The following is a 57,671-nucleotide window of genomic DNA, read 5'->3' on the forward strand; positions in this document are numbered from 1 at the left end:
ATCATATCCTTTTGAAGGAGTCATTGTATGTCTGTTCAATATACGATTACATCTCTAAGCATACTCGGTCCATTATTCTTTCTGGTCCTGATTGCCCTGGTGTTCTACACCAGGGTATACAAAATCAGGTACACAGCCAGACAATATATTTTAGTGATCGCTTTTATCGTTTACCTTTTTGGAGTTATGCATTTTGTATTCTTCCCCATCGACATTAACATCGGAATATATGCCAATCAGACTCCGTGGTATAAGGCCATTCAGTGGATTCCTCTTCTGACTGCGGATGCACCGAGTTTCGCATTAAACATCCTGCTGTTTATTCCACTGGGGTTCATACTTCCTTTATTAAAACCTTGGGCTAATTCCATACGAACCGCTGCAATGGCAGGATTAACTCTAAGTTTTCTCATCGAAATGCTGCAGCTCCTGATTCGAGTTACCTTGGGCAATGGCCGCAGCACTGATATCAATGATCTAATTGCCAATACTGCAGGATGTGTGCTTGGGTATGTCACCTTGAATTTGTTCACAAAATGGGCCATTATACAACGCCTAATGACCACATGGAGGTTAAAACACGACCCATTACACAAATATAAGCATTAATTGATTGCATCAAGCGCACACCTCCCCTGGTAGGCAAAACATGGTCAATTCATTATGATGAAAAAAGCAGTCTGCTATGATACAATGAAGGAATTGTGTATTCACAGACAGACATGTGGATAAAGCCCATGAATGAATGATTTCTGGTACGCTTTATCCATGATCATGCTGCCACTCTAGGGAGGTTTATGGAACAACCATGCTCATTATTGGTATCGCCGGAGGAACCGGCTCCGGTAAAACGACGGTAGCTCGTTCCGTCATTGACCGTCTTGGATCGGGCAAAGTAACTTTTATATCCCAGGACAACTATTACAAAGACCAGTCGCAGCTCACCCCTGAGCAACGTCGACTCACCAATTACGATCATCCGTTTGCATTCGATAATGATCTGTTGATTGAGCATCTCACCCTGTTAAAACAAGGCCAAACGGCATATGCTCCCGTATATGACTTCACCATAGATAATCGTGCCGCGGATGAAACGGTTGAACTGGCACCAAACCATATCATTATTGTGGAAGGACTGCATGTTCTGATCGATGAGCATCTCCGCGCTCTTCTGGATATTAAGGTATTTGTCGATACGGATTCTGATGTGCGTATTCTGCGCAGAGTTCTGCGGGATATGGAAGAACGTGGCCGTACGATTCAATCCGTATATAAACAATATCTCGAAACCGTCAAACCGATGCACGATGCTTTTATCGAGCCTTCCAAAAAGTATGCAGACATCATCATTCCCGAAGGTGGACATAATGAGGTCGGTATTCAAATGTTATCCATTCTGACTGAGAAATATCTGACTGGTGAACAGTGGAATGGCGCTTAATTAAACATGCTGATGCATTACTTGCCCTGCATTCATCACGTTTGAGTGAATGACAGAGAGATCCTACAGCATGACCACTGAAATCCAGATTGCGATTTAGCGCAATCTGGATTTTTTGGGTATTTCTATTTTATAATGGACTCTATAGCTGAAAGGAGACATCACCACATGGCTACTTTTGAAGAGTTTATACAGCATGATATCCGCGTTGGTACAGTGGTGGAAGCCGAACCTTTTCCTAAGGCTCGAATCCCTGCCATCAAAATGACTATCGACTTTGGCCCACTCGGCCTCAAACGTTCAAGCGCCCAAATTACAAAACATTATACCCCCGATATGATGATCGGCAAGCAGGTTATTGCCGTAGTCAATTTTCCGCCGCGCCGAATTGCTGGTTTTGTATCGGAAGTGCTGGTGCTTGGCGGCGTGCCTGGTGAAGGTGACGTTGTTTTGTTAACGCCAGACCAGACATTACCCAACGGCACGCCGATTGCCTGATTTTTTCATGATAATGCGATTCTGTCTTTTCACCTTAAAGCATAATGCTATAAATCTTCCGATTCGTGGTCTTTTACCATGCAAATCAGTCCAGCCGGAACGATTTCCAATCCCAAGTGCCACATTAATCATCCACAAAAGGATTGCTTCATAAGTCATGAACATGACTTTGCAGCAATCCCTTTTGAATTTAACTCCCCACTCTTCCCAATACATACAACAGAATGAAGTTATTCTCCCTGCTCCATGCTTCTCGATTCTTTCGGAGACACACCGTTCACTCGCTTGAACATCTTGGAAAACAGCAATGGATCTGTATACCCCACCGAGTGAGCCACTTCGCTAACCGACAACGACGAATGCTGCAGCAGTTCAGCTGCACGGTTCATCCGGTATTCGAGAAAGAATGCCTGTAATGACTTACCATACCTTTCCTTGAAAAGTCCTGACAGATATGTACGGTCCAGACCTACAGCTCGGGCAATATCAAGGATTGAAGTTCTCTGACTATACCTGATCTCCATAAACTGAACCGCCTGCCTGATGTATTCCTCCTTGGTAGACAGAGGCCGCTGCACCTGCTCTCCTGCCGGAGAAGATGCGATCAGCTCTGCAATCAAGCGGTATAATAAGCTCTGGTTGAACACATCTCCCCCGGTACGTGTGGATGCCTGAACCATCTCCGCATACAACCGATCAAATATGTCTAAATCCCTGGCATCAAATATAGGATGTTCGGAACTTAACTGTGCCCGCTGCATGAATGTCTTGGCGTGCACCCCTCTGAAGCCAAACCAGGAATATGTCCAAGGTTGCTTCTCATCCGCCTCATAATGGATAAGGGTATCCGGAAAAATGATGAAACCCTGACCCTGTGTCAACTCGTATTGCCGATCCGCCATAAACACAGTGCCTTTGCCTTCGTGAATGTAATGAACAATGTAGGAATCCCGGACGCCAGGCCCCCAATAATGCGACGGATCACATGCCTGCCAACCGAAAAATAACAATACCAATTCCATCTGCGTCAAATCCATAGGAACCACGTTCGTTTCGACCAGTCTCACATTTCTCACCCCTTATGTTCATTACCGCAACAATCTCTTCACTAAAATTATAACAGGTAAATATGTAAATTATCAGCTGTAAACGAATCCAAAAATGGGATTATGCCATGTTTCAGAGAGGTTGAGCCATAGTTATACAGGCCTGATTCTCCTATATTGGAGGTACACCATTTATTCAGGGAGGCTGAACTTGAGATGAACAAAATTACGTTTCTCGGTGCGGGAAGCACCGTTTTTGTCAAAAATGTATTGGGTGACGTCATGATGACTGAAGCACTGCAAGATTTTGAGCTGGCGCTGTTTGATATTGATGCCGAGCGCCTAAATGATTCGGAGCGATTGCTTACCAGCATGGCACGTTCCCTCGGAAGCGGCTGTGCCATCAAAGCATATACCGACCGCAAGGAAGCGCTGCGCGGAGCCAAATATGTAATCAATGCTATTCAGGTGGGTGGATATGATCCATGTACAATTACGGACTTTGAAATTCCGAAGAAGTATGGACTGCGTCAGACCATTGCCGACACGCTGGGGATTGGCGGTATTTTCCGGAATCTGCGGACGATTCCGGTAATGCTCGATTTTGCCCGGGATATGCAGGAAGTGTGCCCTGATGCGTGGTTCCTGAACTATACCAACCCAATGGCGGTACTGACCAATGTCATGAATGTGCACGGCGGAATCAAAACCGTAGGTCTATGTCACAGCGTCCAGGTGTGCGTACCGCATCTGTTTGATGCACTGGGGATCGATCAGACGGGTGTAGTCGCGAAAGTTGCGGGTATCAATCATATGGCCTGGCTGCTGGAAGTCACTCGGGATGGTCAGGATCTGTATCCAGAGATTAAACGTCTGGCGAAGGAAAAGCAGAAAGAGCAGCATGATGACATGGTACGTTTTGAGTTGATGCAGCGCTTTGGATACTATGTTACCGAGTCTTCCGAACATAATGCCGAGTACCATCCTTATTTTATCAAACGGAACTACCCCGAGCTGATCGAACGATTCAACATCCCGCTGGATGAATATCCGCGCCGCTGCGTGAATCAGATTGAAGGCTGGAAGGAAATGCGTGAGAAGCTGTTATCCAGCGAAAATATTGAACATACGCGCAGCCGGGAGTACGCTTCGCATATTATGGAAGCCATGGAGACAGATCGCCCTTACAAAATCGGCGGTAATGTCATGAATAACGGGTTAATCACCAACCTGCCTCGTGAAGCATGTGTAGAGGTGCCTTGTCTGGTTGACGGTTCCGGTATCAGTCCAACGTATATCGGTGACCTGCCTCCACAACTGGCTGCCCTGAACCGGACCAATATCAATACCCAATTGCTGACGATTGAAGCTGCCATCACGGGTAAAAAGGAACATATTTATCATGCCGCCATGCTCGATCCGCATACTGCTGCCGAACTGTCTATGGATGATATCGTCGCGCTGTGCGATGAACTGATCGAAGCTCACGGAGACTGGCTGCCGAAGTACACATCATAAGAAATTCATGGTTTCGCACTTGAAAAGCGCCGATTTCCTCTCATTAGAGAGGGAGTCGGCGCTTTCAGGAGTTTTCATTTTATTTTCCAACCTCATCCTGAAGCAGGAAACGATAGCCGATTCCCGGCTCAGTCTGGATAAATCGAGGCCGCGTGGGATCTTCCTGCAATTTTTTACGCAGATGACCGACGTACACCCGTAAGTAATGGCTGTCTGACTCATGGTGATGCCCACCCCACACTTGTTGCAGCAGCTGCCGTTGGGTAATAATTTTGCCTGCGTTGGAAGCAAGTACTTTCAGCATTTCATACTCGGTTGGAGTTAACTTGACGGGTGATCCCTCCAGATCCACCTGCCTCTGGGCCAAATCAATCGTGAGCGGACCAAAGCGCAGTACAGGCTCATCCGTTGTTTTCGCCACATGGCGAAGAGCAACCCTAATCCGGGCAACCAGCTCGCCCATGCCGAACGGTTTGGTAACATAATCATCTGCCCCGCCGTCCAGTGCAGCGATTTTATCCTCTTCGCGTTCTTTCGCTGTCAGCACAATGACCGGTACCTGAGACCACTCCCGAATACGCTGAAGTACGTCCATTCCGGACATGCCGGGCAAGCCCAGATCAAGCACGATCAGATCGGGATGCACAATGCTCGCCTGGACGACCGCCTCTTCTCCGTCTGCACATTCATGAATCTCAAAGTTGTGCGCCTGAAGCGTAACCTTCAGCAGTTTGCGGATCTGTGGTTCATCATCCACAATCAATATGCGTGCGCCTTGTGGTGCCGTCATGTCATTCTTCCTCTCCTTGTCCCATATACGGGAATGATGCCTCGGGTTCTTCGGTAGGCAAACAAATGCACACCCGTGTCCCGCCTCCCGGATTCGGCTCTGCGGTAATCGTACCTCCATGAACCTCGACAATTCCTCTGCAGATGGCGAGTCCCAGTCCTGTACCTGTCACATGCCGTGACGATTCAGAACGATAAAACTTCTCAAACACCCGCTCTCGATCTGCTTCCGGGATCCCGACGCCCGCATCAGCCACCACAATGGTCATTCGTCCAAGCGACTCATCTGCCTTTACCGTAATGACGATTTCACTGTCGACCGGAGAATATTTAATGGCATTGCTGATGACGTTAACCAGGACCTGCTCCAGCAATACCTCGTCTCCAGATATAAATGGCGGTTGATCCGGCAAATCCACACGGATGCGGCGGTGCTGAATAAATTGCTGAACCTGCCCCAGCACAATACCGATCATGTCACCCACATCACACCATTTCCTGCGCAGCTGCAGCATACCACTTTCCAGCTTCACCATGCCAAGCAAGTTGGTCACCAGCCTGTTCATCCGCAGCGCTCCATCCCGAATATTGCCTGTAAGTTCCTTTCGGTCCTCCGCGGTAAAAAGGGAATCATTCTCTAGCAGGCCTGTGGCTGAACCAATGATGGCGGTAAGTGGTGTACGCAGTTCATGAGATACTGAATCCAGCAGAGCGGTACGAATTCGCTCCGATTCAGCGGTCATTTGCGCCAGCCTCGCTTCCTCCGCCAGCTTAACACGAGCGATGGCGCTCGCCACCAGCCCGCCACAGGCTTCCAGCAAACGCAGTTCCTCCCGCTGCTCATAAAGATCACTGGATTCCAGATTCACGGCAAGCACCCCGTGAATCTGGTCTTCTGTACGCAGCGGCACATACAGCCCAGACGATTCCCGCAGACTGGACGATCCGCGTCCAGCTACTTCTCCATGGATGTATACCCACTTGGCAATGGCAGCCTCAGACTCACTTTTGCCCCAGCCTGCGAAATCCGGTTCGCCCGAAGATGAGGTAACCGCGAGCTCCCCGTCAGAATTAGGAAGATATAATGCCGCCGGAGCCCCAAGTGTTACGAGACTTGCCTCGCAATATTGTTCAGCAGTGTATCCAAATCTGTAACAGCCGTCATCTGACGGCTTAAAGCATACAGCGAATTTGTCGTATTCTCACGCTGTTTCACCATCTCCAGTTGCTGCCGCAGGCGCCCTGCCAAACTTGCGGTTAATACCGCAACTGCCAAATACACGACAAAAGAGAAAATATATCGTAAATCTTCAACCGTAAAGCTCAGATACGGGGGTACAAAAAGAAGTCAAAGGCAACAACGCTAAGACTTGCTGCGTATATCGCCGGTCCCAATCCCCAGTAAACGGCACTGACCAATACGGGGAAAAGATAAATCAGCCCCACGTTAACCAGATCCTCGCTCATACCGATCGTATGAAGCAACATAGTTAACAAGGCGATGCCGAGGGTTACCCATATATATTTGGGGACACGCTTCAGCTTCAACCAAACCGCTTCCCCTTTGGTTCGTTCAGACACAGTACAATTCACATCCCGCTCTGATCATAATCGTAATCTGCAACAATCAATACATCTATATGCCTCGATAGCCGTACCAGCCTGCTGACAACCGATCCTTTTCCACGGTAGCCATTCAGCCACCAGACACGTTTTGCCTGACCCACTACAAGCTGCGTTGCTTTTTCTTCAGAAGCTCTACCTGCCAAAATACCAGGCACATCTCTCAGTCTCAGACAGTGATGAATGTAAAATTCCCCGCCCAATCGGACCGTGAGCTGTTCCAGCTCCTCCAATTGACACCTTGCCTCGTCACTCATAACCTTGCCTACATAAACATGATGCACATGCCAGACCGCCTTCAGTCGATAGGCGGTACGAAATCCACGCCGGATCAGCCGATCGGCATGTTCATCACAGCTTACGCAGACAAAGACTGCTTCCTGTCTGCGCCAGGGACCGCGCAGCGCGCTTTTGGGCTCCTGAGATTCCAAACGTTCATCCACATCATCCGCCAGTTCGCGCAGGGCAAGTTCCCGCAAGGCAATCAGATTGCCAATGCGAAAGAAATGCTCCAGTGCTTGATTCACCTTGGCTGCTGCATAGATTTTACCCTCCCGCATGCGCTGCCGCAAGGCCTGCGGGGCTACATCAATGAGCTGAACCTCATCCGCCATTTGCAAAATCTGATCCGGCACCGTCTCTCGGACCCGAATCCCCGTAATATGTTCCACTGCATCGTTCAAACTTTCCAGATGCTGCACATTAACTGTGGTGATGACGGAAATACCTGCCTCCAACAGAAGAAGCACATCTTCGTACCGTTTTTGCCGCATGCTTCCTGGAATATTTGTATGTGCAAGTTCATCCACCAACACCACTTCGGGACACAGACGGAGAATCGCCTCGGTATCCATCTCCTCCAATTGGACCTCCTGATATATCCGCTGCTCCCGTGGAATTACGGACAATTGACCAATCTGCTCCACCGTCTCCGCCCGATTATGCGTCTCCAACAGACCAATCTGCACGTCGATGCCTTTACGAAGCAGATCATTGCCTTCCCGGAGCATCATATAGGTTTTCCCTACGCCTGGGGCAGCACCGATATATACTTTGAACTTACCACGCCGAATCTGGCCGATCTGTTCTTTCATTTCCTGCTCGCTTAACCTGCGATAGGTCGGTGTCTCCATTTCGGGCAAACGGGCAGGGAGCACACGCTCTCCCTCCTGCTGTGCTCGATCCGCCAACAGGAAAAGATCGACGCCCCGCATCCTGCGCAGCAGGGAGTTAACGAATGATCCTTGCCACAGCTCCTGCCAGCGGGTGTGTCGTGAATGTCCCATTACGATTCGGGTAATCTGATGCTGGACCGCATATTGTGCCAGCGTTGATGGCATTTTCCGGCGATGTACGACAGTTAATTCCTCGAATCGACCACCAAACTTCTCTACCAGTTTGATCATGCTGCGACGGAAAACAATAGCCTCCTTGGTTAACGGCTGCTTCATATTGCGGAAGGTCACGGCTTGCAAATCCCCGTTCAGCCTCTTCGCAATCTGTTGTCCGCGCCGAATGTAGATCGACCCATTCCAGTGATATTGGGTGGATACCAGAATACGTTCCATGATGCCTGTCGTCACGGTAATGCCCATCTCTTCCCGGTGCTCTCGCAGCGATTCGTTAACCCCTTCCGCGACAAGCCGGAGAGCCAGCTCACGTAAAACACCCAGATTCCCCTGTCGAAACACCGCTTCTCCTTCATGTCCCCTAAGATGTCCCTCAGCGAGTCGGCTCAATACCGTTTCCGGCGTCACGTCGATCAGCTTCACCTCATCGGCCAGTTCAAGGGTATCCGCAGGCACGGTATGTTCCACGGCGATACCCGTAAGCTGACGTGCAAGCTCCGTATATCCCTCCAGCTCATATACGTTCACCGTTGTAATGACGCTGATGTTATGCCGCAGCAAATACTGTATATCCTCCAGCCGTGTTGCGTGACGTGCTCCTTTCCGGTTTCGATGGGCCAATCCGTCAACGAGCACCACTTCCGGATTACGCGCGAGCAGGGCGTCCAGATTCAGGTCCTTCATCTCCATGCCGTCTTTCCCACGAGACCAGTGAATGCTTGGAATCCGTTCCAACTCACCCAGCTGCTCCACCGTCTCCGGTCTGCGCATGGTCGACACGGCGCAGATGACGACATCAATACCCTGCTGGCGCAATGTGTTTCCTTCCCTCAGCATATGATATGTTTTGCCTGAGCCACTTACTGGACCAATGTAAATTTTCAAGGTGCCCTGCTGCAGCTTCGTAATCATCTTCAAAATGTCTTCCGGAGACTTGCGCTTGAAGCTGTCCTCCATCCCGCCCACTCCCCCTATCCATAACTGTTACACAACATGGAGAAAGCCCCTTCCGAAACTCGGAAGAAGGCCAGATATGGTTTTTCATACAACATACATCGCAGACTATATCTTATATGTGATTAACACATTTCCAAGCAAATGGAGCCCGAACAACGTATCCTTTCTGCAGACGGACCGTAAAATATGATCTCTTTCAAACACCCCGCTCCCTTACTTCAGCTCTGCCTTCAATACCAGATTCAGTGCGGTCACATTCACACGTGGCTCACCGAAGATGCCCAGCTGTCGCCCTTGTGTATGTTCCTCCACGATCTGGGCAAGCTGCTGCTCGCTAAGGCCTGTTGCCTGACTAATACGAGGAATCTGTGCTTTTGCCGCTTCAGGTGACAGATCCGGGTCCAGACCCGAACCCGAACTCGTCACGAGATCCGCAGGAATGTGCTGCAAGCCCGGGTTCTCCTGTTGGACCAGAGCCACCTTTTCCTTCATCTCAAGGATATACGCCTCAGACGCCACGGCGCGATTGGAACCTGCTGAAGCTGTTCCATCATAACTGGCGTTCGAGGCCCGGGGCTGGAACAGCCCCGGCGATTTTACTTCCTGCGCCAGCAGCGACGAACCGATTGTTTTTCCGTCCGCTGTGATCAGACTGCCGTTGGCATGATTAGGGAAAAGCAGTTGAGCCACTCCGGTCGTGACCAGCGGATAGACAATTCCGCAGATTAGCATAAGCACGACAGACAACCGGATGGCAGGCAGTACCTGTTTCATATGAATCACATCCTGATTTCATTATTAGTTGTACCATTTACACCAGATGAAGTCCCGACAGCACCAGATCGATCAGCTTGATTCCGATGAACGGCACGATCACGCCGCCTACGCCATAGATGAATACATTCCGTCCAAGCAGCCGCTCCGCGGACATGGCTCGATATTTCACACCCCGCATAGCGATAGGAATGAGCAGCGGGATAATGATGGCGTTGAAGATCAATGCAGACAGAATTGCGGACTGTGGTGAAGCGAGATTCATAATATTCAATGCCTGGAGCTGCGGCATAGCCAAAATAAACATGGCCGGAATGATGGCGAAATACTTGGCAATATCATTCGATATCGAAAAAGTCGTCAGCGCGCCGCGGGTAATAAGCAGCTGCTTGCCAATGGAGACGACCGACAGCAGCTTGGTCGGGTCGGAATCCAGATCAATCATGTTGGCCGCTTCCTTGGCTGCCATGGTGCCTGAATTCATCGCCAGGCCTACATCGGCCTGTGCCAGAGCAGGAGCATCATTGGTCCCGTCGCCCGTCATGGCGACGAGCTTTCCTTCCTGCTGCTCTTTTTTGATCGCAGTAATCTTGTCTTCCGGTTTCGCTTCGGCAATAAAATCATCCACGCCCGCTTCCAGCGCAATGGTCGCCGCCGTCAGTGGGTTATCGCCCGTACACATAATCGTCTTGATACCCATAGCTCGCATCTCGGCGAATTTCTCCTTCAGACCTGGCTTCACCGTATCTTTCAGATAGATTACACCATAAATCTGGTCGTCCATTGCAACAGCAAGCGGTGTACCCCCAGCCTTCGCAATTCGGTTGGCTATATCATCCAAATCCCCAGGTATCCGTCCTCCACGGGAGGAAATATGGCGTTTGATCGCATCCACCGCACCTTTGCGAATCTGCTTCCCACCGCTTAGATTCAGACCCGACATACGGGTCTCTGCGGTGAAGCTCACATGCTCTGCATCTGCATATTCCGTCTCCGCCCAGTTCTCGCCCTGCTTGCCAGCTAACTCAACGACCGAGCGCCCCTCTGGTGTCTCATCCACTACGGAAGCTTGCAGCGCAGCCCGGGTCATCTCCTGTGCTGACACCCCCTGAACAGGGACAAACTCAGCAGCCATGCGGTTTCCGTACGTGATCGTTCCGGTTTTGTCCAGGATCAGCGTATCAATATCGCCTGCCGCTTCCACCGCTTTCCCCGACATGGCGAGTACGTTGAACTGTGTTACGCGGTCCATGCCTGCGATCCCAATGGCGGATAACAGCCCGCCGATCGTTGTTGGAATCAGACAGACGAGCAACGCGATTAGTGTCGCCAGATCAAGCCGGATGCCCAGGTAGCTTGCCATCGGAACCATCGTTAATATGACAATCAGAAAAATTAGGGTCAACACGGCAAGCAGTGTAGTCAGCGCAATTTCATTCGGTGTTTTCTGACGCTGTGCACCTTCAACAAGTGAGATCATCCGGTCGAGGAACGACTCCCCCGGATCGGTCTGTACACGCATGACAATATAGTCGGAAGTGACTCGTGTACCTCCCGTAACGGAGGAGAAGTCACCACCTGCCTCCTTGATCACGGGGCAGATTCCCCGGTAATGGCGGACTCGTCGATGGAGGCCAGCCCTTCAATGATCTCACCGTCCGTGGGAATCAGCTCTCCCGCTTCTACACGGACGAGATCTCCTTTTTTCAACTGGGTCGAAGACACTTGCTTGAGGGTTCCGTCTTTCTGTACCAGATTCGCCGTTGTGTCCGACTTCGTCTTGCGCAGTGTGTCTGCCTGAGCTTTGCCCCGCCCCTCTGCCAGTGCTTCAGCAAAGTTGGCAAACAGCAACGTGAATAACAGGATGAGAAACACTGCGATGTTGTACCCTCGCCCTGCCTCGGATGCAACAAACAGGTCCGGATTAATACACAACAACAACGTGATGAGTGTGCCTACTTCAACGATAAACATCACCGGATTTTTGATCATGACGACCGGGTTCAGCTTTTTGAAAGCATCCAGGGATGCCTGAAGCAGAATCTCACGACTTAAAGTTTTAGTTCTTTTGGGAGTACCTTGATCTGTACCTGTACCTCGCGTTCCCTTACCATGAGGGCTAATCATGCCCATGCCTGTTCCTTCCACCGACTGCTCCTTCTTTCGTTCTATAGCATTCATTGCGTTAATCCACCTCCACACTCTACGTCCTCACTCATATCCCCATAACGGATTGCCGTACTCTCCATCAACGGATCATCGCCAAATGCTCTGCAATCGGTCCAAGTGCCAGTGATGGGAAGAACGTCAACGCACCGACCACCACAATCATCATCACCAGAATGCCTGCAAAAAGAGGCGTATGTGTGCGTAGTGTACCCGTTGTTACGGGAACCACTCGTTTGGTGGCCAGTGATCCGGCAATAGCAAGCATCGCGATCATGGAAATGTATCTTCCGAGCAGCATCACCACACCAATGGCGATGTTGTAAAAGTCTGTGTTGGCATTCAGTCCGGCAAACGCCGATCCATTATTGGCAGCCCCGGATGCAAAAGCATAAAGCACCTCGGTCAGGCCATGCATGCCTGAGTTCGAAATCGAAGCTACAGCTTCCGGGCGCATGAGCGCCAACGCAGTTGGACCGAGAATAATCAAAGGGTGAATGAGCAGCGCAATGGACGCGAGTTTCACTTCTTTGCCCTCGATTTTTTTGCCCAGAAATTCAGGGGTTCGCCCAACCATCAGCCCACAGATAAATACAGCCAGAATGACATAGAGCAATCCGTTGAGCAAACCTACTCCTTTGCCGCCGAATACGTTGTTGAGCATCATTTCAGCCAATGCCACCATCCCGCCGAGTGGAGTAAGCGACTCATGCATATTGTTCACCGACCCTGTTGTAGCTGCTGTTGTGACTGCCGTGAAGAGCGCCGATTCGGATATTCCGAACCTGACCTCTTTACCTTCCATATTGCCTTGAATGCCCATCGCATCCAGCGCAGGCACACCGCGATATTCCGAAACAAATACCGTAGTCAGCATGATGAGGAAAAGAAAACTCATGGCCGCAAACAGAGCCCAGCCCTGCTTCCGGTTGTTCACCATGATGCCGAAGGCATACACCAGCGAGGTTGGCAGCAGCATCATGCAGACGATATGCACCAAGTTCGACAACGCTGTTGGATTCTCAAATGGATGCGCTGCATTCGTTCCGAACCAGCCTCCACCATTGGTACCTAGGTGCTTGATCGACTCCAGCGAAGCGACCAGCCCGCGGCTAATCGTTTGCTGCGCCCCCTCCAGCGTGGTTGCGTTCACCGCTCCCGCCAGTGTCTGCGGCACACCCTGGAATACCAGGAACAGCGCTACAATGAAGCTCAGCGGTAAAAAGATTCTCGTGATTGACCGTACCATGTCGACGTAAAAGTTACCCAGTCCATCCCGGCGGCCGACCAGCCCGCGAATGAATGCAATTGCCACCGCGAAGCCGGTCGCCGCCGAGGTGAACATCGGAAACGTCACTGCCAGCATCTGTGACAGATACGACAGGGAGTTCTCGCCGGTGTACGACTGCCAGTTCGTGTTGGTCATGAACGAAACAGCCGTGTTGAATGCCTGCGCCGCAGGCATATTGGCGATGCCATCCGGGTTGAGTGGCAAATATTGTTGCAGCCGCAGCACCAGAAACATCAACAACAGCATGACGAAGTTGGAGAGGAGCACGGCCGACAGGTACTTTTTCCAACCCATCGACTCGTTCTCCTTCACCCCCATCAATCGATACAACAGTCGCTCAGGTCCGCCAAATATCCGATCCAGCCCTGTTCGCTTGCCGTCAAACACCTTCACCAGATAACTCCCCACTGGCTTCACCAGCAGTATGATGATTAGCAGCGTTACCGCTACTTGTAATAAACCACTACTCATATCCGCATTTCCTCCCTAAAAATCGACGATCCGAGTGCTTCTGGATTCGTGCATAAGGCGACCATCAGAATTTCTCCGGCCTCACCAGCACGTAACCGAGATAGATCACCAGCGCGAGCACAATCATCCCGATGACGATCATATGGCTCCTCCCCTTTCTTGCCCTAAGCTTTCTCACAAAACTTTACAAATCCCCAGAACACCACAAACAACAGCACAACCAGCCCGATTATCGTGGCATCATTCACCATGTGTTCTCCTCCCTCTCTCTACCGTTCTTGCAACCTTCTACATATGAAATCGTAATACGAAACGCTGTAAAAAGGGGGTAAAGAAATACCCGCCAGGGTGTAAAAAAGCGTAAAAAAGACCCGCTCACCTCAGCTATTAGCTGAAGGGAACAGGTCTTTGTGCATTTTTATACTAAGCAATCATTACCTATTACGGTCTGTCTTCAAATTAAATCAAGCTCTACCATGATGGAGGTCAGCTTCTAAAAAGTCTTAAAGTTCAAGCATGCTGATGCTGGCGAATGAGTAGACGATTTTCTAAGGAACACAGGACGTCTTATTTTGCCTTCGAGCCCTCTTTTTATAAAGTAAGGAACATCAGACACGTTATTTCCCAAAGTCCCCTGACAAAAACGCTTCAAATGGCTGTTCATTCTGATACAGCGTGTCTCAGGTTCCTTAGATTTCTGCAAGCGCTTCAAACCCTTGAATAAGACGTCTCAGATTTGTTAGCGCTCGCTCCTTGCTCTGCTCCATTTCAAGAACTACGTGTGGGCATTTCCCTAACATTTTGAGTGCTAGTTTCTCGCTTATTGGTCATGTATTTGTTAAAAAAGTCAGTACTAATTCCCGTCATGTGATGAAAGAAGGAAGTCTCCACTTTCCAATCCTCCTCAATCATATAACGAATATCCAAAAGGCCTTTCTTTGAGAGAAGATCAACAATGGTTTTGATCCTCATGGGTTTTTGAAGAGGAATAGAGGAATCGAAAGGCTCTTTCTCCAAATAGCCTCTACGATGCATTGCTGCATAGAAATTCCGATGGTCCTTCGTTCCCATAATTCCTAAATGGGCTGCTCTGTACCCTAAAACTTGTAGTGAGGTTTTCCATTTTTTTTTGAGTTCCAGGTAATTATCTGGATTAGTAATATGAGCAATTTCTTTTACATCCCTTAAAAACTCGTTTTCTGGTAATAAGAATGCCGTAGCAAATATATTTGCTTCATTCTCAATCATTTTGTGCTCTTTCCGGTCCAGATTAACAAATTCAAGACGATAATGCAGCAATAGATGACCCAACTCATGTGCAATATCAAAATTTCTGCGTACCGCCGAACGCTTCATATTACCCAGTATGATAAACGGGCGATTACTTTCCGTCCAAAGGCTGTATGCATCAATGGCCTCACCAATGGCCTTTTCAAATACAAAAACACCGCTCTTTTCGATCAGAAACATTAGGTTTTCATTCGTGAAAGGCTCCAAACCAAGCTTTTGGCGTGCCATTTGGGCAGCATGTTGGATCTGAGTGACTCGATCATCCTCAAAATGATTCAAATATTCAATAACCTCATCCCGCAGCTTAATAATATTAAGCGTCGGAAGGCTAATTTGTGCCGTAATGTAATTTACAAACGTATCTAGATATTCCACATGTTTTGCCTCTGTCTGCGTCTTGGATATAACATTCAACACTTTCGAACGATAGGCGATGTTCATGACATTAATGTTGGCAGGTGTCATGTGCTGGGCTAGCATATCTTTCGTGTAAAAATATTTACTTTTCACACTGAAAATGCGTTTCAACTCATTCACGATTTGCACTTTAGGAGATGTATAAGCGTTCTCGTATTGCCAAACTGCTTGTTCTGTCACACCTAACTTTTCGGAGAGCTGTTTTCTAGAATATCCATGCATGATTCGTAAATTGGTCAAATTTTCACCAATGAACATGCTGCTCCCTCCTTATTGTACTAACATTGCATAATCAACCCTGCTTATCCGCCTCCAAGATTTCGATATCATATGCGGCAGGGTCAACGATATCTTCCATATCTGGCGCAAGAACCTCGCGGTCATCATCATTCAAATCTGCACCAGAGATCAAATCAGATAAATCTTCTATAAAATAAGCTATATTATCTTCCGGATTGGGCAAATAATGCTGAACTTCAGATATTTGATATGCGTCATCAATGGCATAAGTAAGAATATGGAACTCATTATAAGTGGATGCAAAATTCTCAAGCTCCTCTTTTACACGACTTACTTGGCTTTCTGAAATAGGAAATGATAGTTGTTCAACTCTCTCCCCTTTTTCTTGTGCAGAAAATAAGCGCGGATCTGGGGAGAACTCCAAATCTTTATTGATTTTGGAGAGATCGTGGAGATACGTTCGAAACGGGCCTTTATTTCCCCCGCCAGTTGGTATTTTAGCTCGTGAGAAGCAATTCTCATTAAAATAGGCAGCATTCTTAATCATAAAAAGAATCTTCGAATCTTCATGCGTAAACTGAAGGTAGTCCCAAGTTAAACCCGCTTTGGATTTCTTGTGAGCAAAACCTTGTTGACCGCAATAGTCTGCTATTTTACTTTCAATAAAATTGCCCTTGGTCCAGGCAAAAGCTGAACTGATCTTCATATTTTCTCTTCGATCTTTACGGTGATCAATATAATCGCGATATCCATCCACAATAGCATTTACAATCATTTTACTATGTTCCGAATTAAATTTATATTGTTCCATAAGAATCACTCCGATTCCGATTATATGAAGGCAGTTTATATTTTAATCGAAATCAGATGGTATGGATATGATTTTTTTTGTTTTTTTTAAAGTTTCACCATATTCTCATAAAAAATACTCCCATTCATATCCATGACGAATTTATTCGTCCAGGCTATCAAAAGGAGTAATGTCTTCGCCCTTCATCCAAACGGATTCTGGGCCCATTGCAGCAATTTTTTTCGGGTAATTTTCCCGTGTGATGTATGTTGGATCACCCGGCCGCTGTCCAGCAGCAGAACTTGAGGCGATTCATGGTGAACCTCGGTATCTTCAGCGATGCGGCGGGAAAGCGTGCGGCTTTCAATAACTTTGACGATCCGGTATTCCATTTTTTGTGCAGGATTGGATGCATTCGAACCCACAAACGCCATAAACTCCCTGTATGCTCTTGCACTGATTGGACAGGTTGTACTGTGTTTCAGCAGCAGCACCGGATGATCCTGCGACCGCACAAGCAATTCTTCCCATTCCTCTTGCTTATGCAACTCCTTGACATGTTCACTCAGCATATCATCCAGCCCCGAGCCAGCACGTTTACTAACGACAGATCCAACCACGACGCCCAATGCCACACCAAAGGCAATACCCAGGCCAACCTGATTTGCAGCCACACCAATACTCGTTCCAATGGCGATGCCCACCCCAAGCCAAAGCGTTTGAGAATTCACTTTTTTATCCATGGAGATCATCCTCCCTAAAGAAATTCATAAAAAATATTAATTTTAATATAGAAGCAATCACTCATTTGCCTGTATAAAATGGCTATGGTAACCTAAGAATAGTCAACAAGGCGAGGTAAGATAGAACTCTCTTACTGCGCACGTCTGTTACGATGCAAAATCAATCCCACCGCAGGAGTCAACCTGTTTAACGGTGGGTTTTTGTTTATCACTTTCTTTAGAGCATTCCCACCGATTGTCTACCGAAAATTATATCATAGGCGCCCATTCAGGCGCTTTTATATTCTTCATCTAAGGGTACACTTTTGTGATACACTGATTGTAATTTGGCAACGATGAACATGAAGAAATGATTGGAAAGGCGGAAATTCGTTATGGCATATGCTTTTATGATCGAACCGCAGTATTATAACGCTTTGGAGAACGAGGACGAGCTGATTGAGAAGTGCCAGGAGTGGGGTTTGCTGTCGGAGAAAGCAACCAAGGTCAAAACGTTCTATTATAAAGGAAATGGACTGAATATGCCTTGTACCATCGTTGGCTTTGTCGATCATATGGCAGCCGTCATCCAACTGGACAATGAGCAGAAACACTGCATTCATCCGTCGTACCTGAAAGAAATGCAGGCGTCCAGCTATAATGTGAAAAGTTCAATTGGAGCGGGAACAGTCAAGCCCGGGGAACCGGTTGCTGCAACCCAACCAGATCATATCTCCAGCTCTGATACCGTTCAAGAGCCTGATGCTGCGTCTAATCTGGATGAAATTCCATCCGGTATGAATGCAATGGATTTCGAATCGGATGTGGACACGGATGACGATGATAACTCTTCTGCTCTAAAAGGCGACCCTGAGGGTCTGGTGGAAGAGTACGTTGGACCTGCAAATGCAACCAGCAGTGCAGCCAAACCTAAGGCCAAAACCGCAGGCAAAGCCAAATCAGTCAAGATTGAGCTGCCGGAGGGTAAAGTGAAAATGTCCGCCGTTGTGAAGGAATTTACGACCGTGCCGAACCACTTCTCCGACAATGATGACGAAATCATCATCTATGAAGCCGTAACAATCACGGAGCCTGAAGTCGTTGACATTGGCGAAGCCTGGTCCAGCCACAGTGCTACCATGAAGAAACAGGAGCTTGAGGTTGGTGATGTGCTTACGTTTGAAGCCAAAATCATCAAGAAAAAGCTGACCAGGAACCCTGTTCCTTATAAAATCAACAACCCCTCCAAGCTTCAGAAAGAGGTCTAGTTTTCAAGTAGCGTACGCCCATCCCCTTCTTTCAGCGTCGCAAAAAACCTCCAGACCATGTAACTCATGTCCTGGAGATTTTGTTTTTTTATATCAAAGACACGCTAACTCGCACTTTACTGATGGCTTGCTGCCACACAGCTAATTTGGAACTGAACGCCAAATTTATCAATAACCGTACCGTAGGCCGGACTCCAGAACGTTTCCTGAATCGGCATTTTCACTTTCCCGCCATCTTGCAGCTGGTTAAAGATTTCTTTGGCTTCCTCCGCGGTATCCGTATTCACTGTGACATTAACATGGTTACCCACTACATATGGCATGCCAGGAAATGTGTCGGACAGCATCAGCACAGAGCTGCCAATTTGCAAAGAAGCATGCATGATACGGTCTTTGGCTTCTGGTGGTACGGGGTGATCCGGATCGGATGGACCGTCGCCAAATGTCTGGAGAGCTAACACTTCGGCTCCAAATGCTTTTTTATAAAAATCCACTGCTTCACGTCCATTGCCATCCGTTACAAGATACACATTCAAGCTGATCGCCATGCGTTCTTCATCTCCTTGATATCATGTAATTAAACCACTAATGCCGCTTGCGACATGAGTATATACGAACAGGCTGTCCGTTGACAAGAGTACGGATAACAAGCTCATAGGTAGGATTATCCGCAAGCCTTCTTTTATCCAAAAAAAAGACCACTCTCCCGATTCCTGTCGGTCAAATGGCGTGGTCGATCCTATGAGGTTAGCGCGTTTTTACGATGCTATCTATTTCACTTTTCAACAAGAGGTATCGGTGAACACTTCTCATGATCGGGACCTTAGTTAGTTTATTCTTGTCTACATAAAGTTTCATCTGATCTTTGGTCAGACCCAACAAACTCCCTGCTTCAGATACCGTCAATACAACCTCGGGATTCGTAGCATTAAACGTTCTCTTCACTTTCTGGTTCCAGTCCTCGAATACCTGCATAGATCAGTGATCTCTCCTATCCATAGCCAGTCGTTCTCCAGGCTGAATAGATCCATTATACCATACTTGTGATGATCGTAACTGAATCCTTATGGAGAACCAATTTATGTTAGTGCAGAATTCCTTTCTTGGACCCCTTTGAAAGCCTTTTAATCAAATCCGCTAAACCTCTTCCCAGAATCGGCGCAGGTTGTTCATGGCGATTTTGGATGCTGACTTGCACTCCTCCATGCCTTCGAACTCCACCGTTATGTTGCCGTCATAGCCGGAGTCTTTGATCAGCTTCACAATTTTGCGAATGGGGATGTCCCCATGCCCAACGATGGCTCCACGCAGGAAATTACCATTGGCAGTGGTAAACCACTCCCCTTCGCCCGGATGTTCATCATAAGAACGGAAATAGAAGTCTTTGAAATGGACCAGAGAAGCGTACGGCAGATTTTTCATGACCCCGATAATCGGGTTTTCATCCACACACATGAAATTGCCAATGTCGAGTGTTGTTTTGAAGTTCGGACGATCCACGGCATGCAGCACACGCTGCACACGATCGCTCGCCTGCACGCTGAAGCCGTGATTTTCGATGGTTGTCGTAATACCAAACTGCGCAGCATAATCCGCAATGATCTGGCTTCCCTTCACCATGAGCGGGAGATTTTCCTCGAACCAGGCAATGGTCATTTTCTCCTTTGGCAACGTAAACGCCGTGACGTCATGACGCATATGCTTCACACCCATCCGGTGTACGACGTCGACATGTCTTTGGACCCGAGCCATTTCTTCCGCAAAAGCCTCTTCCGTCTCCTGCACGAAATTCGCAGGCATCGAATAGTTGGACAGCTCAATACCTGCAGAAGCAGCTCGCTCCCGGATGGCATCAGCCAGCTCATAATTATCTTCCACGGTGTAGCCATACGGAACCATCTCCATATGCTCACCACCATTTGCTGCAATCCAGTCGATCATATCCAGAACCGTCATTTCACCCGAATTCAAATCATTCAACAAGCTATACGTACTCAGGCCCACTTTCATCTGCTCAGCTCCCTACCGGTATTGTTTGATGAATTCAACTGCTTTGCGAATGTCCAGCTCCGGCTGATCGCCTACTTCACGTTCAATTGTCAGATACCCTGTGTAACCAATTTCCTGAAGGGCCGCAAAGTATCCGTCAAAATCCACACCGCCCTCTCCAAGCGGCACTTCACGGAAGAATGTCCCAGAAGAAACCATTTCGGCAATCTTCTCATGATCCATGGGCGCGTAACCTACTGCGCCATATACATCTCTCGGATCGACTTCCTTGAGACGCACCCCATCTTTCACATGGGTGTGGACAATATAATCCTTCAACAGATGGACACCGCGAGCCGGGTCATCCCCCGTAACCATAACCATATTTGCTGGGTCAAAATTCACCGATACCCCATTGGTCGACAATGTATCCAGGAATCCTTTCAAATCTGCGGCTGTTTCCGGCCCTGTCTCAATAGCAAAGTACGCACCTACACTTTTCGCATATTGACCCAGCTCTTCGCAAGCCGCATGCAGCGTGGCATACACTTCGGAGGAAGGATCATGCGGAACAATACCGATATGTGTTGTGACGATATTCGTACCCAGATCAAGAGCAAGATCCACGATGCGCTTGGACTTCTCTACTTTCCACGGATTATCTTCCTTGACCTGAAACCCATGACCACCCAAATCGCCAACCAGCGCAGAAATTTCAAGCCCAAGAGAATCGATATAACTTCTTAACTCTTTGCGAGCCGCAGGCGACAGATTTTCGGGATCCATCTCTCCCTTGACCGCATAGATCTGTACACCCTCCGCTCCAACGTCTTTCGCTTTGTTCAGCCCTTCTCTTACGCCTACGTTAAAGCTGTCCACGATGACGCCGATCTTGTTCGTTAATTTCATGTTATACCCTCCTGCTGAATTGGTATTTTATCGTCCTGATGTAAATTCATGATGAATGCTCTACTACACTTTCGCCCTATTCACGGTCCACTCCTCTTCTTGTAAAAGATTCTTATCTGGCACCTTACGTTATTCCGGTGAACCGATTTTTACGGATTGAATCTCATAAGGCTTGAACGTCAGTTCGAGCTTCCCTTCACGACAAGCCAATGGGCGGATTTCGTCCTCCAGCAGATTGACCACTGACGTTTGTATCCGTGCGTCAGACCACTGAAGCTCAACTGTCTCTCTGCCGCCGGATGATTCATAGAAACGCAGTATCGTCCCCGTGCCGTCTTCTGAAGCTTTGACAGTATCCAGAATGACGTGCTCGCTCCGAAAGTGAACCCAGGAATGCTCTGCCGTTAATGTGCCTTTATGTCTGCCTGCTGCCACAGCCTGGGCCGGATGGTTCAGCTCCATTGCACGGCGTACCACACCCGCTTCCCGCCAATCGCCTTGATGGGGCAGGAGCGAGTAGGTGAATTCATGCTCCCCCTGGTCGGCATGTTCATCCGGCCATTTCGGAGCACGGAGCAGGGACAGACGAATCGTCTGATCCTTGATGTCGTACCCGTACTTGCAATCGTTCAGCAGACTTACACCGCTATTACCTTCGGAGACGTCTGCCCAACGATGCCCACACACTTCAAACTGTGCCTGCTCCCAGCTGGTATTGTTATGGGTTGGCCGCTCCAGCGCACCAAACGGAATTTCGTAGGTTGCTTTGGCTGACACCAAATCCACCGGAAATGCGACTTTGAGCAACTTATGGTTCTCAACCCAGTTTACCTTGGTCTTGAAATCCACACGTCGCTGATGACGATACAGGATCATATCCTGGTGAATGTCCGAGTTGTTCAGCTTCCAGTGGAAACGAAGGACATCCCTTGTTGCCCCGCACTGCACGATCTGTCCGGAGATCAGCTGTACCGCCCCTGCCCGTTGAGATTCGAACCTCGGGTCAATATCCCACGCATCCCAATACGTAGGTTTGTCATGGAAAAACTGTAACTCGTTCGCTTTATCTCCCGGCTTCAGCCACTCCCGCTGGATGGACTTGTCATACCATCTTGTGATTTCTCCCACATCGTTAAATTCAAGCGTGTAGAAGTCTGTTTCCCAGACGGAAGGGAAAGATTCCTCCTGTTTCCATACAGAAAGATCGGCATCCGATGCCTGGCGCAGCCATATCGTGGTATACCCAAAGGCAGGAATGGATGGAACATAAACTGACAGGGTCAGCACATCTCCATTTTGCTCTAGGTCACCTGCCAGATGATTACCCTGATGATCAAAAGCAGCGAGACCAGTCAGACTCACGTCGCCTGTAATGGCCACCACTTCTCCGCGCTCCCAGCCCAGACTATTAAAAATAACGTAAGGCAGGCCATCCAAACTATCTGTAGCAATACGTTCCACAAGGGTACCGAGGGCGCTCTCCATCGCCGATGTTCCCAGAGAAAATACCTTCGTATACTCCTCCGCGGAGGTGACATATGCTTCGGGGATAGATGTACCCGGGATAATATCATGGAACTGATTGAGCATGATCAGCTTCCAGCCTTCATCGAGCTTATTCTTCACCTGTGCTGCTTCAGAAGATCCGGCAAACTGCTCCCAGATCTCCGCTTCACGGTACAGTACTTCGGCTTTCCGATTGCTCCGTTTATTCCGCGCATGGGTAGTAAACGTTCCCCGGTGAAGTTCCAGATACAGGTCTCCATGCCATTTCGGCAAAGGGGGATTATGGTTAGATATTTCTTCGAAAAATGCTCCCGCTGTACTGAACTTGCTGATGGGCTGCCCAACCATGAGATGGGATCGCGCTCCGAACTCCACCATTTCATTCGTGACCCCGCCCCCGCCATCACCATGACCGTAAAGCAGCATTTGCTCAGGATGTACATCCTTCTGCTTATACGATAACCAATGCTCATCCATATCTTTGGGCCGGGTATGTTCATTCACTCCATGATTCAAGTACGCAAGCACCGAGGTTCCATCAATACCCACCCAATCAAATAGATCATATGGAAAAGCATTGGTATCATTCCAATTGAGCTTGGTGGTCATAAAATAGGGAATGCCCGCCAACTTTAGCAACTGCGGCAACGAAGCACAGTACCCGAAGGTATCGGGGAGCCACTCAATGCTTGAACGCTTGCCGAACTCCTCCTGATAGAAGTTCTGCCCGTACAACATCTGTCTTACCAAGGACTCACCGCTCGGAATGTTCAGGTCCGGCTCCACCCACATGCCGCCAACCAGCTCCCAGCGACCTTCGGCAACCCGGGCTTTGACCCGCTCATACAATTCCGGGTAGTGCTCTTTCACAAACGCATACAGCTGCGGCTGGCTCTGCGAATATACAAACTCCGGGTATTCATCCATCAAGGTACACATCGTGGAAAAAGTACGGCTGGATTTACGGACTGTCTCACGTACAGGCCACAGCCAGGCAATATCGATATGTGACTGCCCAACCAGATGCATGAACCCATTCCGGTATTCTTCCGGGTCCTCCTTCTGCACAGAATGTGCCAGCGAATTTTCGAAATTCTGCACCCATGCCGCCTCCACCCAGCGATTCGGCTCGTTGTACATCTCATCCATCACCTGATGAATGTCCCGGACAAGATGGGTCCGCTTCAAGTCTTTCTCAGGCAATGCCTTCAGCGACTCCGCAAGTACAGTAATGCTGTACATCAAGCTCTGTAGCGGTTGATTCACATATACCAAAGCAGTTCGGATACCACGGATCGGCGGCTGAATCACCGCTTGTCGGTTTAGCGGGTCATGCGGTTCCGGTATAGGATCATACAGCTCAATCTCCAATAAAGGCGTAGTTCCCACACGACTCCTGGGTAAAGGTACATACCAATGATTGCGGTCCAGTCCGTGATAAGGCGCGCCATTCACCTTCAGCAGCCCCTCACCCCCAGCTTCAAAAATCAATCCAATCGCATGATCCTCCCAATTGCATGGAATCTCTATGGTTTTGCTCAGAAAATAAGTCGCTCCATGGTTGCTATGGAGCGGATTTAAGCTTTGGACAATGGCATTCTCCTGTTCATACTCGTATTCTCCTGGCCGGATATACTTAGCTTTCTGCATCTGCCACTCTGGAAGCTCCACCGTATCGAGCCATTGCTGCTGAGCCAGATCCTGAATGAATCTCTGAATTCGAATCATACCTCCACCCCCACCTTCTGAATGTGTAAACTGCAAGCAGTCCAGTCTCTGGAGCTGCTGCCCACCATCAGTCTGAATTCACCTGGTTCGACAACAGGCTGAAGACGGGAGTCGATCAGCGCCAGATGTTCTTTTTGTACAGGAAAAGTAACCGTTCGAGTCTGTCCCGGCTCCAGACGGATTTTGCGAAACCCTTTCAGTGAAATTTCAGCCCGGGTTACTGAAGCTGATACGTCCGTAATATACAGCTGCACCACCTCATCTCCAGCAACTGATCCGGTGTTCGTGATTTCCACCTGCACCTCAGCTTCATCGTCTGGCCCGATCACTTCCGGCACAACCCGTACATTCTCGTACTTAAATTCCGTATAGCTCAGCCCAAAGCCGAACGGATACTGCGGTGCAAGATCGGTCTCCAGATATCGCTTACCTCGGGTGCGTTTGGCATTGTAATAGATCGGAAGCTGCCCCACATGTTTGGGAATGGAGACGGTAAGACGACCGGATGGATTCACATCACCGAACAAAATATCTGCTATGGCGTTCCCCCTCCTGCCCCGGGTACCACGCTTCCAGGATGGCATGGGCATGCTCATCAATCCAAGGTTCAGCAATGGGTCGGCCGTTAATATATACAACAATAATCGGTTTCCCCAGCTTATGTACTTCCTGCACCAGCTCCAGTTGAACACCCATCAGGCTCAAAGAAGATCGGTCTATGCCCTCACCGCACTCCATATCGTTCCATGGATCATCCGTGACAACGGATGCCCCGTCCGCAGATCAATGGTGCCTTCGCCAAAATCACGACTACTTGACCCACCCATCACCATAACGATGATGTCAGCTTGTTCAGCAGAGGCAAGCGCTTGTGCAAAGCCCTCTCTGGAATCGCCTTTGATGCGGCATCCGGGCGCGTATAACACTTGCTCCGTATCCGTCCCAAGCTTACGGCGAATCCCGTCCAACACCGTAACAATCTGTTCTCTCGGCTGTGGCGAGGTGTAATCACCAAGCTGGTTGTAGACATGGTTTGCATTCGGTCCAATAACGGCCAGCTTCGTACCTGTATTACTGAGTGGAAGGATGTTCGCTTCATTTTTAAGTAAAATAATTCCCTCTTGCGCGACTTTCCTCGCCAGCTGAATATGGTCCTCACATCCAATCACCTGCTCTGCAAAGTCAGGATCAACGAAGGGCTGTTCGAATAAACCCAGTCTGAACTTCATCTCCAGCACTCGCCTTACTGCTGTATCCAGATCCTGTTCTTCGATTATTCCTTGCTCCAGCGCCTGCCCCAGATGCTTCCGGTACATGTATCCGGACATCTCCATGTCCACACCTGCCTTAAGCGACTGCGCAACGGCCTGCTCCCCGTTCTCCGCCGTGTTGTGTCCACTGACCAGCATCTGAATCGCACCAAAATCGGTGATGACGAATCCGTCAAATCCCCATTGCTCGCGCAGGAGATCATTTAACAGATACGAGCTCGATGTACAGGGTACACCGTCAATTTCGTTATACGCTGTCATGACAGAACATGCTCCGGCTTCAACCGCTTTCTTGAAGGGCAATAGATCCACCTCATGCAACTCACGTAATCCCATATGAACAGGGGCCGCATTGCGTCCACCCTCTGAACTTCCATAAGCTGCAAAATGTTTGAGTGTCGCCACAATTGTCCGGTTGGTATCCAGTCGTTCACCCTGCAGCCCTTTCATCGCTTCTACCGCCAATTCACCAATCAGGTATGGATCTTCGGCAAAACATTCCTCTGTCCGCCCCCATCTCGGGTCCCGCACCACATCCAGCACAGGGGAATACGTTGCCGCTCCCCCTTGACTCCGGGTCTCCACAGCAATCGCTTCGCACATCTTGCGGTACAATTCCACGTTCCAGGCACTTCCTACAGCAAGCGGCACCGGGAATACGGTCGCTCCAATCGCCATATGACCGTGAGAACACTCCTCCCCGAACAAAATGGGGATCCCCAGCCTGGAGTTCTCCAAGGCATACCGCTGAATTTCATTGGTGGCAACAGCTCCCTGCCTAGGGGTCAGGCCTGTCTCCAGCGTCACTTCCGTCCAGGGATCAGCACGAAGGGCACCATACAATGACCCAATCCCGCCCTCTGCGATGTCCTTTTCAAACTCATCCGTAACCCGAACCGTACCATCTGCATCCTTAACATAAGTCTTCCACCCCATGGGCTGAATCAGCTGTCCTATCTTCTCCTCCGTTGTCATCCGACCGAGAAGATCTTGTACCCGTTCCTGAACGGGAAGCGAAGCATCTTTATAGTTCATATGCACATTCTCCTTATGAGTTCGGCTTGGTTTGGAACATGGGCTCACATGGCTTTTCGGTAGTCGCTAGGTGCTACACCCACCACATTCTTGAACGCCCGATTGAAGGAATTATAGTTCGTGTATCCGACTTCCTCACTGATCTCCTGGATGGCCTTGTCGGTCTCCAGCATAAGCTGTTTGGCCTTCTCTATGCGGTGACTAATCAGAAGATCCACGAACTTCTCACCAATTTCGTCCTTGAACAACTTGCTTAAATATTTCGGATTGATATCAAATAAATCACTTAGATAATTCAGCGACAGCTCGGGATTGTTATAGTTCTGTTCAATATATTTGCGAATTTCAAGAATATGAGATCGGTGTTTTCTGGAACAATGAAGTGTCTGCATCTGTTCCGACAGATCCCGAAAGCCTTCCCAGCACAGCGTTCGCAAATCATCTAACGTCTCCCATCCTTCCAATCTGGGGAGGAGCGGTGTAAATACGGCTGCCCATTGCTCCTGATATTCCCGCGGAAGTTCCGCGAACTCCCGATTATAATGCTGGAACAGCAGCTGGACCGTATTCATAATCTCCTGGCGGGAGAGCACGGATTCACGGATTTGTTCGAACAAGCGGTCAAAGTGCTTCTCCCAGACATTGTCCGACAATCGCATCGCCTGCACCAGCAAGGAGATCGTCTTCAGGAACTCATATACATCATTAGTCGAGTTCGGTACCTCCCCGCATGATATGATTCGGTTGATTCCGAGCACAGCCTTGTACTCCAGGGCATGCACAGCCTCCTTCAACGAAGCTCTCAGGCCACGAACATCGACTGCCACTCTACCAATCCCGATAGTTACGGTGAAGTTCAAATACTGCCCAACCCTGTCCAGATAACCGGAGAGCAGTCTCTGCTCGGTTTCCTCACCCTTTTCCATCTCGGGCAACCAGAGTATTGCATACAGCCGCTGATCCGATATCCACTCTGCCCATACTTCGGTCCCTTCTTGCCTTGCACTCTCCTGCAGAATGCTGGATAACACAAACTTGAGAAGGGATTGATCCTGATTGTGATACTCCTCCATAAATCGGGAATACTGATCAATCTCCACCACAATTACAGCCCATCGATCCTCCAACTGCGGGAGCTTGAACCTGTTCATCTCCGCTGTAAGCTCATTGCCAGTGAAGTCTCGTGTACCCTCCAGCAGCTCCTGAAAGAAATATTTCTTCTGCAAAATCAGGTTTTCTTCATGCTCCTCCTGATATTGCTTGGTTTGATCAATCATTTGCTCCAGCGTGGTCTGGATAAAACGGAACTCGTTATCTTTTGGTTGACTCATCCCCGGCTGTTTCTGTGAAGCCACCGTCTCAATTAACGTGACGATTTGCTGGATGGGCTTGTAATTTCTCCGTGTCACATAGATCACCCACACCACACCAATCAGGACAACAGCAACGGCAAAAACAAACCAGATATTGTAAAATTTTAGAGCAAATTTGATGATCTTGCCATTATTCAGTCCGGTCTGTACCTTCCAGCCGCTGTAGCTGGATGTAAATTCGGAGAAGACTTCACCTGACGCCATTTGGGGAGATGCTGCCCTAGCGCCATCCTGCTTTCCACCATCCCACAGATTGCCGCCCGAGCGATTGAAGATATTCACGAAAGTGAACTCAGGGTCGTACATCTGCATGATAGACTTCTGCAAGGCTGGCAGATTGACGTTAACAACTACAAGACCCGTGCCGTTTCCGACACCGCGAATGAGTGTAATGACCTGTTTGCCTTCCTCGGTCGGGAATGCCTTAAAGGATCTCGCCCCACCCACTTTTGCGTCGCCGCAGCACGGCTGTCCTTAATAAATGGCGCGTCCGGGAATTCCTCAATAGGTACCGCCTTGCCGTTACTGAACACCGTATCGTCGTTGTATCTCACCAGATATATGGAATCAATCAGCGGATACTCTATTTTCAATTCATCAATAACCTGGACCGCTTGAATTCCGGCATACACATCCTCGCTTCCGGTTACCGAATAATAGTTTTTCAGATTGGGGTTGGTCAAAATATCACGCAGCACCTTGAAGTCGATGGAGCGCAGTGAATTGTCCAGATATTGCGTTACCTGTGATGCCAGAAATTCATTGGCCTTGAGTGCTTCTCTCCGGTTCTGCTCATTAAATACCTGGAAGAAGATAATAAACAGAATTGTGGTTACGATAAAAAAAACAGGCAAATACGATAGCAGCAAACGTCTAAACCAACTGTTGTTCATCTCCGAGGCCCCCCACACTGTTTATGTGCATGATGACAACCACGCCAATCTGGTCGCTAATTTTCCATAAATATTCAGTAAATTATATCGGATGAAGTGGGGTTGTCAAAAGGAGAAGACCGTCCCGATTCCTGTGGTGACATCGGGACAGCCTCATTCATGAATCCATCAACCTTTATTGATTCTTCTCAATCGCACGCTGGTAAATCTCAAGGTAATTGCTGAGTCCCAGACCATCAAAGCCTTTCACGTACGCGTCCCATTCCTTATCAATGCTCTTGCTGCCGATAATGAATTGAGCCATATTGGTCATCACGTAATCCTTGACGGCCGTCGTGAGCTGGGCAGCAGTTTCTGTATCTTCAGGACGGATAAATACGTTCGCAGGATAGACCTCTTTGGGCGCATAAGGTTCATATACATTGGTTGCTTGTGCCAGGCGTGTACCGTAACCCTCCGCTTCCAACGGGTTCTGTCCTTCTGCAAACAGATTGCGGAACGTATTGGACAAGTCATGTGCTCCGATCTGTGACCAACTCTCGTTGACTACAACGTTCGGGTCACGCTCAGGCAGGTTATAGTAGCTGTATTTGGCCGGCTCGCCATTGATGTTTTTCTCATCGGCATCCGCCTTCTTCCAGCCTTTCCCCTCCGTTGGACCGTACTCTGCGTACAGGGCACCTTCTTCACTGAACATGTAATCTACAATCTTGATGGCAGCAATCTGCTGCGCTTCGGTCGCTTTGTTGGTGATGGCAAACTCAAACTCACCTACGCTCTGTGTAGCGCCTGTCGTCTGCACGCCATCCGGCCCTTTCAGCGGAGGTACGATGTCCCAGTGCTGGTGGCGGGTAATATCCTTGTCATACGTGTTCACGAGATAGCTGACCAGCGCTGTCGTTATAGAGCCGACCACTTCATCGCCTTCCTTGTTACCCAGCTGCCCGATCGCCTGATCGTTCTGCGTGAAGGAAGCCGGATCAATCAGGCCTTCTGCGTACAGCTTGTGCATGTACTCCAGCCCTTTTTTCCACTCTTCCTTGTTCCCTGCAAAATCAACCTTCCCATCCTTCACGATCAGATATTTATCGTTGTCATTATAGATAAAACTGTTCATGAGATAGGCATCGATATTGCCATTCCATACATATTTGTTCGGTGCACCCGTGAGCGGAATCTCATCGGCTTTGCCATTGCCATTCGGGTCCTGCTCTTTGAATGCCTTCAGTACCGTGTAGAGTTCATCGGTCGTGGTCGGCATTTTCAGACCCAGATTGTCGAGCCATTCGGTGTTAATCCAATATTTCTGAGCATACGTACAGTGATAACATTCATTGAAAATTGGCAGAGCGTAGATGTTCCCGTCAGGTGCAGTAATCGCTTCTTTAAAGTACGGCTTCTCCTCCATAATCTTGGTGAGATTCGGACCGTACTCCTTGATCAGATCCTGCAGCGGGAGGAACACGCCCTGTTTTCCGTAGGTTTGCAGGTCTGAGGTGGTGAACTTGCCATGGAGGAACACTTCGGGATAATCGCCACTCGCCAGCAGCAGCTGTCTGCGATCTTGCAAGGCGTCTGTCGGAGCCAAATCCCATTTCAGTGTTACATCGAACTTGTCTTCGATAAATTGGGTGAACTCATTTTCTTCCATGGATGCTTTACCTTGTGGGGCAAAGAAGGTCATCGTTACCGGGCCACCGCTCTCCCCGCTACCGTCGCTCCCTTTACCCGTCTCTGCGGATGAACCGCATGCGGACAACAAAGCCATCGAAGCAAAGACCAGAAACAACATCGAAATCCAAGATTTTTTCAATCTGACTCCTCCTTTTTGTTGAAAACGGCATAACCATCTGTTTACGCACTCGTGTTAAACCCGATCCCGGAAGCCGGAGTGTTCCCCACCTCCTTTCAAACGGCTTAGCGGGAGTAAATTGCAGAAATCATCCTTTGAGCGAGCCCACCATGACCCCTTTGACAAAGTGCTTCTGCACAAACGGATACATGATGAGAATCGGAATACTGGCGACTACGATTAGTGCGTATTTCAGTACCTGCTCGAACCCCTGATCCCGCAGCTGCTGGCTCGTATTGGCCAACATTGCCGGGTCGGCGGCGTTCAGAATCAGCAGATTGCGGAGCACATATTGCAGTGGGAACAACTTTTCGGAACGCAGATAGATCAGGGCATCAAAGTACGCATTCCAGTGACCCACCGCATACATCAGCGTCATGACCGCCAGAATCGGCTTTGATAACGGAAGAACGACGCTGATCAAATACCGAATATCTCGGCATCCGTCCATTTCTGCCGCCTCCCCCAGCTCTTCCGGGATGGAAGACTGGAAGAAGGTTCTCGCTACGATGACCTGGAACACTGCGAGCGCCCCTGGCAGCCACATCGCCCAGCGTGTATCCAGCAGATGGAGGTCCTTCATCAAGAGATAGGTTGGAATCAGACCGCCGTCAAAGAACATCGTGATCATCATGAAAATAATGATTGCCCCCGTCCATAAAATGACTTTCGTGACAACGGATAAGCGAGCATGACGGTCAGCGCCACGTTGATAAACGTACCTACAACGGTATAGATAATCGTATTGTAGAACCCGAGCATGAGCTGTTGGCTTTTGAAAATGGAGATATAGGCCTTGATGTTAAAGTCTACCGGGAACAGCCACACCTGACCGGATGTAACGGCACGGGAGGAGCTGAACGAAGAACTGATGATATACAAGAGTGGGTAAAACACCGTTAGCAGTATGGCGAACAGAAAGATATAGTTGAATGTCATGAAGATGCGGTCACCAAGCGGGTCCTTGATCCGGTTACGATTCATCAGGTTGAACATGGATGAGCTCCTCCTTTACCACAAGCTGTTCTGGGATACTTTGCGGGAAATGCCGTTGACGATAACGAGCAGGATCAGGTTGATAACGGAGTTGAACAATCCTACCGCCGAGGAGAAGCTGAAGTTTGCCCGATCAGACCAACCTTGTACACATACGTGGAGATGACTTCCGAAGCGCTCGTGTTGAGCGGATTCTGCATCAGATATATTTTTTCAAAGCCTACGCCCATAATGCTGCCCAAACTCAGAATTAGCATGATGACGGTGACCGGTACGAGCGTTGGAAGATCGATATGCCAAATTTTCCGAAGCCTTGAAGCACCGTCCATCTTTGCTGCCTCATAGAGGGATGGATCAACGCCAGCAAGTGCCGCGATATAAATAATCGATGAATAGCCCATGCCCTGCCACACGCCTGACCAGACATAGATAGATTTGAAGTATTCGGGAATACCCATAAAGTTGGTCATCGGGAAGCCCAGGAAAGTAAATAGCTTGTCTACAACACCCACATGAGGTGACAGCATCAGAATGATAATGGATACCATGACGACTGTTGAGATAAAATGCGGAGCGTACGTGACCATCTGGACGGTCTTTTTAAAGTAACCCGTACGGATTTCATTCAGTGCCAGCGCAAGCAGGATCGGAATGGGAAACCCGGCGAGTAACGAATAGAAGCTGATGCCAATCGTATTTTTGATCAGCAGCCAGAAATTTGGGGATTCAAAAAAGGCTTCAAAATGTTTCAGCCCAACCCATGGGCTGCCCCAGATTCCTTTGACGACACTGAAGTCTTTGAAGGCGATCTGTACCCCAACCATCGGAATGTACTTGAAGATCAACAGATACAATACAGGAGGCAGCACCAGGAGATAGAGCTCCCAATGCTTTTTGAGGCTTCTGATAAATGGATGCTGTCGCTTAGGTTCTGCGTAATTCCTTCCTTGCTGGAGCTCCACCGGTGCAGGTATGCTTTCCGTAGCTCGACTCATTCGCGTCACTCCTTCTACACCTTAAGTGTAATAATACATTACATTTACATCCCTTAAACATCCTTTTGTTTGATTCTTTTTCTGTATTGGCGCCAACCGTGTGAAGAATAATGTCAGGTAACGCTTTCTTGAATTGATAGTACCTTGAGCGGCGTTCTTTTATCAATTTGCAATTTTCCCCCACCTCTCCTTATTCCCAAAACCCTTGTCGTACAAGGGAAATCGCCCTTTATCTTATGTATATTGCAAAAATCCCTAAACAAAAAAAAGCCCGAAGGACTGTAAAAGTCCCTCGGGCTTGGAGTTGTAGATTTATTCGTTTGTGAACAATCTGAACGTCAGCGTGATAGGTGCTGCTTCCGTAACTGCTGCCTGCGGCAGCTCTACAACAAGTCCATCTTCTGTCCGTTGGAATGACAGCACATCATCTGTGCCAACGAGTTCAATTCGCTCCACCTTTTCCACATATGGAATGGTCACTTGTGATTCTACTGCCTCGTTTTCGTTTCTGTACAGACGGAAGGCATACGATACGTTCAGATCTTCCTTACGTGTGAAGGCCCACTTTCCTGTGAAGTATGGTCCGCAAATCCGCGTGCCATAGATGCCCTCCCCATGCGTACCGATCCACTCTCCGAGGGCTTTAATGCTTCGGACTGCGCCTTTCGGGAGACGTCCGTCCGGTTGCGGTCCCACATTCAGTGCCAGGTTACCACCCTTGGATACTACCTCAAGCAGAATATGCGCCAGTTGTCTTGCTGATTTATACTGATCATCATATCCAAACGCAAAGGAATTGCCCACCGTGATACAGCTCTCCCAAGGAATATTCATTGGGTGCTCTGGAATGGTTTGTTCCGGAGTTACGATATTCTCGTATGGTCCACCTACCGTGCGATCTGCTGCCAGCAGCCACGGCTGGGTTGTCCGACGTGCCCGCTCCACCACCTCGCCCAGACGGATATCCTGACCGTGGCGTCCTTCGCGCACCCAGCCTGCATCCAGCCACAGACATTCGATTCGTCCGTAGTTGGTCAGCAGCTCCATAATTTGCTCATGCGTGAACTCCACGAACTTTTCCCAGAGCCATGGATACGCTTTCGGATCATAGGATGGCCCACGCCACATATGGCTTCCCCGCTCCATGCCCGGTGTCCAGTAATACGGCGTATGCCAGTCTGCTTTGGAGAAATAAGCCGAGATGCCGAGTCCCTTGGCACGAAAAGCGTCAAAAAGCGCCCGGCAAATATCCGCATACTTATGGGTGTGAAAAGGGGTGTCCTTGCCCGTGATGCGATAATCGGTTGTATGTGTATCCCACATGCAAAAACCATCATGATGTTTAGTGGTGAACAGGAAATATTTGAACCCGTTATCAGCAGCCATCTGTGCCCATTCCTCAGGCTGAAAGCGAATGGGATTGAAGGTTTTGTTGAGATCAAAGTATTCCTGCTTGAAATGCTCCATGTCGTCAGTCCAGTCGATGTCATTGCGCGACCAATCGCCATCTTCGTCACTGAGCGCCCAGGACTCCACGAGTCCAAGCTGGGAATAAGGACCCCAGTGCATCATCAACCCCAGCTTCTGATCCTTGAACCACTCCAGCCGTTCAATGAGCAATGGGTCTTCAGGCTTCACCCATTCATCTTCCTTGCTAAAGTTGTGAACCCCGGCTTCGACGATCTGTTCTTCCTGTTCCAGCACCGTATCTTTGGTTTCGCTCATCCCGTTCATCTCCTTCGGATTGGATATCACACGTTGAAAAAGTAGCTTTACACAGGTCACTGCGCGGTCAAAACAATCTTCCGATCGCTGTTATCCCCGGATTTCTTTGATTTCACTTTATAAATGGTGGAAATCCGGGGATAAAGGCGAGCGCTCCGCTTCTCCAGATTTGTTCTGCCCTCTCCGTTATCGTGTAAATGTTTTGTTCAACTAAGAAGGACGTATTAAGCCCAGTCATTTCGATTGCAGTGCAATCTTCAGATTGGTTCTGCACTCTCCGTTTTGGCTTAAACGCTCAGTTCAACATGTAGAGAAATATAAGCCCTATCACTTCGATTGCAGTGCATTCTTCAGATAGATTCTGAACTTCGTTTTGGAACAATGGTTAGTTCAACAAGTAAAGACTTGTTAGACATCACTACTTCGAATGGCGTTGCGACTTTCGTATTACAACACCCTGTCTACAGTGAAATTTCGCGTCCTTCACGTGCTGACTCGTAGATGGCACAGAGAATTTTCATAATTTCAACGCCATCCTCAACGGGACTAAGCGTCTCTTTGCGTCCTTGGGTACTGTCGATAAAATGATTCACTTCGTTACGGAAAGAACCTGCGAAATCAAGGGATTTGAAATCCACCTGTGGCGTCATATTCAAAATGGTATCGAATTTCTCACCAATCAGTGAAATTTCCGGTTCCAGTTCAGCCCCACCTTTATGGCCATAGAGTCTGACCGAAGTTTCATCCTGTTTCGCGTGCAATGTGAAGCTTACATCCACCAGCAGGCTTGCCCCGTTCTCGAAACGAATCAACGCATTAGCCATATCCTCTACAGTGTTTTTGTTCGCATCATAGTCCGCAGCCTGGTAGAACGACAGATTACGGATATTGGCACGGTTACCCAATCGATTGGAAACATTCGCGGAGACGGTTTTGACCTTCGGTTTACCCATCAGGTACCAGGAGATATCAATAATATGCACACCAATATCGATCAACGGGCCGCCGCCAGAACGATCAACATCTGCAAACCAGCCTCCTGGATTACCCAGACGCCGCAGACAGGATGCCTTGGCATAATAGATCTCTCCCAGCTCGCCTTCATCAATGAACTTCTTCAGGATCTGCGCATTGTCGCTATAACGGCGTACAAAGCCAACCTGAAGCAGTTTTCCACTGCGGTGAACAGCTTTCTCCACCTCTAACGCATCTTCTACCGTCTGACAGAGCGGCTTTTCGCAGAGTACATTTTTCCCGCATCCAGAGCAGCAATGCTGATCTCGGCATGTGTATCATTCCAGGTACAGATGCTTACCGAATGAATTTCGGGCAATGCCAGGAGTTCCTTATAATCTGTGAATACATGAGTAGCGTTATATTTCTTCGCGGCTTCCTGGGCACGCGCTTCATTCAGATCGCATATGGCGTATATTTCAACTTCGGGATTACTGTCATACGCTTGCAAATGAAAATCGGATATTGATCCTGCACCGATAACGGCAATTTTAAGTTTGGACATGAATTTTTCCCTCCATAATCTGTTGAATGATGGTCATATCAGTTGATTCAAAACATATGATAATCGGCTTAACGTAACTACGGTGAATGTTTGGACTTTCGACCGCTGTTGTCTACAGATTTCTTGTATCAACCGCTCTCAGCGGTTGAAATCCGCAGACAAAGGCGGGCGCTACCGCTCCTACAGTTCCAAACTTCCCCTATGTTCTTTCAGCCCCCTACATATAAAAATTGATTCCACTTATATAGTAGTGCAGTCGCTGCTTATGCTTCCTCCCAGAAGCGGCGGACGTTATCCATCGCGATGCGGGATGCTGTTTTGCAATTTTCCATGCCTTCAAATTCAACAGAGATGTATCCGTCATAACCGGATTGCTTCAACACACGGAATACTTCCGGCATGTCGATGTCCCCGTGGCCCACAATCGCTCCGCGCAGGTAATTGCCGTGTGCGGTCTGGAACCAGCCCTCTCCGGGATTACGGTAAGAGGGTCTCCGATAGAAATCTTTGGCGTGCACCATGGATGCATAAGGAATGTTGTTTTTTACAGCGCTAACCGGGTCTTCATCCACACACAGGAAGTTACCGATATCCAGCGTTGTCTTAAAGTTTTCTCTCGCCGCCTCATGCACCAGCCGCCGGACTCGCTCACTGGACTGCACATAGTAACCGTGATTCTCCACACTTGTCGTAATACCGTGACTCGCTGCGTAGTCGGCAATTCGCTGACAGGCCTTTACCAGAACAGGCAGGTCTGCCTCAAACTGGGCGACCGTTCCTTCCTGTGCAGGACGAAATGCAACATCATGGCGCATTCTCGTAACGCCAAGTGCGGCAGCGACATCCACATGCTTCAGGACAGCAGCTATCTCATTTTCAAGTGCATCCGGCCCCTCTCCTGTAACGAAATTGGCACCAATTGCGTAATTGGAAATATCGATTCCCACTTCTCGTGCAGTCTCTCGAATCTGTTCAATTAATTCTGGCTGGTCGATCAGGCTGTACCCTATCGGGACAATCTCCACATGTTCTCCGCCCTGATCAGCGATGTAACGGATGGCGTCGGGGACAGTCAGTTCTTTGACATCGAGTGCTTGTTGCAGACTGTATGTGCTGAGTCCTACTTTCATATCTTCTCATCCTCTCCTGCTGGTGTGTGGCTCTACCTTACCTATACCTTTTTCCATAAGATCATACAATTCCCAATAATCGTTTGCTACTCTATTTTCCATGGGATGAATCCAAAATCGGCTAATCTACAAATGTTACGGCTTGACATCTTAGAAAAAGGGGAATTCTTCATATGTCAGAACTGCCTTTGTGCCCAACCTCCTGTTTGTTCAGATATACACCCAGTGAGGACAACGTTGGGTACCATCTGGATTCATGAATGGTCAGGCGAATGGTTTTGGCGGTGAAGGAATCGAAATGACAGATTCGTTTGTGACCAACAACCGTGCCGGAATAAAGCACCTGCCAATCACCACGCTCTCCCTTTGCCTCCAGCGTAAAACGCTCAATTCGCTGGCCCGAACGGTTATGTTCCATGAGAACGACACGGTTAAACAATCTTTTTTCCGGCAGTTCCACTTCCAGTGAAGCCAGCTCTGTCCCTTCAGGTGGACACCAGAACGTATCCGGTTCCTCACACAATACCTGAGAAGCCGCATGTTCTTCATCCATCGTCTCCGATGCCCGCATTTGCGCGCCTACAGCCAGACTTTGCCCATAAGTGCCTCGTAAAGCGTCTCCGAGCTGCTGCAGCCGCTCAGCATCCCGTTCGTGAATCAGGCCGCGTCGATCTGGCGGAAGATTAAGTAGAAAATTGGCGTTACCACCAACCGCTCCATCATAGATGCCGAGCAGTTCCTCCAGCGATTTAACCTGATCATCCTCGTTGGCATGATAGAACCACCCCGGCCGGATGGACGTATTCACTTCTGCTGGATACCAGATGAGCTTGCCCTCATGCTGCCGGATCACCTCCCGACTCCCCAAATCCGCATCCTGTGTATTAATTCTGCTGGCAAACTCGCCATCATCCACCTGCTGGGATTGCTCCTGAATCTTCTCGTTATCCTGCAAGTAGGCAGGTACAACGCTCCATTCCGAAGCCCGGGTATGACCTGCCTCATTACCGCACCAGCGAACATCCGGCCCACATACCGAGATTACAGCCTCTGGCTGCAGCTCCCGAATCAGTGCATAATAGGAATCCCAATCGTAGACCTGCCTTTTCCCATTCGGTCCCTCTCCGCATGCGCCATCGAACCACACGCAGAAAATTTCACCATATTGGGTTAACAGCTCACGCAACTGATTTTTGAAAAACTCGTTGTATCGCTCCGAATCTCCGTAGGATGCTTCGTGACGATCCCAAGGAGACAGATAGATGCCGAACTTCAACCCAGCTTCCCGGCAGGCATCGGCAACCTCTTTCACCAGATCACCCGCACCATTTCGCCAAGGGCTGGCGGCTACCGTATGATCCGTGTATTGGCTTGGCCATAAACAAAACCCATCGTGGTGCTTGCATGTGAGAATTAATCCTGTCATACCGGCAGACTTGCAAGCCTGAACCCATTGCTGGGCACTCAGATGAGAAGGGTTAAAGATAGCGGGATCTTCATTCCCCGTTCCCCACTCCTGATCTGTAAACGTATTCACAGTAAAATGAATAAATGCATAGAACTCCATCTCCTGCCATTTCAGCTGGCGTTCTGATGGCACGACCTGCGCTGCCGCCTTTACCCAATCGGTGGTATTCACTGGATTTTTTTCTCCTCTCATGCCGGTTCTCTCCCGCTCTCCGACAAATGCCACAAAGGACCGGCAGAGCAAAGTATCTCCAGCGGTCCTTAATATGTTCATCTGTCGTTGAAAGTCAGCTTCCTGAATGCAATTCGATCCCTATTCCATGAATACTCTCCCCATCTCAGCGGTACGGTCCACGACCCTTGCCGCCGTCCCAACACCCTGCTCGCCACATCCATTGCCTTTTCATGCTTGCCTGCAAACCATGCCGCCATAATCTTCATGAATGGGTCTCCTTTCGGAAAATGATGGGTGAGCCATTGGAATGGATCACTTGTTATTTTTGTTATCATAATAATGTTATTGTTTTATTCATAAACAGTCTAAGACGTTATGAATGAAACGTCAATACACAAAAAAGACACCCTACGGGTGCCTCTCTCTTGATCCATATCGAATATTATATGTTCATTTTCGCTTTGCCTTTGTCATTCGGTTAAACATAATCAGTGCAGCAATCAACATGGCAACAATTGCGATATTACTTGCTGCATCATGCGACATGCCGAACAGAACGCCCAGGTTGGTAACCAGGCCTCTGACAATTAGCGCAACCGCAATCAGTAGAATGGGGCTCCAAAAATTATATCTTCTCATCCTTCGCAACACTCCTGACCAGATTGTTCAGAAATTCCGGATCTCATAACACAATCATAACAGTCGTCATGTTCAGTTACAACAGATCAGACGATCCTGTGTTACACTTGTTTGAATTCGATCCAGTCGATCTGCAGACCCGGTTTGGTGAAGTCCAGCTTCAATTCGTATACGCCTGCTTCCAACTCCACTTTGACAAGTTTCTGTCTGATCCATTTACCCTCAGTACCGTTGGTTTGAATGGTCGTCATCAATTGATCATTGAGAATGACATTACATGCGCTTTGAGCCAGTTCCGGCTCAGGAGACATGATCTGTACAATAATCCGGTATTGACCTGATTCATCCACTTTCATGTAGACAGATTCGCCCACAGCTGGTTTGACCTGTGCATTGTCAGCCAGTACTTGTGCCTGTTCTGTGGAAAGTGATGCATTCGCTTGGAATGAAGCGACATTCTCTACAATCTCATGTTTTCTGGAGAAGACAGGTGCATTCATGATAAATTCACAAATATTCATGGCGGAGCGCTGAAGCTCTCCGCGTGTCAACGTCCCATTTTCCAGAGATTCGATTGTGTTGTCATCCCAGCCGTTAATTTCCGCACCATAGTTAGGTACAACCATGTACAGATCGTTTTGCGCGCGAACCATCCAATTGGTGTTTTTCCGATCTGCTGGTCCACCATCAACACCGTCGTTCATAATAGCCCACCAGTCAGTCATCACGATACCTTGGAAGCCCCACTCTCCACGAAGAATGGTCGTGTTCAGATCGTAGTTGGAGGCCGCCCAATGTCCATTAATCGGATTGTAGGAAGTCATGATCGAATTCGCACCGCCTTCTTTCACGGCAATTTCGAACCCTTTCAGATAGATCTCACGCAAAGCGCGTTCGGATACTACGGCATCCACTTTACTGCGATGTTTCTCCTGATTGTTGCAGGCGAAATGTTTCAGCGTAGCATTAGAGCCACCCTTCATGATTCCTTTCGTGCAAGCAGCAGCAAATACACCAGAAATTAGCGGATCTTCTGAAAAATACTCAAAGTTACGTCCATTCATCGGACTCCGGCGAATATTCAATCCAGGCCCGAGCAGTGCATCCACCTGATTTCTCAGCAATTCCTGGCCTTCCATCACATACAGCTCTTCGACGAGTTCTGCATTCCATGTTGCTGCCAGCAAAGTTCCAATAGAAACCTGTGTAGCTTTCTCCCGCTATCCATACGAATACCGGATGGGCCATCTGCAGTACATGCAACAGGGATTCCGTAATTAAACAGACTGTCACTCACGCCGCCAAATGCGGAAGCTGTGCCCGATGTAACGAGTGGGCTGCTCATACCTTCGCCTCGCACGATGGCTGCCAGATCCTGATCACTCAGTTGGGCAATAAAAGCTTCCAGGCTGACTTTGCCATCCTTCACATCTCTCAGCTTGTAGCCCTGATTGCTGGTTTGCTTCAGCGTTGGCGGCAGGCTTTGTTCAATCCGTTCAGCCATGGATATCTGGCGCGTTGGTACATCTGCAAAGATCAGCTCGTAAGACCCATCTTCTTTGCGAATACCTGGCTTCATTCTCGTAAAACTTTCAGTCGGTGCCATGGCCTCCTGAAGCTGTTCTACGAGTTGAATCGTTTCTACGACGTACCCATCTTGGCCATCAATGCTGACGTGTTCCACATTTTTGACACTGGTTCCCACGTACAAACGATATGTTCCTGCCTCAAGTACATATGCCGATGCATGTCCTGTTACGCCAGCATCATCATAAGAAGCCATGGAATCTACAGGGAAGCTCACAGTCAGGCGCTGAGACTCACCCGGCTGAAGCAGATTGGTTTTGCCGAATGCTACCAGGGCTTTCGCAGGTTTCCCCAATTGACCTTGTGGGGCTTCATAATAGATCTGCACCACTTCTTTACCAGAATAGGTTGTGCCCGTATTGGTTACGGTTACATTCACCTTAATGCTGTTTTCTCCATCTTGGGAGATCCATTTTGCGTCTTCAGCCTTGGTTGTGAACGTGGTATAGGACAAGCCATATCCGAATTCAAATTGTACTTTTTCAGGTCGAAACGTTTCGAAATAACGGTAGCCTACGTAGATATCTTCCTGATATAGGTTCTTGAACTCGTTGCCGTAATTGCTTGTTGATGGATAATCTTCGATAGAATATGCGATCGTATCCGTTAATTTCCCGCTTGGTGTAACGTCCCCTGCCAGCACATCAGCTATCGCATTACCACCCTCCATACCGCCATGCCACGAGTAAATGACACTTTGGATCGGATGAACGTAACTTTCATCATTCAACCAGCTCATGTCCATGATGTTCGAGACATTTAGTACCACGATCGTTTGTTCAAAATGATTCGTGACCTGCTTTAGCATCGCTTTCTCATCTTCCGTCAACCGATAGCTGCCTGGTGCATCCACGTTATCCTGATCTTCGCCTGCTGTACGTCCAATGACCACAATTGCTTTGCTGGATTTACTTCTGGCTTGGGATACCAATTCATCGGTCAAAGGCATTTCCTGCTGATTCCAAGGCTCTGCCGCCCATACTTTTCCACCATCATCGAACGGGTTTTCCTCAATCCATTTTCCATAGACAGCTGCCAATTCTTCATTGACCGTAAGACCTTTTTTGCTACGCAGACCGTCGAGCAAATTGGTTGTATACGCCACATGAACGCTGCCGCCCGACCCTGTTCCACTGCGATAATAGTTGACTTGAATCCGTCCAAACACTGAAACGTTTTCGTCTTTTTGAATCGGAAGAGCTTGTCCTTCGTTTTTCAAAAGCACTGCGCCTTCCGCAGCAACCGTACGGCTAAACTCTGCAAACCCTTCCAATGGAACTCCGATTTGATGTGTGCTCAATGATTTCCCTCCTGATTGTCATCTCCATCTCCACGAATCGCTATGTATATTCGTTAATCTGGTAGATTCACTTGTATCTAGTCTCATATTAACAGATTCTATAGTAGAAAATAAATCAGGTTAAACGTTTTTTCTCACAGTAGGCCTGATTTTGTAATTATCCAACTTAAAAAGCCACGAACGTAACCGTTCGTGACTTTTATTCTTGTCGACCCACGCATCAGGTCGTTAATTTGGCATAGACAAGGAAGAACACCATATTCTCTCCCACAATTGCATAGTTAGGTACCTGATAAACCAGATCAACAGCGATAAACGCAGCCATTATTCCCAGCATAAGCACCAAGTGACGCGGACGGAGCCGCAGATGAGCATGTCTGTATCGGTGGAACACCAAGGAAGTTGACATAAAATACAACAGAACCGAACCGAATACAAAAGCCAACATGAAACCGTAATTGAGTTTATCCAGATACAAAAGTTGAATGGAAGCGGCGATCATGCTCATGGATATATAGATGAACAGATGGCCATAGATAATGGCTTGCCCGGCGGTCTGAATCTCCTTACTGACTTTCTTCTCAACGTTATCAAAATACTGCCACCACATCGCAATCACGAATATGGATGTAAACGCGGCGAACAAAACAGATTGTACATCCCAGTGATCCATTTGCAGCACGGCAATGATACTGACGACCGATTCACCGAGCAGGATGAGTGTAAACAGAGCGAAACGTTCCAATAAATGATGGGTGTGTATCGGCACCTTCACCAGATTTTTGCGTCCAATCAGTGGAAGGATGATATCCACAGCAATTCCCACGTACAAAATCGCATATCGCAGCCATGAATCGAAGAACAGGGAACCTGTTGAGATCAATATGCCGATGATGAAGCATAAGCCCAGATAACGGGCAGCCTTTTGCTGATGTTCGCTTTTGGAATTATGAATCAACAAATATTGAATGGCTGTCAGTGCCCTCGAACCAATATAACCCGCAAAGAAGGGCAGATAATACTGGTCAAAATCAACCGAAAGGCTCGCCGTCATCACCAGAACGGAAAGGAGCTGAAGGATGAGAAATACGCGATGGATGAAGATATCCTGACCGTAACGGTTAATAAATAGAGTCTGACCGACCCATGCCCACCAGACAGGAATGAAAATCAATACGAATTTCATCAGATATTCAAACGAAATCACGCCGTGTTCGGCATGCAGCAGGACATGACCTGCTTTGGAGACCGCTGCTACAAAGAGCAAATCATAGAACAGCTCCAGCCAGGTAACCTTTTTCTCCATCATCCTTCAATGCTCCTTTAGTTGAACTTATATCAAAGTGATTAATTCTCTACAACTCGATCAATTGATTTACACAGGTTACTTCACAGTCAGGACTACTTAATGCTCAATGGGATCAACGCTCCACTACAGATGGCACAGGTTCCAGGTTTCTTACTTGAATGGGCTGCAAATTGCCTTCGATTTGGGCACGGTATGGCTCAAACCATTCGGGCAGCATGAGTTTCTGTCCAAGCGACTCCGCAGGCTCATCTTTCGCGAATCCAGGAGGATCGGTAGCAATTTCGAACAGGATTCCGCCAGCTTCTCTGAAATAGATTGCGTTAAAATATTGACGGTCCCGAACCGGGGTTGGTTGATAGCCATACTGTTGCACAGCTTCTCTCCACTGTTCATGCTCTGCAAAATCTTTGGCACGCCACGCAATATGATGGACCGTACCTGCTCCACCCATACCCAGAGGCATCCGAGTGACAGGAACATCAACGACATTACCGATATCACCGTTGGACCGGAAACGTACATATTCCTCGTCCTCATTCACTTTGGTGAATCCCAGTATTTTAGTCAGCGCATCCATCGTTCTCTGCGGATTGACGCTGAACAGTACTGCACCTCCAAATCCTTTGATGGCTTTATCCGCTGGAATGCCTTCATGCACCCAGGTGCTGGCTGCACCCTCCTCACGTTCAACAAGCTCAAGACGCAAGCCTTCGCTGTCTTCGAATTGCAGCAGCTCTTCGTTAAACCGATTTGTTTTGGTTACCTCAATGTTATACTGCTCCAGCCGATCCTGCCAGAAGCCAATAGTCCCAGACGGGATCACATATGAGGTAATACCGACCTGACCGCCACCAATTTTGCCTCGCGGTGATCCCGCTGATGGAAAGAATGTAATGATGGTGCCCGGACTGCCTTTCTCATCTCCAAAGTACAGATGGTACACGTCTGGTGCATCGAAGTTGATCGTTTTTTTCACAAGACGAAGTCCCAGAACTCCAGCATAAAAGTCGACATTGGTCTGCGGATCGCCCGCGAAAGCTGTAATATGGTGAATACCTGCTGTTTGAATTGTCATTATCATTTCCTCCTTGGTTTAACGAACATTTTGAATGGGAATGGTTATTTGATGATAGTCTGATATGCGCTTTATTATAATTATGTTCATTTATATTATCTTTAAATTAAGATATTAGATCGAACTGAGTCTGTTATTATTTTGTTGGGTTTGTTTCTGTTTCAGTTTATCCGGAGTAACGTCGTCGCCGTTCGGATCATAGATGGTTGCATTCAGCAGAATATCATTGATCGAACCACGAAAGGTTTGCAGATATTCCTGACGCAGACGAGTTTGTTCCACTTTCTCCATCTCCGTTAATCCTGCACCTTTGGCTTTTCTTGAAAGTTCATTAATTCTGGTCAATGTTGGGATCATCATCTGGATCTCTCCTCCTAAAGTGTATTTAAGATATTTGTAATCGGTTAGTCTTAGATGTAATTTATATTCAAATTAAATATCTTAATTTAAAGATAAATGATTTGCTATGAATTGTCAACTGTTTTATTCCGTTTAAAATAGAATGAAAAAAAGGGCCTACTCCACAGTATGCACCTTGCATCTTTGAGTAAGCCCTTCTTATATTTAGATGTATTAACCCAACTTCTGACCACAGTTTGGACAGAAATTGGCCCCTTCATTCTTTGCGCCACAGTTCGGACAGAAGTTCGGCTTTTTGTTATCCCCGGACGAAGAAGATGCACCTGCATCGCTGTTTTGATTTGCCGTAGACTTTTGATCCGAATTCTGATTCTGAGATGGGTTAGCATTATTGTTTTGATTCTGATTCATGTTCTTCATCATTTCATTCGCCATGTTCATGCCCATCATCATGCCCGCCATATCCGAAGCAGCGCCGCCACCCTTAACTTTACCGGATGAGATGCCGTCAGTCATGCTAACCTGCTGATACTTTTGTAAATTACCGATCATTTCATGTGAAGCCGTCTTCGTAATCATATCCTGGATTTCCTGCGGATAATTGAAGCTCATCACTTGGAAGCCTGTGATTCCGATCCCGATATCCATCATTTGCATATCCAGATCTTCCTGAATGCCTTTCGCAATATCTGAAGCATTCGCCTGCAGGTTGAACATGTCCTTGCCCTCACGACTAATCCACTTCATCAACAGCTGATCCAACACAGACGTAATTCGAATTTTGACATCCTCGACCAGATAACTTTGCTTAATACCCGCGATTTTATCGATCAGTGTGACATAGTCGCTTACTTTGAAATTAAACGTACCATTCGCACGAATCGGCATCCCGCCTGGAAGTTGAGGAGTCGGAATCAATACCGGACTTTGCGTACCCCACCGAACCGTAAACTCCTTCGTATTTACAAACAGCACCTCAACCCGCATGCCGCTGTTAAATCCGAATTTGAATCCTTTTAAGGTAGACAGAAACGGAATAATTTCGGAATCGATATTAAACGATCCTTCGTCCTCGAAAATCCCTTCCACCTTACCGTTATTCAGGAAGATCGCATCCTGTCCCGAACGGATAATCAGTTTACTTCCTTTCTTGATCTCACGGTTACTCCACTTCCAGAAAATCATATCATCTCTGAACTCTTCCCATTCCACCACATTCGAAAATTGATTTTTGAAAAATCCCATACTTGTTCCCATCCCTTCTATTTGGACATTCCCCTTATTCTAGAAAGATCTGCTGCTTCCGCTATGCGAATGACCACCTCGGCTGGTACCTCCGCCTCCACCGCCTCCGCCACCGTTGTTATTGTTTTTCTCGATTTTGCGTTTGGTTACGGTGGTACGGATATAGCGATCCTGACGATCAATTACACTGGAATTACTTGAATCTTCATAAGTAGCACGATTAACTGTAACTCGCCCACCGGAACGATAGGCCATTACCCCAACAGCAATGCCTCCAATGGCTACTGACGCAATGAGTTGGAACCAAATATTGAAGAGGATATTATCTGGATTCACTCCCGGCTTAATTCCCATATATTCGTAGGACAGCTTGATATACTTTTCAAAAGCCAGTTTATAATTCCCCTCCGTCACATCTGGTGCAATCTTGGCTGTAATTTTATCGGCTCTGCCGTTGTCGATATACTCTTCCCCTTTATAAAAGCCAGCCAAATACATCTTCCGGTTATACATGTCAATTGTCAAAATAACTGCATTGCCATGAGCCTTATCGTAACCAAGTCCCTGATCGTCGTAGAAATCCTCGGTCAGCAACTTTTCACTCTTCTGCTGCTCATTATTTGAAGTATAAATAACGAAGTCCGTCTGCCTTTGGGCTCCATACTCATTCGCCAGTGCATTCAGTTCACTTTTCTCCTGCTCATTCAACAGATTAGCTTCATCGTATACCAGGTTTTTGCTGTCGGCTGCCGATGCCACTGACATTGGAATCAATGGAGAAACGAGAGTAATCACCAATAAAATGAGCGTCGCCATCCATGCCAGATGTTTTCTTTTTCTCACAGGAATCCACCTCCCATCATCCAGGAGACCAGTTTCAATGACAACAAAGAAACGGCTGAAATTCCTGCGAACCATCCGGCAACTTTAGCTTTACTAATGGGCGGTTTTCCCACCACTTTACCTGTCTGACCATTCATGGCGAAAGTATACTGCGAACGGTTGTAGTCATAATAAACCATCCATACCGGGAGCAGCACATAGTCTGCATTTTTTAACGTGGTATCAATCTGTTTGTCCGTGTAGCTGACACTGCTATAGCCCGAAACCGTTGAAGCAATATAGGAATCGATATAAGAGCTCGTTTTTTCCTTGGCACGCGGGTATAGTTCCTCATCGGTATAACTATATTTTTCAGCAATATACCCGGCGAGATACGGGGTTTTGAAAAGCTTTAACTGGTTATACGGAAAAGGCTCCAGCTTATCCATCAGTTCATCTTTCATTTTTTCCGAAGCGTCAATGGGCAGATTCACATAATTAAGCCGGATTCTCCGGTAAATATCGAAATGCTGCGTTTCCGTGTAATGGTAGTCACCCTGCGTGTAAGTCCTGATTTTTGTGCCACGGCCATGAACTTCGATTTTGTTATGTAACTCATATAACCAGAAAGGCACGTATATCCCGGTAATGCTCTTGACCCGGTCAGCTGTCATGAATCCGCTAGGTGTCAGCAAGCCGTTTCTGCACCACTTTTTGAACGCCTGCTTGGCCTCATCCTTACTGATTGAAAAGGGAATGACCATTGCCGGTGCCAGATCTCCCGTCAGTCGATCACTCAGAACAACGGCAGCTCCACAGAAGCTGCATGTCGTAGCACTTGTCTCCGGCTCAGTCACAATATCCGCGCCGCAGCTGTTACAGTGATACTCCTTGACCTCATTCTCCGTGAACACTTGTTTCTTCAGCGGATCGGGGAGCTGTTCGATATTATCCTGTCGTCCGCAGCTGGGGCAGGATAATGCTCCAGTTGCACTATCAAAAAGCATTCCACTGCCGCAGTTGGGACATTTGTATTCGATTACCGGCATTTGCTCACCTCAATGTTTAACGAAATGTATGACACTATATATATGTCTTTATTTATCTTCCAATTTCTTCTGTATTGCTGCAAGCTCTTCCTCTGGACTCGGCGTCACCTGTGCATTATTACCCGCTTCGGCATTCATTTGTTGCTCCAATTGCGCAATTAACACATCCAGATCATCTTCCTGTGCCTCAGCACGCAGTTCAGCCAAAGCCTCAGCTTCGTTAAGCGCCTGATTCGCTTTGTCTTCCATAGCCTTGAAAGCAGCGTTCGCTTTGGAAGCCGAGGCGTTCCGTTCATTGGCCTGTTGTTGCGCTTGGGCAGCCGCCATCCTGCCCTTCAGCTCTGCATGCCGTGATTCCAATTGTCTCATATCCGCAACCAGCTTCTCATGCATATGCTTCATCATTTTGGCTTTGGCAGAAGCCCGGTCATAGGCAGCTTGTAATTCATTCCGTTTCTCAGCCTGCTCTGCCTTCTTTTCGAGAAAACTACGTGCTTTGTCTTCATCACCGGACTCCGCAGATTTTTCTGCATATCGCTGTAGTTTCTTAATCTCTGCGGTGCATTCGTCCAAAGCCCTCTTCGCCCTGTTCTCATCCGAGAGAACCGCAGCAGTCTCTGCCTTCACCTGACCCAGATCACTGCTCAAGCTCCGCATATATTCATTCACGGTCTTCTCCGGATCTTGCGCCCGAGCCAGCATATGGTTAACATTCGCTTTCATCACGTCCCTAAACCTCGATAAGATTCCCACAACAAGTTCCTCCTTCGATCAGTTCATATGTACTATAATACATGATTATGTGGTTGAAGGTTTCAATATTGAGAGCATGCATCGTTCCAGACCCAAACAGCAAAAGGCCGTCCTCGTCATAAATGACATGGGACAGCCCGCTTCAACGCAAATTAGAAATCCTCATGCCATCCTTGGCTTTTTATCTCCTTCTTAGCCCTTGATCGCGCCCGCGATCATGCTCTTCTGCACCTGTTTGTTCAGAAGTAAATAAATAATAAGGGTTGGCAAAGTGGTTATCATGAGTCCCGCTCCGATAATCCCCCACTGCGTAATGTACGTCCCCACCATGGACATCATACCCACCGTGAGCGTCTGATACGCCTCATTATTAATAAACGTGACTGCAAACATCAACTCGTTCCAGCAGGCGAGAAAGGTAAAGATGGCAACCGTAGACACCGCAGGACGAACAAGTGGCATAATAATGGAGAAAAATGTTTTGTATACTCCACAGCCATCGATAACCGCTGCTTCTTCCAGTTCGCGAGGAACCCCCTTAAAAAAGCTGCCCAAAATAAACACAGCCATCGGAATGCCAAACGCAACATAAGGAATGATGAGCGACCAATACGTATTCAGTAATCCTACATTTTTCAATATAATAAACAAAGGCAGCAACGTCGCATGGATGGGAACCATAATACCCAGAAGGATCAGGGTCATCGTGAGCCCGCTCCATTTCCAGTTCATCCTCGTAATCGCGTATCCCGTCATAGAGGCGAGAATTAATACAAGAATAATGGAGATGATCGTCACCAACACGCTGTTAAAAAAATAACTCAACACATGTCCGTCCGATAACGCCCGGCTGTAGTTGCTCCACAGAAATGTTTTGGGAAAAGCTGCAACATCACCGCTGAATATCTCGCTATTATCTTTGAGGGAGAAGAAAGCAAGCCAGACGAGTGGATACATCTGGATGACGGCCACGATCATCAAAAACAGATGCAACAGGATTTTTCCCCACGGTTTTGGTTTCGGGGACGACAGTACCACTTCAACCGTACTCAGTGTTCTCACCCCCTACTCGGTTTTGAACCATTTATTGATAATTACAGTGCAGATCAGACATTCCAGAATGATAAAGACAGATATTGCACTTCCATAGCCATACCTGTACATTCCAAAAATCGTCGTATACATCAACGTGCTTGGCACTTCGGTCGTAAACAGCGGCCCCCGCCCGTCAGTACATAGATCAGATCGAACACTTTAAAGGCCCCAATGACCGAAAAAATAAGACATACTTTGAGTATGGGCCTCATCAGCGGAATCGTAATCGAACATGCGGTTCGCAGGCGGGAAGCACCATCCATTTTGGCCGCCTCCACAATATCCTGCGAAATGGACTTCGCGCCTGCGTACATCAGCAGCATGTGATAACCGACATACTGCCACAGAGTTGGCACAAAGGAGGCCGTAAGGGCCGTGTCCTTCTGTCCAAGCCAGTCCTGGGCCAGATGAGACAGCCCTATACTCTCCAGCAAAGCATTCAGAAGTCCATAGTCGGCGTTATAGATTTTGGACCATAACTGTGCAATGACAACGGTTGAGATCAGAACAGGTATAAAGTAGACCGTACGATAAAACCCTTCTCCCTTTACATTTGAAGCCAGTACAAGCGCTAACACCAGCGAGATCGGCAGCTGGATGAACACCGATGCCCCCGCGAACAGCAGCGAATTTTTAATCGAATTCAATACTCGTGGGTCTTTAAACATTTCAACATAATTATCCAGTCCGACAAACACACCTTTGCCAATGCCGTTCCAATCCAGCAGACTATAATAACCGGAGACAAAAATCGGAATGAGTACAATACCGCAGAAGAGTATAAGTGTTGGCAAAACAAATATCGCAATCGTCGTTTTATTGGAAAATACCGCGTTCATGATCATCCTCCTCTCCAAGTTGCAGTCAGGGTGCAGCCCTGACTGCAATCTTGTTTTGGGTTTCCATGGATTAGAGACTTAATTCCGTTGGTTTCAGCTGTGCCATCTGTTCACAGAATTCTTCGGGAGTCACATCTCCCGCCAATAGCTGTGCAATCAGGTTTTTATGCGCCTCTGCCGATTCCGCGGGTAAAATGTTGTCCCACCAGGCAATGAATGAAGTCGCCGTTTTCATGATTTCCGCACTGGATTGATCGAGCGTGGATAATCCCGATGTATCCAGATCGTCCGTGTTCCAGCTAGGGAGCCCTGCCCCTGCCAGATAGCCTTGCGTGCCCAACTGCTCACTCAAATACTGGAGAAACTCAACCGCTTCTTGGGGATGCTCGGTGTTTTTGCTAATGTAGAAGCCATCCACCGCTCCACCGAAAATCTCTGTACTCGTTCCTTTTCCATCTTCAAATACAGGAAAAGGAATGACCTGAACGTTGCCATTGGTTGCCGAGGATGGATCTTCAATACCCGCATTGACCCAGTTGGCCTGGAACATCATTGCTCCATTCCCTGCATTGAACGCACCTAACATTTCATCATAACCCATGCTGAACATGCTGCTGTTAAATGCCCCGACTTTGGCCAGTTCCTGCATCTTCGCAGCCGCCGCAATAAAATCGGGGGAATTCCATTTTGCAGGGTCCTTGAACGCTTCAATGACCGCTTCATTCCCTGCCTGCCGCATCGCAATGATGTCATACCAGTACATGCCTGGCCAGCGATCCTTTTCGCCCATGAGAGCCGGGGTGATACCGGCAGCTTTCAATTTTTCTATTGCATCAAGCAGTTCCGTATAGGTTGTCGGCAGTTTGGCTCCCGCCTGCTCGAACAGCTTCGTATTCACATAAAGATTAGCAATATGGGTGTACACCGGAAGGGTGTAGATTTTCCCGTCCTTTTCAATCGCCTCTGCCATGCCTGGAGCCATTCTTTTTTGAGATCATCAGTAATGTACTTGGTTATTTCCAACACATTCCCGGATTGGATATAAGGCTCCATAAAACTTCCTCCACCCATACCATAAAACAGATCAGGCGCCTCGCCTGCGGCAATGGATGTCTTGATTTTCGTTTTATATTGTTCCCCGGTTGTGCCTGTCCGTACAATCTGGATGTCGGGATGTTCGTTGTTCCATTTCTCGATGATTTGCGGCAATAATTTGGCCGACGGATCAGTATTGCCTACGGACTGATCCCACAGCTTCAAGGATACGCTTCCACTTCCACCTGAGCCTGTCCCCTCCGTTGACCCGGATGAACATGCGGCCAAGCTGCCTGCAATACCCAACGCCATTACCATAGCCAGCGATTTTCTTAATAGCGCTTTCATCTTGTGACCTCCCTAATCGTTTTGTTCTACTCGTATTATTTTAGGGAACCCTCTCCGGTATCACCATTTAGAAAACGCACAATCGCTTTTAAAATTCCAACATCTTTCAGATTATGATTTGCGTTGTCTGTATTCATTCATGGATCTGCCCACGCTTTTTTTGAATAAAACACTGAAATATTGCGGGTCTGTGATGCCAACCTGCTCCCCAATCTCATACCCCTTCAATTGAGTCTGCTTCAACAGTAACTCTGCCCTTTTCATGCGTAAATTCGTAAGGTACTCCACAAAGGTTTTCCCTGTCTCCTTCTTCATCAACCTTCCCAAATGACCCGGACTGACAAAGAAGGCCTCGGCGGTACTCGCCAGACCTACATCAGGATCACTCATCCGATCTTCCAGATACTCTTTTACCTGACTAATCAGGTTGTCTTCCTTGATCTGGTTTTTGGAATGCACCATTTCGGTAACATCTCGGATGTAACGTTCCAACAATATATATAATTCCGGGAGATGATCCGCAGTAAGAATGGAAACCAGTGTTTCTTTGTTAAGGACCTGCTCATTTTCCATCTGCTGTTCCATGACTGCTCGCTGACATTCGGTAATTACGTCCATTGCCGCGAGGCGGAACTGTGACACACTTGAAAAGGACACGTTAAAAATATGATTCAGCATTTCAACAGCACGCTCAACAGAACCGACACTGATGTAAAATTGCAATTGCTGAAGAAGGTCGGCGTTGGATCGATAGGCCTGTTCCCTGTTCTCCACGATATCCTCGAAGAAGACAACCTGATTTTTACCGACAAAGGCTTGGTAATGCAAAGCGCGACAGGCTTCCTGATATGCCTCTGGTCCCTCTGCTGCACGGCCGTGTTTGCGTCCGATACCCATGCTCACAGAGCAGGGATAAACTCTGGTTAGAAGGGGGATGAGCACTTCGCCATGCTGAATTAAATCGACAACTGAATTCAAGGCGATGAGCACAATCCGGTTGAGCGTGTCCGTCAAACGAATAACGCTTGGTTCTTTCTCATAAAATGCGTCTAGCTCGTTTCTGCATTTCATGCTCAGCAAAATCAGTTGCTCCTCCGACTCCTTGGCCGACGCCGTGGAAATTTCGATAACCGCTATCTGGATTTCATTAACCTCCAGAAGCATCGGAATACTGAAATATACCGCTTTCTCCAGGATTTCAGCCTGCGTCATGATAGCGCCATTCAACCATTGCAGCATAAATTTTTCCCTGAGATATGGAAAATTACGTTCCAAATCTGCTCTGAGTCTTCGGGTTTCCTGTTCACGCGCCCGCTCCTCTTCGAACATGATTCTGAGCTTATCCGTCACTGTAAGAAGTTCCGCAGCACGAATAGGTTTTAATATAAAATCCACAATGCCAATCTGGATGCTCTTGCGTGCATACTCAAACTCATCATGCCCTGTGACCACCACGATTTTAATAGCCGGGTACTTCTTCAGAATCACTCGGCTTAATTCAATTCCATCCATGTTAGGCATATAAATATCCGTAAAAATGATATCCGGCTTCTGCTTGTCCACTAAAACAAGGGCCTCTTGTGCATTAGAGGCTTCACCCGCGATCCTCATCCCTTGCTTCTCCCAGTCGATACGCATACGAAGCAAGTTCCGTATTAGATATTCATCGTCCACGATTAATACGTTCAATGGTTCCATGATGCATCTGCTCCCCTCGGTATTTTTATCATGATCGTCGTTCCTTTCCCAGGTTCACTATGTATTGTTATGCAGTCTTGTATGCCATAAAACATTCGCAGTCGCTCCATCGTTCCCCACAGGCCAAAGCTTCTGATCTCGCCTTTTCGTTCCGTATGGAGAATCTGGACCATCTCATCATCCGACATGCCCACCCCATCATCGGATATAGTCAGGCTCACCCCGTCTTTTGTTTTGCTCGCGTTGATCCAGATCGTTCCCTTCGTGCCTTTTGGGCGAATACCATGGTAGAGTGAATTTTCAGCCAATGGCTGCAGCACCAGCTTAGGAATAGGCAGCAGCGAACAGTCCTCATCCACCCGGAATTCAATATCAAAGGTGTCCTGATAACGCGTACTCTGAATCTTCATGTAGTTTCGAACAATCTCGACTTCTTCTCCAATCGTAATTACTTCACGACCTTTGCTGACACTCATGCGATAATATGTACCCAGCGCTTCCAAAAGTTCGCATACCTGATGATTGCGACCGGACAGAGCCAGCGAAGTGATGGAATCCAGCGTGTTATATAAGAAATGCGGTTTGATCTGAGCCTGGAGTGTATTCAGCTCAGCTCTGCGGATAGTGTTCTGCTCTTCCATGATGCGCTTCAGCATTTGGTCAATTTGTTCAATCATCTGGTTGTAGCCCATGAATAGCTGTTTGAATTCATAACTATTCAGTTCCACATTCACTTTCCTGAAATTGCCGCTCGGTGCTTTGTTCATGGAACGTAGAAGCTTATGAATAGGTTTGATGATACTGTTTGAAATGATGAACGAGCTAACAAAAAAGACTGTTCCATTAATAATTAACAGAAGCAGCGCGAGTAACACCAGTGACTTATTTCGGGTATCCACCCTGTCATATGGATTCATACTGATGAACTTCCAATGCTCCTGCCCATCCGATCTGTACGAGACCGCATATTTCTGTGATCCGTTACTCAGCGTAAGCGATCCTGAGCTTCTCTGCTTGAAATGTTGCTCCAGTTCATCTTGGTGCGCAGCAAGAATCTCCTGAAAAGTGGTATTGCTTGGGTCCACGGTGGAATTATCGACAATGATCTGATTATGCTCATCCAGAATAGCGATCTGAAACGAATCCTGGGTGATCAGATTGGCGTATGCTTGGGCAAACGATTGCCCTTTAATATTCATAACCAACACCCCGAGTGGGGAAGTATCGTCGAGATCCCGAATCATTCGAATAAAGGAGACAAACTGTTCATCCTCCGGATCTGCAGGTACAGCATCGCTGGCATGGTGTATCAGCATATATTTTCCTTTATTGCTCAAGGCCTGCTTATACCACAACGCTTCCTCAACGTTCGCTTCCAGAAATGTAGGCAATTCCTCTGTCCCAACGGTGAATCGATGCCCTGAATTATCATAAATATGTACCGAATCAATCATTGGAACCGCTTGCATAAGATTGTACAAATATGTACTAACCTTGGCCTGGGTTTGCAGGTTGGCATATACATCCCCTTGCCTTAGCAGGTCCTGCAAGTTATGATCCGAGAAAATCATTTTGGAATAGTTGTTTACATTCTCAATGATCAGCTCCACATTTGTTTGGATGGATGTAATGGTTTGCAACGACGTTTCATTAATCTTCTTCTGGGCCGAGTTCGAAGATATTTGGCTGAGTACCATATAACTGAATGCAACTGTGAGCAATATGATTACAAAATAAGCAAATGGTATTTTAAAAGCTAGTTTCTTCGGCTTGTTGTGAATAAATGATCGCAATTCATCAATCCACTTTATGATCATTGTCGTCCCCGCTCTATATGATCTGTATTGTGCTGACCCTATGTTTCATTATAGCCGTAGCCCTGTTTATCTCAATGGACGAAATAAAAACCAGCCTGCCCATGTGACCGGCAAGAGACTGACGCGAACCAGGGATGCCATTCCTCTGCAAGTTGGCTATAATAAGGAAAGTCCTCTGGTCTGATGTACCAGAAGGAACATGAATGATTTTTATAAAAGGCAGGAAAATTATGCGTACACGAGTTCATATTATCGCTCCTTACGAATCCATGACTACTATTATAGAAGAATGCATTCCGCAATTTCCCCAGTTAGCCATTCAATATGAGGTAGGCGATTTGATGAAAGGCGCCGAATTGGCGGCCCAGGCTGAACGAAACGGGGCGGAGATTATGATTAGCCGCGGGGAACGGCTCAGCTAATCAAGGAAGCAGTAACCATTCCCGTCATTGATGTGCAGCTGTCCGGATATGACATGATTCGTTCGTTGACGCTGGCAAGCCAGTTCAACGGCCAAACGGCTATCGTCGGCTTTGCCAATATTACTTCAGGTGCACAGTCCATTATCGATCTCATGGAACTGCCTTTAAAGGTATATACCATACACAGCTCGGAGGAAGTGGCAAGGCTGCTGCTGGAGCTGAAGGCGTCAGGATACCGTCAGATTGTTGGCGATGTCATCACCGTGAATACGGCCAAAACCTATGGAATGGAAGGTCTACTGATCCAATCCGGCAAGGAATCGATTCTTAGAGCCCTTGAAGATGCACAGTTGGTATATCGTTATTTGAGCAAAAATCATGCGGTATCGATCATCTTGAATAACCTGGTGACCAAGGAGCATCCAAATCTCATTATTTTGGACGACCAGAACGAAGTTGTATTCGAGAATTTGACTGATTTTGAGCAGAATCCGCTGACCGATAATCACATTTATCTTACTAATACCAACCTGGATTTCCACCAGTCCCAAGTTCAGAATGTGTTCATCGTGGATGATTATCAACTTACGGTGACGGCCTATGAAACGACGTTAAGTAACAAAATCTATAAAGTCTACTCCCTTGAAAAAGGACAGCCTTATGCATTTGCACAATTTGGCATAACGGCGTATACCTATATATCCATGGAACCGATTGTTGCCGAATCCCTGCGATGCAGGCGGTATTGAAGAACATCCGCGCTCTTTACGAGAACCATGAACCTATCTATCTGCTAGGTGAAGCGGATTCGGGTAAATCTTTTCTGGTAAAACATATTCATCAGATGTATTCCAGCGGTGGGCTGATGCTCCAAATCGATCTTGCCCAGGTTCCTCCCGGTCATTTGCACAAAATCCCACTTTCCAAGGTCCGAAACGTGGAAATAAATCATTTGGGAAATGGCCCATCGGAAGAGGAACTGACCTCATTCATTCAGGCTTGTCTACAGAGGCAGATTGGGGTATTCATCCTGGGCGAACAGGGACTTCATACAAATGCAACACT

Annotated in this window: 42 protein-coding genes and 9 pseudogenes (1 of these 51 running past the window's edge); 8 read left to right on the top strand and 43 right to left on the bottom strand. The window is 47.8% G+C overall.

Annotated elements, in window-relative coordinates:
* The first annotated feature begins 27 nt into the window (after positions 1-27).
* The 3 genes from ACTWJ7_RS00415 (at position 28) to csaA (ending at position 1,939) form a co-directional block, all read left to right on the top strand.
* Entirely contained in the window at positions 28-609 is a 582-nt protein-coding gene (locus ACTWJ7_RS00415; RefSeq protein ID WP_301881008.1) for a VanZ family protein, read from the top strand.
* 199 nt (positions 610-808) lie between these two features.
* Positions 809-1,441, top strand: coding sequence for a uridine kinase (gene udk / locus ACTWJ7_RS00420; RefSeq protein WP_285079982.1), 633 nt, complete (start codon positions 809-811; stop codon positions 1,439-1,441).
* Positions 1,442-1,609: 168 nt separating this feature from the next.
* Positions 1,610-1,939: a chaperone CsaA gene (csaA, locus tag ACTWJ7_RS00425; RefSeq protein WP_024629442.1), complete on the top strand. Its 330-nt coding sequence runs from the start codon at positions 1,610-1,612 to the stop codon at positions 1,937-1,939.
* 230 nt (positions 1,940-2,169) lie between these two features.
* Here the strand turns inward: csaA and ACTWJ7_RS00430 are convergent, their stop codons facing one another.
* A complete protein-coding gene (locus ACTWJ7_RS00430) occupies positions 2,170-3,006 on the bottom strand; it encodes an AraC family ligand binding domain-containing protein (RefSeq protein WP_301881009.1) in 837 nt (278 codons plus the stop codon).
* A 195-nt stretch (positions 3,007-3,201) separates the two neighbouring features.
* Between ACTWJ7_RS00430 and ACTWJ7_RS00435 the strand changes: the two genes are divergently transcribed.
* Entirely contained in the window at positions 3,202-4,503 is a 1,302-nt protein-coding gene (locus tag ACTWJ7_RS00435) for an alpha-glucosidase/alpha-galactosidase (protein ID WP_301881010.1), read from the top strand.
* Between the two features lie 79 nt (positions 4,504-4,582).
* On the opposite strand, the gene ACTWJ7_RS00440 is transcribed toward ACTWJ7_RS00435, so the two are convergent.
* From ACTWJ7_RS00440 to ytxJ, 12 genes and pseudogenes are all read right to left on the bottom strand, one after another.
* Complete coding sequence (locus ACTWJ7_RS00440; RefSeq protein ID WP_301881011.1) at positions 4,583-5,293, bottom strand: response regulator; 711 nt, start codon at positions 5,291-5,293, stop codon at positions 4,583-4,585.
* A 1-nt stretch (position 5,294) separates the two neighbouring features.
* Positions 5,295-6,035 (bottom strand): sensor histidine kinase, encoded by a 741-nt coding sequence (locus tag ACTWJ7_RS00445; RefSeq protein WP_443146324.1) that lies wholly within the window; start codon positions 6,033-6,035, stop codon positions 5,295-5,297.
* A gap of 93 nt (positions 6,036-6,128) precedes the next feature.
* A pseudogene (locus tag ACTWJ7_RS00450) lies at positions 6,129-6,365 on the bottom strand (ATP-binding protein); the annotation flags it as partial.
* A gap of 191 nt (positions 6,366-6,556) precedes the next feature.
* Positions 6,557-6,780, bottom strand: a pseudogene (locus ACTWJ7_RS00455) (DUF4118 domain-containing protein); the annotation flags it as partial.
* Between the two features lie 101 nt (positions 6,781-6,881).
* Positions 6,882-9,221, bottom strand: a complete 2,340-nt coding sequence (locus ACTWJ7_RS00460; RefSeq protein ID WP_301881013.1) for a histidine kinase — start codon at positions 9,219-9,221, stop codon at positions 6,882-6,884.
* A gap of 213 nt (positions 9,222-9,434) precedes the next feature.
* Complete coding sequence (kdpC, locus tag ACTWJ7_RS00465) at positions 9,435-9,995, bottom strand: potassium-transporting ATPase subunit KdpC (RefSeq protein ID WP_301881014.1); 561 nt, start codon at positions 9,993-9,995, stop codon at positions 9,435-9,437.
* 37 nt (positions 9,996-10,032) lie between these two features.
* A pseudogene (kdpB, locus tag ACTWJ7_RS00470) lies at positions 10,033-12,122 on the bottom strand (potassium-transporting ATPase subunit KdpB).
* Positions 12,123-12,243: 121 nt separating this feature from the next.
* Entirely contained in the window at positions 12,244-13,923 is a 1,680-nt protein-coding gene (gene kdpA, locus ACTWJ7_RS00475) for a potassium-transporting ATPase subunit KdpA (protein ID WP_301881015.1), read from the bottom strand.
* 64 nt (positions 13,924-13,987) lie between these two features.
* Positions 13,988-14,065 (bottom strand): potassium-transporting ATPase subunit F, encoded by a 78-nt coding sequence (locus ACTWJ7_RS00480; RefSeq protein ID WP_082350862.1) that lies wholly within the window; start codon positions 14,063-14,065, stop codon positions 13,988-13,990.
* Between the two features lie 626 nt (positions 14,066-14,691).
* The gene (locus ACTWJ7_RS00485) at positions 14,692-15,888 is read right to left on the bottom strand and encodes a spr1629 family repressor/antitoxin (RefSeq protein ID WP_301881016.1); all 1,197 of its coding nucleotides are present in this window, start codon (positions 15,886-15,888) and stop codon (positions 14,692-14,694) included.
* A 34-nt stretch (positions 15,889-15,922) separates the two neighbouring features.
* On the bottom strand, positions 15,923-16,681 hold the full coding sequence (locus ACTWJ7_RS00490; protein ID WP_301881017.1) for a spr1630 family ClpXP-sensitive toxin: 759 nt from the start codon (positions 16,679-16,681) through the stop codon (positions 15,923-15,925).
* Positions 16,682-16,863: 182 nt separating this feature from the next.
* On the bottom strand, positions 16,864-17,403 hold the full coding sequence (ytxJ, locus tag ACTWJ7_RS00495; RefSeq protein ID WP_301881018.1) for a bacillithiol system redox-active protein YtxJ: 540 nt from the start codon (positions 17,401-17,403) through the stop codon (positions 16,864-16,866).
* Between the two features lie 374 nt (positions 17,404-17,777).
* On the opposite strand from ytxJ, the gene ACTWJ7_RS00500 reads away from it, so the two are divergent.
* Positions 17,778-18,650: a hypothetical protein gene (locus tag ACTWJ7_RS00500; RefSeq protein WP_301881019.1), complete on the top strand. Its 873-nt coding sequence runs from the start codon at positions 17,778-17,780 to the stop codon at positions 18,648-18,650.
* A gap of 116 nt (positions 18,651-18,766) precedes the next feature.
* Here ACTWJ7_RS00500 and ACTWJ7_RS00505 read toward each other — a convergent pair whose 3' ends face one another.
* The 30 genes and pseudogenes from ACTWJ7_RS00505 to ACTWJ7_RS00650 form a co-directional block, all read right to left on the bottom strand.
* Complete coding sequence (locus ACTWJ7_RS00505; protein WP_301881020.1) at positions 18,767-19,198, bottom strand: VOC family protein; 432 nt, start codon at positions 19,196-19,198, stop codon at positions 18,767-18,769.
* Between the two features lie 199 nt (positions 19,199-19,397).
* Positions 19,398-19,625: a hypothetical protein gene (locus ACTWJ7_RS00510; protein ID WP_024629454.1), complete on the bottom strand. Its 228-nt coding sequence runs from the start codon at positions 19,623-19,625 to the stop codon at positions 19,398-19,400.
* Between the two features lie 162 nt (positions 19,626-19,787).
* Positions 19,788-20,660 (bottom strand): sugar phosphate isomerase/epimerase family protein, encoded by an 873-nt coding sequence (locus ACTWJ7_RS00515; protein ID WP_301881021.1) that lies wholly within the window; start codon positions 20,658-20,660, stop codon positions 19,788-19,790.
* 12 nt (positions 20,661-20,672) lie between these two features.
* A complete protein-coding gene (locus tag ACTWJ7_RS00520; protein WP_301881022.1) occupies positions 20,673-21,548 on the bottom strand; it encodes a sugar phosphate isomerase/epimerase family protein in 876 nt (291 codons plus the stop codon).
* A gap of 129 nt (positions 21,549-21,677) precedes the next feature.
* Positions 21,678-24,782, bottom strand: a complete 3,105-nt coding sequence (locus tag ACTWJ7_RS00525) for an alpha-mannosidase (protein WP_301881023.1) — start codon at positions 24,780-24,782, stop codon at positions 21,678-21,680.
* Positions 24,779-27,088: pseudogene (locus tag ACTWJ7_RS00530) on the bottom strand (glycoside hydrolase family 3 N-terminal domain-containing protein). Before ACTWJ7_RS00530 ends, ACTWJ7_RS00525 begins: the two are co-directional and overlap by 4 nt.
* Positions 27,089-27,132: 44 nt before the next feature.
* Complete coding sequence (locus tag ACTWJ7_RS00535; RefSeq protein WP_443145052.1) at positions 27,133-28,908, bottom strand: helix-turn-helix domain-containing protein; 1,776 nt, start codon at positions 28,906-28,908, stop codon at positions 27,133-27,135.
* The gene (locus tag ACTWJ7_RS00540; protein WP_443145053.1) at positions 28,812-29,354 is read right to left on the bottom strand and encodes a hypothetical protein; all 543 of its coding nucleotides are present in this window, start codon (positions 29,352-29,354) and stop codon (positions 28,812-28,814) included. Before ACTWJ7_RS00540 ends, ACTWJ7_RS00535 begins: the two co-directional genes overlap by 97 nt.
* A gap of 175 nt (positions 29,355-29,529) precedes the next feature.
* On the bottom strand, positions 29,530-31,167 hold the full coding sequence (locus tag ACTWJ7_RS00545; RefSeq protein ID WP_301881026.1) for an extracellular solute-binding protein: 1,638 nt from the start codon (positions 31,165-31,167) through the stop codon (positions 29,530-29,532).
* Between the two features lie 127 nt (positions 31,168-31,294).
* Positions 31,295-32,190, bottom strand: a pseudogene (locus ACTWJ7_RS00550) (carbohydrate ABC transporter permease).
* Between the two features lie 27 nt (positions 32,191-32,217).
* Positions 32,218-33,197, bottom strand: a pseudogene (locus ACTWJ7_RS00555) (ABC transporter permease).
* Between the two features lie 312 nt (positions 33,198-33,509).
* A complete protein-coding gene (locus ACTWJ7_RS00560) occupies positions 33,510-34,922 on the bottom strand; it encodes an alpha-L-fucosidase (protein ID WP_079344892.1) in 1,413 nt (470 codons plus the stop codon).
* A gap of 461 nt (positions 34,923-35,383) precedes the next feature.
* Positions 35,384-36,441: pseudogene (locus ACTWJ7_RS00565) on the bottom strand (Gfo/Idh/MocA family protein).
* A gap of 263 nt (positions 36,442-36,704) precedes the next feature.
* The gene (locus tag ACTWJ7_RS00570; RefSeq protein ID WP_301881029.1) at positions 36,705-37,571 is read right to left on the bottom strand and encodes a sugar phosphate isomerase/epimerase family protein; all 867 of its coding nucleotides are present in this window, start codon (positions 37,569-37,571) and stop codon (positions 36,705-36,707) included.
* A gap of 169 nt (positions 37,572-37,740) precedes the next feature.
* Positions 37,741-39,231 carry an alpha-L-fucosidase gene (locus ACTWJ7_RS00575; protein ID WP_079344896.1) on the bottom strand — a complete coding sequence of 497 codons (1,491 nt, stop codon included), beginning with the start codon at positions 39,229-39,231 and terminating at the stop codon, positions 37,741-37,743.
* A 77-nt stretch (positions 39,232-39,308) separates the two neighbouring features.
* Positions 39,309-39,479 carry a hypothetical protein gene (locus ACTWJ7_RS00580; RefSeq protein WP_161634233.1) on the bottom strand — a complete coding sequence of 57 codons (171 nt, stop codon included), beginning with the start codon at positions 39,477-39,479 and terminating at the stop codon, positions 39,309-39,311.
* Positions 39,480-39,663: 184 nt separating this feature from the next.
* A complete protein-coding gene (locus ACTWJ7_RS00585; RefSeq protein WP_024629467.1) occupies positions 39,664-39,852 on the bottom strand; it encodes a hypothetical protein in 189 nt (62 codons plus the stop codon).
* 101 nt (positions 39,853-39,953) lie between these two features.
* Positions 39,954-42,739, bottom strand: a pseudogene (locus tag ACTWJ7_RS00590) (glycoside hydrolase family 3 C-terminal domain-containing protein).
* Positions 42,740-42,959: 220 nt separating this feature from the next.
* On the bottom strand, positions 42,960-44,048 hold the full coding sequence (locus ACTWJ7_RS00595; protein ID WP_301881031.1) for a low temperature requirement protein A: 1,089 nt from the start codon (positions 44,046-44,048) through the stop codon (positions 42,960-42,962).
* A 112-nt stretch (positions 44,049-44,160) separates the two neighbouring features.
* On the bottom strand, positions 44,161-45,123 hold the full coding sequence (locus tag ACTWJ7_RS00600; RefSeq protein WP_079344902.1) for a ring-cleaving dioxygenase: 963 nt from the start codon (positions 45,121-45,123) through the stop codon (positions 44,161-44,163).
* Positions 45,124-45,237: 114 nt separating this feature from the next.
* Positions 45,238-45,480 carry a DUF896 domain-containing protein gene (locus ACTWJ7_RS00605; protein ID WP_301881196.1) on the bottom strand — a complete coding sequence of 81 codons (243 nt, stop codon included), beginning with the start codon at positions 45,478-45,480 and terminating at the stop codon, positions 45,238-45,240.
* A 216-nt stretch (positions 45,481-45,696) separates the two neighbouring features.
* On the bottom strand, positions 45,697-46,728 hold the full coding sequence (locus ACTWJ7_RS00610; RefSeq protein WP_079344904.1) for an SPFH domain-containing protein: 1,032 nt from the start codon (positions 46,726-46,728) through the stop codon (positions 45,697-45,699).
* 39 nt (positions 46,729-46,767) lie between these two features.
* Entirely contained in the window at positions 46,768-47,544 is a 777-nt protein-coding gene (locus ACTWJ7_RS00615; protein ID WP_443146325.1) for a TPM domain-containing protein, read from the bottom strand.
* Positions 47,545-47,567: 23 nt separating this feature from the next.
* Positions 47,568-48,599, bottom strand: a complete 1,032-nt coding sequence (locus tag ACTWJ7_RS00620; RefSeq protein WP_079344906.1) for a TFIIB-type zinc ribbon-containing protein — start codon at positions 48,597-48,599, stop codon at positions 47,568-47,570.
* Between the two features lie 48 nt (positions 48,600-48,647).
* Positions 48,648-49,352: a PspA/IM30 family protein gene (locus ACTWJ7_RS00625; protein ID WP_301881033.1), complete on the bottom strand. Its 705-nt coding sequence runs from the start codon at positions 49,350-49,352 to the stop codon at positions 48,648-48,650.
* Between the two features lie 192 nt (positions 49,353-49,544).
* Positions 49,545-50,414, bottom strand: a complete 870-nt coding sequence (locus ACTWJ7_RS00630) for a carbohydrate ABC transporter permease (RefSeq protein ID WP_301249505.1) — start codon at positions 50,412-50,414, stop codon at positions 49,545-49,547.
* Positions 50,415-50,536: 122 nt separating this feature from the next.
* Positions 50,537-51,286, bottom strand: a complete 750-nt coding sequence (locus tag ACTWJ7_RS00635; RefSeq protein WP_443145054.1) for a carbohydrate ABC transporter permease — start codon at positions 51,284-51,286, stop codon at positions 50,537-50,539.
* 70 nt (positions 51,287-51,356) lie between these two features.
* Positions 51,357-52,669: pseudogene (locus tag ACTWJ7_RS00640) on the bottom strand (extracellular solute-binding protein).
* A gap of 111 nt (positions 52,670-52,780) precedes the next feature.
* Positions 52,781-54,367: a response regulator gene (locus ACTWJ7_RS00645; protein ID WP_301881036.1), complete on the bottom strand. Its 1,587-nt coding sequence runs from the start codon at positions 54,365-54,367 to the stop codon at positions 52,781-52,783.
* Positions 54,355-56,184: a cache domain-containing sensor histidine kinase gene (locus tag ACTWJ7_RS00650; protein ID WP_301881038.1), complete on the bottom strand. Its 1,830-nt coding sequence runs from the start codon at positions 56,182-56,184 to the stop codon at positions 54,355-54,357. The genes ACTWJ7_RS00645 and ACTWJ7_RS00650 overlap by 13 nt, the downstream gene beginning before the upstream one ends.
* 203 nt (positions 56,185-56,387) lie before the next feature.
* On the opposite strand from ACTWJ7_RS00650, the gene ACTWJ7_RS00655 reads away from it, so the two are divergent.
* The 3 genes in view from ACTWJ7_RS00655 to ACTWJ7_RS00665 are tightly spaced (at most 32 nt apart) and all read left to right on the top strand, a layout consistent with a single transcriptional unit that may run on beyond the window.
* On the top strand, positions 56,388-56,606 hold the full coding sequence (locus tag ACTWJ7_RS00655; protein WP_443145055.1) for a hypothetical protein: 219 nt from the start codon (positions 56,388-56,390) through the stop codon (positions 56,604-56,606).
* A gap of 32 nt (positions 56,607-56,638) precedes the next feature.
* Positions 56,639-57,355, top strand: a complete 717-nt coding sequence (locus tag ACTWJ7_RS00660) for a PrpR N-terminal domain-containing protein (protein ID WP_443145056.1) — start codon at positions 56,639-56,641, stop codon at positions 57,353-57,355.
* Positions 57,352-57,671 carry the beginning of a helix-turn-helix domain-containing protein gene (locus tag ACTWJ7_RS00665; RefSeq protein WP_443145057.1) on the top strand. It continues 424 nt past the right edge of the window, so the window shows 320 of its 744 coding nt (coding positions 1-320); the start codon lies at positions 57,352-57,354; the stop codon falls past the right edge of the window. Before ACTWJ7_RS00660 ends, ACTWJ7_RS00665 begins: the two co-directional genes overlap by 4 nt.

It is taken from the genome of Paenibacillus sp. 1A_MP2 (assembly GCF_052244825.1).
In the GTDB taxonomy this organism is placed as follows: Bacteria; Bacillota; Bacilli; order Paenibacillales; family Paenibacillaceae; genus Paenibacillus; species Paenibacillus vandeheii.

Excerpts from the sequence above, each read along its gene's own strand:
- ACTWJ7_RS00415 (WP_301881008.1), top strand. The coding sequence starts at position 28 with ATGTCTGTTCAATATACGATTACATCTCTAAGCATACTCGGTCCATTA.
- udk (WP_285079982.1), top strand. The coding sequence starts at position 809 with ATGCTCATTATTGGTATCGCCGGAGGAACCGGCTCCGGTAAAACGACG.
- csaA (WP_024629442.1), top strand. The coding sequence starts at position 1,610 with ATGGCTACTTTTGAAGAGTTTATACAGCATGATATCCGCGTTGGTACA.
- ACTWJ7_RS00435 (WP_301881010.1), top strand. The coding sequence starts at position 3,202 with ATGAACAAAATTACGTTTCTCGGTGCGGGAAGCACCGTTTTTGTCAAA.
- ACTWJ7_RS00440 (WP_301881011.1), bottom strand. The coding sequence starts at position 5,293 with ATGACGGCACCACAAGGCGCACGCATATTGATTGTGGATGATGAACCA.
- ACTWJ7_RS00445 (WP_443146324.1), bottom strand. The coding sequence starts at position 6,035 with ATGACCGCTGAATCGGAGCGAATTCGTACCGCTCTGCTGGATTCAGTA.
- ACTWJ7_RS00460 (WP_301881013.1), bottom strand. The coding sequence starts at position 9,221 with ATGGAGGACAGCTTCAAGCGCAAGTCTCCGGAAGACATTTTGAAGATG.
- kdpC (WP_301881014.1), bottom strand. The coding sequence starts at position 9,995 with ATGAAACAGGTACTGCCTGCCATCCGGTTGTCTGTCGTGCTTATGCTA.
- kdpA (WP_301881015.1), bottom strand. The coding sequence starts at position 13,923 with ATGAGTAGTGGTTTATTACAAGTAGCGGTAACGCTGCTAATCATCATA.
- ACTWJ7_RS00480 (WP_082350862.1), bottom strand. The coding sequence starts at position 14,065 with ATGATCGTCATCGGGATGATTGTGCTCGCGCTGGTGATCTATCTCGGT.
- ACTWJ7_RS00485 (WP_301881016.1), bottom strand. The coding sequence starts at position 15,888 with ATGTTCATTGGTGAAAATTTGACCAATTTACGAATCATGCATGGATAT.
- ACTWJ7_RS00490 (WP_301881017.1), bottom strand. The coding sequence starts at position 16,681 with ATGGAACAATATAAATTTAATTCGGAACATAGTAAAATGATTGTAAAT.
- ytxJ (WP_301881018.1), bottom strand. The coding sequence starts at position 17,403 with ATGGATAAAAAAGTGAATTCTCAAACGCTTTGGCTTGGGGTGGGCATC.
- ACTWJ7_RS00500 (WP_301881019.1), top strand. The coding sequence starts at position 17,778 with ATGGCATATGCTTTTATGATCGAACCGCAGTATTATAACGCTTTGGAG.
- ACTWJ7_RS00505 (WP_301881020.1), bottom strand. The coding sequence starts at position 19,198 with ATGGCGATCAGCTTGAATGTGTATCTTGTAACGGATGGCAATGGACGT.
- ACTWJ7_RS00510 (WP_024629454.1), bottom strand. The coding sequence starts at position 19,625 with ATGCAGGTATTCGAGGACTGGAACCAGAAAGTGAAGAGAACGTTTAAT.
- ACTWJ7_RS00515 (WP_301881021.1), bottom strand. The coding sequence starts at position 20,660 with ATGAAAGTGGGCCTGAGTACGTATAGCTTGTTGAATGATTTGAATTCG.
- ACTWJ7_RS00520 (WP_301881022.1), bottom strand. The coding sequence starts at position 21,548 with ATGAAATTAACGAACAAGATCGGCGTCATCGTGGACAGCTTTAACGTA.
- ACTWJ7_RS00525 (WP_301881023.1), bottom strand. The coding sequence starts at position 24,782 with ATGATTCGAATTCAGAGATTCATTCAGGATCTGGCTCAGCAGCAATGG.
- ACTWJ7_RS00540 (WP_443145053.1), bottom strand. The coding sequence starts at position 29,354 with ATGAACAACAGTTGGTTTAGACGTTTGCTGCTATCGTATTTGCCTGTT.
- ACTWJ7_RS00560 (WP_079344892.1), bottom strand. The coding sequence starts at position 34,922 with ATGAGCGAAACCAAAGATACGGTGCTGGAACAGGAAGAACAGATCGTC.
- ACTWJ7_RS00570 (WP_301881029.1), bottom strand. The coding sequence starts at position 37,571 with ATGAAAGTAGGACTCAGCACATACAGTCTGCAACAAGCACTCGATGTC.
- ACTWJ7_RS00575 (WP_079344896.1), bottom strand. The coding sequence starts at position 39,231 with ATGAGAGGAGAAAAAAATCCAGTGAATACCACCGATTGGGTAAAGGCG.
- ACTWJ7_RS00580 (WP_161634233.1), bottom strand. The coding sequence starts at position 39,479 with ATGAAGATTATGGCGGCATGGTTTGCAGGCAAGCATGAAAAGGCAATG.
- ACTWJ7_RS00585 (WP_024629467.1), bottom strand. The coding sequence starts at position 39,852 with ATGAGAAGATATAATTTTTGGAGCCCCATTCTACTGATTGCGGTTGCG.
- ACTWJ7_RS00595 (WP_301881031.1), bottom strand. The coding sequence starts at position 44,048 with ATGATGGAGAAAAAGGTTACCTGGCTGGAGCTGTTCTATGATTTGCTC.
- ACTWJ7_RS00600 (WP_079344902.1), bottom strand. The coding sequence starts at position 45,123 with ATGACAATTCAAACAGCAGGTATTCACCATATTACAGCTTTCGCGGGC.
- ACTWJ7_RS00605 (WP_301881196.1), bottom strand. The coding sequence starts at position 45,480 with ATGATCCCAACATTGACCAGAATTAATGAACTTTCAAGAAAAGCCAAA.
- ACTWJ7_RS00610 (WP_079344904.1), bottom strand. The coding sequence starts at position 46,728 with ATGGGATTTTTCAAAAATCAATTTTCGAATGTGGTGGAATGGGAAGAG.
- ACTWJ7_RS00615 (WP_443146325.1), bottom strand. The coding sequence starts at position 47,544 with ATGGCGACGCTCATTTTATTGGTGATTACTCTCGTTTCTCCATTGATT.
- ACTWJ7_RS00620 (WP_079344906.1), bottom strand. The coding sequence starts at position 48,599 with ATGCCGGTAATCGAATACAAATGTCCCAACTGCGGCAGTGGAATGCTT.
- ACTWJ7_RS00635 (WP_443145054.1), bottom strand. The coding sequence starts at position 51,286 with ATGAACGCGGTATTTTCCAATAAAACGACGATTGCGATATTTGTTTTG.
- ACTWJ7_RS00645 (WP_301881036.1), bottom strand. The coding sequence starts at position 54,367 with ATGGAACCATTGAACGTATTAATCGTGGACGATGAATATCTAATACGG.
- ACTWJ7_RS00650 (WP_301881038.1), bottom strand. The coding sequence starts at position 56,184 with ATGATCATAAAGTGGATTGATGAATTGCGATCATTTATTCACAACAAG.
- ACTWJ7_RS00655 (WP_443145055.1), top strand. The coding sequence starts at position 56,388 with ATGATTTTTATAAAAGGCAGGAAAATTATGCGTACACGAGTTCATATT.